The organism is [Phormidium] sp. LEGE 05292 (assembly GCF_015207735.1).
Taxonomy (GTDB): domain Bacteria; phylum Cyanobacteriota; class Cyanobacteriia; order Cyanobacteriales; family Aerosakkonemataceae; genus Floridanema.
Genome location: NZ_JADEWG010000034.1, coordinates 1 through 55,661, shown reverse-complemented (window position 1 = coordinate 55,661; position 55,661 = coordinate 1). Strand labels below are relative to the sequence as shown.

The following is a 55,661-nucleotide window of genomic DNA, read 5'->3' as shown; positions in this document are numbered from 1 at the left end:
CAGCCATCCCCCTATCCCCCCATCTCTTTAAATTTTAGGTCTGCCCAAGTGAGTTGTTTGCCTTGTTCGTTGTCTTCTGTTGTTTCTTGTTCTTCGTCTTTTTTGTTAGGTTCGGGGGTTTCGCCGTTTAATACTGGTCTGATTTGGTGTATGTTTTCGGCGTTTTCTTTGAGGGATGCGACGGCGTTATTTAAGTGACGTTGGTAGTGGGCGTTTTGTATTGCTTCTTCTTTGGGGCGAGAACTAGTCTCGAAGGATTTTTCTATAGTGTCGTAGATTCCGGTACGGCGAGTTTTAGTGTAATATTGCCGTTCGGTATCTAATAGTTTCGCCATCAGTTCTAAGTGCATTGCGTCTTCACAAATTTCTTCTAATACTGCCCATTCATCGCTTCCGAGTAAGCTTCTTTCTGCACCTGGGCGGGTGTCTTTAAAGGGTTCACCTGTGACTTCTTCATAGATGCGGGGTAAGCTGTCGTCAAATTCGTGTTTTTCTTCTAGCCAAATTCGGCGAATTTCGCTGAGTTCTTCTTCAGTTATTAAGGTGATGTCGCGCATTTCTGCGGGGGCGGTTTTGCGAATTTGGGTTTGTGCTTCGAGGACTCTTCTTAACCAATGTTCGCGCCAATATTTAGTATATGGGCCGGGGATTGGTTCAACTGAACTTTGCTCATCTTCAGTAGTGCGTTCAAACAGTTGAACATGACCCCAAATGCGTCGGAAATCACGCCTATCAAAATCATCTTCTACGTCCAATTCGTTACGAATGTCTAGTAAAGGTTGCATCCATTCTTTCTCTTCATCATTTTGAATCATTGCTGCCATAGATTTATCTTGATTTACCATTGTGCAAACCCAACAGCCAAAACGCGAACTTCCACAACTGGGAGTAGAAGAATCTATTACTAAAGGACATTCATTATCTGCTGTTGCACCTCGATACATAGTAAATAAATCTTTGTTGCTAATTCCCCAAGGATTCTGCCACTGATTCAAATAAATCCAGACTTCTTCAGTACGCCAATCTTGAATCGGACTATAAACCAGAGAATTAGGAAGGCTAGGGCTATGATATAGTACTGATTTAATTGAAGCAGTATTAATGCGATCGTTAACTCGACCTACTTGATGTTTTTCCATTGAAGCGGCGCGTGTAGTACTTTCAGCCTTACGAGTACCTAAAACAAGTATTACTTCTCCATTTGTCCTTACTACATCACGAACAAATCTGTTAGAAGGTTGAATTTTTAGGCGTTCAGTACACCAACGAAATCTATTGCGGGGTGACGGATAACCTTTACCTATTAAATTTACCCAAAAAGTATCTTTGATATCGGGATAAAGTAAGTGAGGTTCTATAGGTAATCGTTGAGATTCAGCAGCAGATTTCATCCTCTCTAAAGATTGTTTTACCCAAGCAGAAACAATGGGATTTTCTACTAAAGTATCAGTCGTAATTACGTATATTTTTTTTTTGCGTTTTTCAGGTGGTAAATCTGCAATAGCAGACCATACAAGCTGTACTACTGTTTGGCTGTCTTTTCCTCCCGAATATCCTAAAATCCAGGGAATTTCATCTAAACAATATAAGTCTTGAATTTCAGTTTTTATTCTTTCTATATCTTCTACCAACTCGGCAACTGTACGCGGTGGAAATAGTGACATCTGTTGTGCTTCAACCATAAAATACACCCCATTAGTTAATTTCTAAACCGATTTAAACGATGCCACTGTAACGCATCAAGGCTGGGAAAATATTGCTCGGAATTAGGTCTAACAATGAGTTCTCCATGAAAATCTCTCATAGGTTTAGCGTTTGGCGATTCTTCTTCTAAATCACTGGCAACTATAATTCTATATTCATCGTTAACACTAAACCATCCTTGATCAAAAGCCCAGTGATGATTTTTACACAATGACAAACCATTGTTAACCCTGCTATCAAAAAATTCTGCGAATGGTTTTATATGTGCGCCATCTACAATATTTTGTCTAAGTGAATTTATAACCTTAATTCGACAAAATGCACACTTATAATCATATATCTGTACAACTGCCTTACGAAAGAACGCATTTCTAACCAAAGACTTTTTTAGAACTACTCTCGGTTGTTCTTGGAAATCAACTGTTGAGTCTGATATATTTATTTCTTCTTGAGTAATCTCTTGTAAATTTTGATTAACCTGTAAAATCTCCTCAATTTGTTCTCTACTAGATGAGAACCAAGCGTCTATCAAAGCATCTATTAATCTAGTTACGGCAAATGGGTCTTGTATTAAAGTAAATAACTCAGAGTCTAGGGTAGCATACTCAACAGCTTCTCTTAGTGCTTTCGTACTGTCAAGTTTCCTACCTTTTCTACAATCTGGTTTAAATTCTACTTGCCAAAATCCTTCACTCTCTAAATGAATAAACGGATAATGTAGACCACCTCTGTAAGCTGAGTTAGATGCTAAACAATTCCAGTATTTATTAAATGTATTAATTAGTTCATCCGAAACATAAATGTGATTATCAGAGATAGTACCTTGGCTAATTAGTTCGATGATAGATAAAAGTAATATTGGTTTATAAGGAGCATTACCACTTTCTTTTTTCTTGATCCTACTTGGATTTAATTGAGCAAAACGCTCACAATAATAAGCTAAGTTCTTGTTTTCCGACTCTTGCCGTTCAACCATTTTTACCTCCAAAAACACCTAATCAATCATCTAATCAATAAACTCCGAATCAAAGCCAAATTACATCATCTTCCATCTGTGTTCATCTGTGGACACCTGTGGTAAAAAAAACAATCTAAGACTCCCCACCATTAACTTACAAAAACATCTGCGTTCATCTGCGTTTATCCGCATTCATCTGCGTTCCCAAAAAAACCTAAAACCCCCACCAAAAATCTAAAAACCATCTGCCCTTCATTTACCCCAACCCCAAACGCTGCAAAATATACTCCTTCAACCAACTAACACAATGACGAGACTTAGAAAACCCGCCCTTAACCAAAATCCTCCCTTGCCAATCTACATTAAAACGTGACCAATCAATCTCTTTCAACCCCGTTAAATAACCCTCCCAAGCATCTAAAGAAAGCAAAAAAGCCCCAACTTCACCCAAAGCTAAAAGCGCCACTGGATGACAATGAAGGTAATCTCTTCGCACTTCTCCCGCCGCCACTTTTTTAGATAAAACCTGTTCCCAATCAGCAATATTAAAACTTACAGTGTTCCAAAACCGCACTGCTAAATCTATCTGTTGAGACAATGGGAGATGCTGACAATTAACCAACAAATTAATAGTAGCATTATAAATGCGATTGAGCGTAAATAACTTCCCCGATCGGACCCCCAAAACACTATGTTCTGTATCAGTCAAACAGCGAAAAACTGTGACTTGCTGCACCACTTCTCGAACTAATTCAGCAGTGCGATCGCGCTGGTCATAAAGTATATTTAAAGAGGAGTCAGTCACTACCGGAAAACGGTTTAGATCCGAGAACATTTGTTGCGATCGCTTTAACCCAATATCCAAAAATAAAATTAGTGCGATCGTCTCATATCCTAAATCAGGATTCTCCTTTAATGCTAACTCCAAAGCTGCCCGCCGATGCTTGCCATCATTAATCGAAAATCGCGCATCCATTGGTACTCGCAACCGTCCAATTTTTCGTTCTTCCGCCTCCGTTCCGATCGGTTCAAAAGTAATTTCTGCATCGATAGAAGCAGTAATTGCCGAAAAAATATAGGTTGTCGGATGCTTTAAAATATATTGACTTATTTCGGGAATTCGTGATAAATTAATCTCCCGACTCGCCCGTAATTCTGGGGGCGTTTCTTCTTCATCTAAGGGGAAAAGTTTCGGCAAAATTCGCACCGGACACATAGAAACATAATACTCTCTTCCGGCTTGAATCCCTCGAATTACAGGTAAAATATATTCAAAGTTAGCGATCGCACTTTTAACCATTTCCCACCTCAAGTCGCCGGATTAAATATTCTAAAAGTCTCTCTTGTTTCTCTTGTTCTGCGGCTAAAGATGCCTGAATTTCTATCATTTGGTTGATTGCTTTATCTGTTTGAATTTGAGTTTCAATTAGTTGCCTTAATACCTGGTTGGTGATAGTTTGTTCTTGGGCTAATTGGGTAATATTGCGATCGCTTTGTTCGATAAACCGTTCTAAAATCGCCTCTATGCGGTCTAATCTATCAGAGGAATTACTGTTAGTGGGTGTTTGGGTCATATTTTTAGTAATAATACGTATTGACATATTGAGAGTCTTATGCTAATTAAGCATATTTCGCTACTATCTTAGTATTACATATCCCTAAGTTTTAAAAAACTAAATTTACATATATTTTTTCAAACCAGATTTTTTCTAAAATCAGATCCAGTAACTTAAAAACTAACCCATGAATAACAACCCGGCTAGCGACTTGGCGAGTCAAATTTTGGAGAGAGAAAATCAAGAGAAACAAGCTATAGCCCTCCTTCTAGACCGATATTTGGGCAGAAATGACCAAATTTTGGTACAAAAGATTGAAATGGGGGGCAGTGAAGCTTATATTGGTTCAGTTACTCTGGAATGGTTCGCCAGTCGCGTTCGTTTTGCCTCTCGCTTGCCTTTGCTGCGACAAAAGTTCGACTCCCACACGGAAAATGTGGAAATTGACGCAGAAAGCATCGAAGAAATTCAACAACGTCCGTTAGATTGGACTCGCCAAGCATCTCTGGCGCAATATTTAGCAGCAAGAAAACATCACAAATTTCCCCCAGTTTTAGTTGTAATTAATCAACCTTGGGTCGATGTTCCTCATGCTAATGAATGGAATAGTCAGGGAAGGGCGATTAAATCTGCTGCTAACTTTATGCCTTTGGATAAAGATAATAAAGTCGGTTTATTGGATGTTTCTCCTGATGTGACAATCTTCGCTTTGGATGGTCAACATCGCTTAATGGGCGTGCAAGGTTTGATGGAATTATTGCAAACTGGAAAGCTTCCTCGCTACAAAAAAGATAAGAAACCTTCGGGTAGCGTGATTACTATTGATGATTTGCGGGAACAGTATCAAGTTGACCCAGTTTATTTGCAAAATTTGGCGAAGGAAAAGATTGGAATTGAGTTTATTTCGGCGGTGATTCCTGGGGAAACTTATGAGGAAGCTAGGCGGAGAGTGCGATCGATCTTTGTTCATGTTAACTTAATGGCAGTACCTTTAACAAAAGGACAATTAGCCCAATTAGATGAAAATGATGGTTTCTCAATTGTGGCGAGAAAAGTTGCGGTTACTCATTCGTTATTGAAGGATACTAAAGGCAGAAATCCTCGCGTTAATTGGGATAGTGCAACTGTTGCGGCAAAGTCTACTGTGTTAACAACTTTGCAAGCACTTAAAGAAATGTCGGAACGCTATTTGCAGCATAAGTTTCCCCATTGGAAACCTTTGGAAAAAAAGGGTTTAATTCCTTTACGTCCTGAAGATGATGAATTAGAAGAGGGAATAGAAAATTTTAAAGATGTGTTTGATAATTTAGCAAATTTACTGAGTTTTCAACGTTTGGAATATGGGGGAACGGAAACTTCAGATTTGCGCCGTTTTAGTTTTGAAAAACCTGCTGGTGAGGGCAATTTGTTGTTTCGTCCGGTGGGGCAAATTGCTTTGTTTCAAGCTTTGGGAATTCTGGTTTTTAAAAAGGGTTTTTCGTTAGAATCGGTGTTTGAAAAGTTGCAAAAGTATGATGCTGATGGGGGTTTTAGTAATATGGAAAGTCCCCAATCTTTGTGGTATGGGATTTTGTTTGATGCTAATAAAAAGCGAGTTTTGGTTTCGGGAAGAGATTTGGCGGCGAAGTTAATTGTTTATTTGGTTGGTGGGATTGAGGATGATATGGAACGGGCAGAAATTCGTCGCGCTGTGGCGGAGGCGAGGACGGTTGAGGATCGTGCGATCGGTTTTAATGGGAAGTTTGTGGAACCTCGAAAGGTGGGGTTGCCTACTTTGTTGAGTTAGGGTTTTAAACCGCAGATGAATACAGATGTTTTTGATGGTTTTTGGTGGGTGTTTTAGGCTTTTTTTAGTACGCAGATGAATGCAGATAAACGCAGATGAACGCAGATGTTTTTGTTTATGGGATGGTGAAAAATGGTTACTATTCAGAGGAATCAAGGTAATCAATTAGCAACTTTGACTGTTACTTGGGAGAAGTTACCTGATGATTTTAAGTTGGAAGATAATCCTGTGGAAAATACTGGGCAACCTTTAATTGCAGGGGCGTTACGGGAAAGTTTGGAATTGGTGGGTTTTATTAAATCAGAAATGTTAATTGCTGCCAATTTTGGTCTTTGTGCTACTGTTAATGGTGAGTTGGTGATTAAAGCGCCGGATTGGGTTTTTGTTCGATCGCTTTTAGCTGGGGAGTCGGAGGGCGATCGCAAAAGTTACACCCCAAATTTAGAAGGAGAAAATCCCTACATTGTGATGGAATTTCTCTCAGATACCGATGGTGGCGAATATTCAATCAAACCAACTTTCCCCCCTGGCAAATGGTTTTTTTACGAACGGATTTTGCAAGTTCCAATTTATGCAATCTTTGAACCTGCAACCGGACTTTTAGAATTATATCGTCTACAAAACGGACGCTATGAATTAGAATTTCCTGATCAAGAAGGTCGTCATTGGTTAGCAGAAATGAACCTATTTTTAGGAGTTTGGCGCGGAAAAAAGGAGGAACGAACAGGTTATTGGTTACGCTGGTGGGATGCAACCGGAAATATTTTACCTTGGGCGGTGGAATTGGTAGAACAGGAACGTCAACGCGCCGAACAGGAACATCAACGCGCAGAAAAATTAGCCCAATACCTGCGTTCTCAGGGTATTAATCCTGATGAAATTGGTTTCTAAGTATTAAGGAGGAATAACTAATTTTTAAGTTATTCCTCCCACATTAATTTGGCAAATAAATTTAAAATAATTCACTGTTCTTTTAATTCGTTGATGCACCGAGAATATTTTCTAATGAATGTTTCAACTGATGGTGGACAATTACCAAAATACTCACGTAAAGCATCGAATCCACCGTGAGCATACTGATTCATTAATTTTACACCTTCATTGGACATATAAGAAGGCGAATTAGGGTCTACCCATTTGGCAACTCGACGGTAAACTGAATCACGCTCATGTAAATTTATCCCTAAGCGCGAGAGTTCTGTATTGATTAAAAGACCTACTAAAAGTCGCCCACGAGAACGAAATTGTCCAGGGAAGTTTTCCACTAAACTAGCCACATCATCGGAATGAATTTCAGTATTTCTCCGTCTAGACGCAAAACCTGCCATTAAACAAAGATAGTAAAGATCGAAGTCTAAGGGATAATTGGTAGAAATATCTTTGAACCATTTTTTGGCATCCTTACGCAATTGAAAATTCATTTTACTTACAGTTCCTTATCTAAATCAAAGCGATCGAAAAAGTCTTTCCCTTTAATAATTACCCCATCATTAGTTTCTTGAATCTGGTGCGGATCGACATTTTTCCAAAGTGCATTCATTCTAGAGGTTTTCCGAAAAAACGTGAGATACTGGACTTGTTCATTTACTGTCTGATGCAAAACATCAACAAAAGCTTGTCTCTCGCTAGAAATAGTAAATGCTACAAATTGATTACATAGAGTTGGAATGAGATTTGCCACTTCTGAACGTACATTTAGATCCAGAGATAGTGCCGGACTGTCTACGATAAATGGGATTGCACAACCGCTTTTATTAAAAAGTGTTGCCAGAAAAGCATAGCTAACAGATAAAGTTTGTCCCTCACTAGCACCTACTTGACCTTGCAGTTTTAAAGAATCTTGAATGTCTTCTAATAAAACAGGATTTCTTGATAAGACTTGGCTGATCTTTTGGTTCGTTTCCTCCAGAATGATTTTCCGCAATTCTTCACTAGCTAACTTGTGTGCTTGCGAAAGAATTTGTATAGCAATATCTGTTTTAAGTTTAAGGGTTAAAGTTTCTGTTGCTTCAGCTACATCATTTTCTGCTTCTTGAATCAGTTTATCTAACTCTCGAAGACAAATTGCATTTTCAGGAATTTTGCTGTTGGGAGATCTTTCTATTTCCTCCAGTCGTTCATTACATTGGCGAAGTTGTTCTTTCAGATTATCGAGGCGTTTTTTCTTCATTTCTAATTCAACATCTCCCTGTGACAGGCGTGCCTCTTCTAGAGAATAGAGTTCTGTTTGCAATTCATCTCGCTTTCTAATCAACTGTCCTAAACTATCTAAATTTTCCTTTAGTTCTTGGTAGGGGACGATCGGATCTTCTCTGCAATAAGTTGCTATGTCGGATTTAATACTATTTAAAATCCCAACTTCATCATCTTCTAAATAATTTTTCTTCCGTTCATGTACTGCCTGACGAGCCGCTTCATCCATCTTTCGACCACAAACGCATTCTTCCGCCTCTGCTAGTTCCTCAAAAAATTCTTTGGATGTTGAAGTTGGTAATTTTAAACGATCTAAATTGTCTTTAAGGTTTTTCAAAGCAATACCAAAATCAGGTAGCAATCTATGGGGATCTCGCATTTTCTCAATTGCTTGTTCTGATGACTGAATTACATATTTTTCAGCTTGATCAAACTGAATTTTTATTTGTTGCAACTGACTGCCGATATTCTGATCCTTGCTTAAAGCTGATTCGTATTCTTGTTGAGCCTCTTGGATGTCTGATAGTAGTTGTGTTTTTTGTTTGTGAAGTTCTTGTTGTTCTTCCTGTATTTTATCTCGCTTCTTTTTGAGGTCTTCTAGTCTATTTTTCCGGCGTTTTAAAGCTCGATCCGATTTTGCAGTGGCAGATTCAGCGTGTTTCTCCCAATTTGAATAAAACTTATTTTCTAACTCTTTAAGCACGAATAATTGAAACAAAGATTCAATTGCTTGACGGGCTTTCGTTTGTTTAGCATCTAGTAAATTCTTAGCTAACTCACCATCAAATACAAACAACTTAACAAATTCTGGAGTAAAAAATTTTCTCAGGCGGAGACGTGGGGAAAAGCCATCTTCAATACCAATATAACTACTGGTTCTATAAAAAGCCTTACCTTCTTTGAAATCAAAATTAAGTTCAAAAGTCAAAGGCTCATTATCAATAGCTAATCTCACAATAAATTGTCCAGATTTATCGTAACTTCCCGTGCGCCGTAATTCCCGAACTTCGTCTGGTTTCCAGTTTTTTGCAGATCCAGAAAGGGTAGCCCTGAGCATATTTAATGTAGTAGTTTTGCCAGTGCCGTTAGGCATCTGTATCAAGGTTACTGGATAGGTTTTAGATATGTCACTTTCATAAAGACTAACTTCGTGATCTGGACAACGTAAACCTGAAGCTGACCACCCTAAAAGTGTAAAATTTAAACTCATTGTAATTCCTCATCTTCCTGTCTATAGTTGTTGATTTGAATAGCTTCTAATATGGTTTCTAAATAATCGCTAATATCATCTGGATTAGTTCCAGATAATTCGTCCAAACATTTCATCATCCTATCAGCCACACTACTTGGTTGATTGAGATCATTAACAGTGATATACACTGCTTCATAAACTTCTTTACCGAATTTCATGGTTGATTTACCTTCCTTTTTATTTGAGATAAATGAGTAAGCCACTGTTTACGGAGTTGGTCAGTATTTAGCTCTTGCATTTCCTCATCTTGAACTCTGACAAAATCAACAACAGCAGCCCTTTTATGAGGATTTGCAGTATCTTTTCGCAAGCAACGACCCATTCTTTGAATTGTCTCTAATTTTGCCCGTGCTGAAGATAATAGAATCACTGACTTTAGGGATTGAATATCAATCCCTTGAGAAATGCGATGGCAGGTAATTAAACAAGAGATTTTTCCATTAGCAAAATCTACTAATTTTTGTCGATCGTCTTCAGCATAATAGGTATGAAAGTCATGTCTGTAACGGTGAATAATATTCAAAGTTTGCTCACCGTACTGACGGTCTTCTACAAAAACAAGACATCGCTCCAAAATTTCTGGGTGCTGGGATAAAAACTTCTCAAAATGAGGTATTTTGCTAGGAGATGTTTTGTATACTCGCGCTAAAGCTGTCCAAAATTCCTCATCAGACATAGGTTTACCTTCCGCTTGACGCGCAGCTTTTTGGCTGTACACGCTTCTGATTCGCTGCCGATCTTCTTCAGATTGTTCATATTCAATGGGATAGTAATCAAATTCACATAAAATACCGCGACGAATAGCATCTTCTAAGCTAAATCGATAGATAACTGAACCTACATTTTTAGTAATAAATTCTGTTCCTTCTTGATCGTACTCTCTTTCTGGAGTAGCACTTAATCCCAGTCGATAGGTAATCCCATCAGACAAACCTTCTAGTTCTTCAATATTGGCGGGACTTCCTAAACCATGTACTTCATCATGAACTAGTAACAGACGACTTCTGGTTGGGTAATTAAGCGATCGCAATACATTACGTAACCCATGACGCGATATTACCAAAACGCTGTTTTTTGGATCTAATTCATACTCGTCTTTTTGGTGGTATTGCCCATAATGTTTCAGTACACGAAACCTGGGATTTAAATTGCTGGCAACACTATACAATTGCCTTACCCATTGTTCCAGTAAATCAGTTCCTATAGCAGTAATAATCACGGAATCAATGTCTTTTTTACTGACTAATTGCTGGAAAATTTGCAAGGCTGTGCGAGTTTTTCCTGTACCTGTCGCCATTTCCAGAATGCCGCAACGATGTTGCAAGAAAGTTTCGATCGCTTCTGTTTGATGTTCCCAAGAATTACCACTTGCCTGAGTTGAATTGAAACTGTACTGTCCCTTAACTTCAGATACAGATGATTTTGGGTTGTGTGGAAGCCCTGGTTCCCATTCCGGTTGACGATCGGGACATAGGCGTAAAAGCGATCGCCTAGCTGCTTCTGGAAAACCAATTACTTCCACATTTTCTGTATCGTTATCCCACAACCTTTGAAAGTTTTCGGCTTTTCGTAATGCCCGATTTTTTACTTCTAAATTCCAAGAACAAAAGACATCAATACATTCAAAATTATCAATTAAACCTGTTGAACTCTCATTAACTGAACCTGTAAAAGCAATAATAATATTATTAGTATCAGCAAATATTCCTAATTTTTCATGATAAATACCCTGACGACGAATATTTTTCGCTACTGCCAGCTTTATTTCTAATACTCCTTGTGCTAATAACCAAGCAAGACTTGCCAAACGATCCTGAACAATTTTCTCAAATTCTTGATCCAATTCTCGCAAAATAGCGTTAACAATTACTTGTTCTCTTTGTTGTAGTCCGGTGGCAATTGCTTCTGCATCTTCCTCAGACAAACAAGGAGAAGCCACTAGCTGCATTTTGCCACCAGCGCGAATTAATGCTGTTAATCCTCTGGCAGCTGCCGCCATCGAACTGCTGGAAAAAAAACCGACTGCCCGCCTATAAACTGTGGCTTTTTCCAAGCAAGGTATATAGAAGTCTTGAATGAGGTTGTTGCGATCGCTGCGATACTCATCCTGAATTATTAAATCTCGCAAATTCAACTTAAATGTCCTTTTAGGTACTTATATTTTAAGTTTAGTCACTTTGACCAATATTTTGCTTACGTATTTATACGGGATATGACCTCTAATTTAATGGCTTCTTATTAAGGAAAAAATTTACCTAAATTAAATTCTCCTTGGGGCTGATTTTTTTTGATCTCTTTCAGCAATAATCAGCCCTCTAGATATAAAAATCTCTTACGCGATCGCACCTACCACTTTAACCAGCAGCAAACTTAGTAAACTTCCGTTTGTAAGGAGCCTTAAATGCTAGAACAATATTTTGTTTAGGAACTCCAGTTTCTACTAATTCATTAGCCACTCCGATTTCTGTTTCATCACGTTCGCTCCAAATTTTGCTATCTTTAATTTCTACATAGATAATACAACCAAATATTCGGGTTAACTTTTGCCAACCAATATTGAGGACTTGATAGCGACCGCGCTCTGTATCAAATATTAGTTGCACTTCCGTCTGACTATTGGGGCGATTTTTTACGTGCCTTTTCAGAATTGTTTGTACTACTTCTAGATAATTTAGTCTCTCCATATAACAATCTCCTTATAAAAATCTACTTAAGTTAAATTCTCCTTCCGGCTGATTTTTTTGATCTCTTTCGGAAATCATCATTAACAGCAACCTCTCGGTATAATCAACTGCGCCTCGCAATTCTTCTTGCAAAATTTCTAATCCGCCATTGGCGTATTCTTCAAAAATTGCTATGCGAGTTTCTTCTGCTTCTGCGTCGTTGGGGGAAATAATATTAATGTCTTTTGTTTCAGCTATTGCTAATAACTTGATTAATCGATCGTACCCTCTGGAAATGAAAATTTCTTGCGCGATCGCACCTGGTTCCTTTTTAGAAACTTCCTGCAAAGCAACCCGTTTCTTCCTTTTTGCACCTAAAGCGGCGGCAAAGGCGATCGCATCTGCATAAGTTTGAAAAGGCCCTGTTGTATCATTTCCCAAAGTCAAAGCTTTCACTAAATCAGCTTTATCTTTCCCAACTCTAACTCGATTTGCACCCATTTTAATTACTCAGTCCACAAAAGTTTAATCCGTTTTTGAAAACCACCTCGTTCCTGTCGGCGGCGCATTTGTTCAGCAATTACTAATTCCCGATTAATCCCGTAAGTTTCTATAATTGCATCAATAACTTCATATATATCAGCTAATTCTGTAATTAAATTTTCTTCATCAGCTACCGCTACTTCTTGCGCTTCTTCAACTACTTTCTGCCGCAAAGCTTGCCGATATTCAGATTCAGGAAGGGTTAAAGTTTCACATTTCAACCCACTTTGTTGAATAATTTCGGTAATTTTATCTCTTACCAGTTTGTCATACTCTTTTCGCATTCAAACTCCTTTAAATTTGGTTAAAAGTTTCTATTAACCAACGATTGATTTCGTTATCTTTTTGAGTTTTCCGACGTGGCAACGCTTCATTAATTACTGATAAACTTAATCCTGGCAACACCAAAAATTGATGAATTTGACCGCTGCGCCCTTCAGAAATAGAAAAACCTATTACTTCACCTGCTTTGGCATCATTTACCCAATATTCTCTCACTCCTGCTTGTTCGTAAAGTAAGCGTTTAAAGCCTAAATCATCACTAAGAGTTGTCGATCCAACTTCTAACACCAATGTTGGTGGATCGTACTCATTTAAATCTACAGGTGAATCAATTTCAGGAGGTATTCTTAATCCTGAACCTATATAAAAAGAAGAATCAGGTTGAAATTCTCCTAACCCTTCTTTTCTGTAACTGGTATTAGTGAACTCAACAATTTCAATGTCTTTCAAGGTAGCGAATATCGTAATCACATTGGCAACTAAAGAATTTTGCCGTCCATGACGAGAACCAATTGCTGCCATTTCAATCCTCATGTAACCTTGATGATAATAACACCTTGCCTTTTCATATTCCGGGCTATCCGCTAACTCTAAAAACTCTTCCCAAGTTGCTTTTACCCAGGTATCAGTAGCGAAAGTAGAACTAGAAACCATAATCCACCTCCGTAATTTCCGTGTATTCAAATTCGTTGGGACTTTGCCTAATTAAGGGATAATTACTATTGCCTAAATTAATTATATCCTGTTCGCAATCAGGTTTAGAAGAGTAATAAGTCAACACATATTCTCTCCCAATTCTATTAGTAATTTCCTCTGCTACTTCACCTCGCCACTGAGTTTTTGTTACCAAAACTACTAACTGATTTGCTAATTGGGGGATGATTTTGGCAATTTGGCGGCGATAGATTTCATCTAAACTACCAAAAGGCGAATCCATGACGATCGGAAATGTGCTACTATCAGGCACCATCATTTCCTCTTTACTCCATTCTCGAACTCTGTCAATAATTCCCCCAATAAATGAGAGACTGAGAATTTGATTCTCTCCCGTTGAAGCACCAACTAACGCTTCTTTTCCAGATGTATTTTCAATCAGAGTTAGTTCGTACTTTTCACTAAGTTTGGGAATATAAGCTTTAAAGGAAATTGAACTAAAAATTTCCTGCACCCGCTTTTCTAACTGGCTGCGAAAATGTTGATCTAAACGAGATTTATACTCATTTAATCGGGAAATAGCATCTTGGGTTGCAGCAATTCTTCGCTGCGCTAACAATTGTTTTTCTTCGTTAGATTGCTGCTTAGTAATTTGCTTCAAAAGCACATCAATTTCTGCCTTAAAGTCAGAGATTTTTTGCTTATTTTCTCCCTCTTCTAAAGTTAACTCCCGAATCTTGCTTTCAATTTCATCCAATCGCTTTTGCAAGTTACGGATTTCTTCAGCGGGGTTTTTGCGTAACTGTTCGCTAATACTTTCTAACTGAGTTTCAATTTGGAAAATTTCTTGGCGAAATTGGTTAATATTCGCTTGTTCTTTGTCTACATCTTCCCAGAAACTTACTGCTTGTTGATCAATTTCATCTACTTGGGCACTAATACGAATCGCTGTTTCTTCAACTGCTGCAATATTAGCTTTATCTAACCAACTGCTGACATTTTCATGAAAATGTGTACCATCGCTTAAATCTGCACCGCAAATACAACGTCCAGAGTTAAGTAATTGATTAATAAATTCACGAGATATTCCCGCAGTTAGTTCACCTCGATGTTTTAAATCTTCTAAAATTATGCGAAATTCAGCAGTTAATTCTGGCAATAAAACAGTATAACCTTTGCTAGAAATCGCACGGTTTAGCGATTCTTTGCTTTTTTTCAGTCTTTCTCGACTAGTAGTTTTTTGTGCTTCTAATTCTTTGCGTCTTTCTTCCAAATCTTTCGCGCCGCTAATGTCTCGAAAGCGAGTACTAGTTTCTCGCTTCAGTGTTTCTTGGTGCGCTAATTCTTGGGAAATTTCGGTTTGGCGATTTTCTAAACGTTCAATCTCTTTTTCTTTTTGATGCTGTTGTTTTAATAGCTGTTTTGTCTCTGTGTCACCGATCGCCTTTAACTCATCTTCTAAACTTTTCTTTGCTTCTCCCAAATGCTTGATAGAACGATTTAAAACTTCCACTCCCAGCATCGTTTTAGTTGCTTCGGCAATTTCGATTTTGTTATCAGAACGAACGATTCTTTCAATTCGTTCTCCATCAAAAAAGAAATATTGATGTAAGCTTTCGGGTAATATTTTACCAATAATATCTTCAGGTTGTTCTGTCGGAAGTTTCCAATTCCCATCGTCGCCAGCAATTTGCATATACAATTTGCTTTCGCCTTGTTCGATCGTTTCGCCTTTATAAGCGCGACATTCCCGTTTAGCGCGATAGCGTTTTTGGAAATGTTCCCAAACAATTTCTACCCAACATTCAACCGCTTCTCCAGGGTTAGCTTCAGATATTGCTCTTTTATTTACTAAGTATTCTTCTGAAGCAAAAGCCGCTGTAAATTTGTTATATAAAACCCAAGTGAAAGCATTCAGTAAAGTAGTTTTTCCAGAACCATTATTTCCGTGAATAATAGTTGTATTTTGTTCCTCTCCATAAGCAAAGGAAATTTCAGGACTTTTGCCATAAAAACAGCGGAAATTACAAAGTTTGAGCGAAATTAGCCTCATCGAATTACATCCTTGACGATGAGTAAAATGTCTTCATTAATTTTATAAGGTGTTTTCATATAAAGCTTATCTTTTTCCGCTTGTCTCACCCTGTCAATGATTTGTCGCACTTCTGGCGGTGCGCTGGTAATTGGTTCTTGCACATAACTCAAGTTAAATTCTTCGCTCATCTTTACTGCTACCCAGAAATTGGTAATCTTTTATTTAATCTATTCTATTTGCTGAGGATACTGAACAGTAAAAATACTAATTTACTTAATCTGGTTACTTAAAAAATTTCCAATCCCCAATCCCCTCAAATATCCAACAACCCATACCGCTTTTGCAAACTCAGTAATTTCATCCTTGCTTCCCCCGCATTTACCGCTAAATCTGCAAATTCCACCAATCGCCGCAACTCTTTTCTTAACAGATTCCTTTCCACTTCTAAAGTTTCTCGGTCTAACTCTGGAGGTAGCACAATCATATCGAATAAAGTTGCCCTTTGTTTGCCGGGAAAAGGGCGCAAAATGCGTCCCCGACGTTGAATAAATTGCCGGGGATTGTTACTACTTGCCAAAATTACTGCGTTCTCAATTGCCGGAATATCCACCCCTTCATCCAAACAGCGAATTGCCACCAAACCTTGTAATTCTCCCGATTCAAATTGTCGTCGCAAATCTTCCCTTTCATCCAAAGGAGTTTCCGCCGTGTAAGTGCTGACTCGATAACCTAACTCGGTTCCCAAAATCTTTGTCACTACCTTGAGTTGGCGGGTACTTTCCACCGAACCATCCCCACAATAAAATAAAGTGTGACAAGTTTCCAAACGATTAGCCATTAAGTTTCGCAACGCCTTTAACTTATTCGCTGCTGCACCAATTAATCGCGCTCTTTGAATTAACAAAGGTGTCAAATCTTCGTTTTCTTCATCAGAAATATCACTCGTTTGTCCTTCCCGTTCCCGAAATAGTAACGCCCGTCCAATTTGGCGAGTTAACTTAATATAATTTCTGGTTTCAGTTTCTGTTAATTCGACTAAAATTGGATGATAAAAATAAGGTACTAAAGCCCCGGCTTGAATCGCATCTTTTAGGTTAAACTCAGGTTGTAAAACTGCACCAAAATAGTTAAACAGAGATTCTGTACCCAAGTCGTCAAAGTGTCTTTCGGGAGTGGCGGAAAGTGCGAGTCTTAAACCAATTTGTCGGGGTAAACTTTCCTCTAATTTGGGAGCACCTAAGTTATGCGCTTCGTCGCCAATGATTAAACTTTTTTCCGGGAAGTACTTAAGTTGAGATTGAAACCCTTCGCTGATTAAAGTGGCGTTGGTGGTAATTATTGTGAGGAATGGTTGTTTTTGCGATCGCACATTATACAATTGCGTCGAAAGTTTATCTTGCCAACGTCGCAGATTTTCAAAAGCCAAAATTGGCGCTAAACCAAACTTTTCGCATTCTCGCGCCCATTGGGTGACTAAATGGCGAAAAGGACAGACAACTAACAAAACTTGTAACCCGATTTTTTGGTAAAGTTCGCTAGTAATTGCTAACGCAGTAATCGTTTTTCCGCTACCAGTCGCCATTTTTAAAGTGCCTCTACCTTGGTTAGCAAACCAAGATTCTACCGCTTGTTTTTGGTAAGGGCGCAATTGCAAAGATCCAGGAATTATCGGGCATCCCGGCGCAGGTTGTTTCCCTTCAAAGTGATAAGTGCCTTTAGCGGATGCTACTTTTAAAAGTTTGTTTACTGGGAGTAAAGTTTCAGCTTGAAATTGGTAATTTGTTCGCTTTTGAACTTGATAAACACCCTGAGAACTTCTTTTCACAATTTTCTAGCCCTTACCACTTTTTATTTATTGTAATCGAGAATCAGCAAATTTTATAATTTTGCTAACGCTTCCCTAATAGCCCTTTCCTTTTGCGGGTCATTTCCTTGAGCATATTCAATGGGAAAAGGTACTACGATATCAGGAGTTACACCCTTTCCTTCTAAGCGTTGGTTTTCATCAACATATACATCTGCAACTGCGACATAAAGCAAAGTTCCATCTACTAGTAAAAAAGGACGACCTGCGACTACTGCACCAGCCGTTTTAGTGCCAACTAATGAGCCAATTTTATCTTTTTGAAAACCATAAGCTACCACTTCTTTAGCACTGCGACTACCTTCATTTACTAACATTACCACTGGCTTTTTCCAATGTGAATAATAAGTGCTGCGTCTCCCATTGCGGTTAATATTAGTTAAGGAAAAACCAGGCTGTGCTAAAAAGATATTTAAAGCACCCATTGGCGCACCACCCCAACCATCACGCAAATCTAAAACTAAGGCATCTGCATCTTTTAACCGACCATAAATTAAGTCGTCTTCCAATTGTTGCTGATATTGGTCGCCACCATAAGACCAAATGTGAACATAACCGATTTTTTTCCCTTCTCTTTCGATTATTTGGGTACTGGCTATTTGAGCATCCAAAAACATAGTAGTTGTATCAAACATTTTCGGCGTTACTGAAATTTCTTGCTGACTATTAACATTAGCTTGACGCTGTATTTTAAGAGTAACTTTTTGTCCTGCTTTCCCGGCGAAAGATTGTATAGGGTGAAATGATTTTCCATCAACACTAATTATTTCATCACCTATTTTTAGTCCAGCTTTAGCTGCTGGAGAACCATCTAAAATGGTGTTAATAAAGGTTTTGTTATTCAAGGTTTTGGTGTAAATACCAATATCGGTATATTCAATTTTTCCTGATGGGAATATGCTCTTTAACTGCTTTTGTAATTCTTCGTTCATTGGGGCAAAAATGCCCAAAATTTGATAGTACGCTGGCTCGTTTTGTGTGTAAAATTTCGTGTGAGAGGTTTGTAATTCTCCCAGCATTTGATTGATAATAACTGCTGCTTGGTCAATTGTTTGAGTTTGGTTAATTCTTGGGGCATATTTAGATTGCATTGCTTTCCAATCTACGCCATTAAATTTCGGGTCGTAAAAGTTATTGTTAACAGTTTCCCAGACAGCATTAAAAGTTTTAGACTGGGTAGCCAACATTTGGGGAATTACTGGAGAAATTAGCCAGCTAAGGAGTAAAATTGAAATGCTAAATAAAATGATAAAAGCTGAGTTTCTCTTCCTGATGAGTTTGAATCTTTTCATCTCTGTATGTTTAAATAGAATTGATAACTTGTCTAATTTTACTCAATTTTTCTCATACTTGCTTTGAGTTATAATAAAGTCCTTCTTCTTCTTTCTTCGTGTCCTTCGTGTCTTACGCGCTACGCGCACGCTACGCGAACGTGGTTCAAAATTAATTAAATTAAAGGTAGTTTAAAAAATGTCTAATAAGGTTAAATATTTGCTACTAGGTTTACTAGTAATTGGCATAGCTACTTGGTTCAGTCATTCTTATAATTTTGCAATGATGGGATTGACAACTTTTTTAATTGCTTATCTTTCTAAGGGGATGCGGCGTTATCGATCGCACAATCCCAACTCTCAAGATGAATAATTTTTTAGAACGCAGATGAAAGCAGATAAACGCAGATGAACGCAGATGTATATCTATATTTACTGTGAGTTGCTTTTAGCTGTTCCACTTTCAAATTAGATAATTTGGAGAGAGGAGAAATTTACTTTAATCTTCTCCTCTGTTCCTATACTTAAAGTGCGTCGGTGACTATTTGTTGTGCTTCTTGCAGGATTTGTTCTAGGTGATTTTCGCTTTGGAAACTTTCGGCATAAACTTTATAAACGTTTTCTGTGCCGGAAGGACGTGCGGCAAACCAACCGTTTTCTGTAGTTACTTTTAGTCCGCCTATTGAGGCATTATTTCCTGGCGCTTTGGTGAGTTTCGCTGTGATTTGATCTCCTGCCATTGTTCCTGCTTTCACATCTTCGGGGGAGAGTTTACCCAAGCGTGCTTTTTGTTCGGGAGTAGCGGGGGAGTCGATGCGTTTGTAATAAGGTGTGCCTAAACGTGCGGTTAAATCTTGATAATGTAATCCTGGATCTTTTCCGGTTTTAGCTGTGATTTCTGCGGCTAAAAGATCCATGATAATTCCGTCTTTGTCGGTTGTCCAAACTGTACCATTTTTGCGTAAGAAAGATGCTCCGGCACTTTCTTCTCCGCCAAAACCAAAGGAACCGTCTAATAATCCGTCAACAAACCATTTGAAACCTACGGGTACTTCGCTCAGTTTGCGGTTTATCTCTTTGGCGACGCGATCGATCATACTACTACTAACTAAAGTTTTCCCGATCGCACTTTCTCCCGACCAACCTGTACGATTAGTAAATAAATACCAAATCGCTACTGATAGGAAATGATTCGGATTCATTAATCCCACGCTAGGAGTAACAATTCCATGTCTGTCGGAATCGGTATCATTACCAAAAGCGATGTCATAATCATTTTTAAATTTGACTAAACTCGCCATCGCATAAGGAGATGAACAATCCATGCGAATTTTCCCATCCCAATCTACGGTCATAAACCGAAAAGTTGGATCTACGGTTTTGTTCACTAAGGTAATGTTTAGCTTGTAGCGATCGGCAATTGGTTCCCAATAAGCTATATTAGAACCACCCAAAGGATCGGCCCCAATCCGAAGTCCTGCCGATCGAATTACATCAATATCAACTACATTTTCTAAATCGTTGACGTAGGGAGTAATGAAATCATAGAAATGAGTTGTTGATGCTTTCAACGCCGACTCATAAGAAATGCGCCGCACATCCCGATTGTTATTTGCTAACAATTCATTCGCCCTTTCTTGCACCCATTTAGTAATTTCTGGTTCCGCAGGGCCTCCAGAAGGGGGATTATATTTAAAACCGCCGTCAGAAGGGGGATTGTGCGAAGGTGTGATAATAATTCCATCTGCTAAACCAGTGGTTTTCCCTTGGTTGTAAGTAAGAATCGCATAAGAAACCACCGGAGTTGGCGTAAACTGAGCATATCCTTCCCCCGCAGCAATGTAAACTTCTACACCATGCGCCGCTAACACTTCCAAAGCCGTCTTTTGTGCGGGAGCAGAAAGAGCGTGAGTATCCATTCCCATGTACAATGGGCCATTAATGCCCTGACTCTGGCGATATTCCACCACAGCTTGGGAAACGGCGAGAATGTGGTCTTCGTTGAAAGTCCCATTGCTGGAAGAACCCCGATGTCCCGAAGTGCCAAAACTTACCTTTTGCAGGGGATTTGCAGGATCGGGATGAACTGTGTAATAGTCGTCTAAAAGTTTAGCAACATCAATCAAAATGTCGTCGGGTGCTGGCTTTCCCGCTAGGGGGTTGACCTTTTCTTCTACTGTTTGCATTGTGCCCTCTGTCCAAATCCCGTCATGCTTTTCATGTAAAGAATAGCTCGAAATGTCGCTGTTTGCGTCAATCAGACCTCTGCTTTCGATGAATGTAGAGACGTTGTATACAACGTCTCTACAAGGGTTCGTCTAATGATATTAAGGAAGTTTGATGTTGTATGATTCGCAAATCTCCCGCAGTTCTCGCCTGTAGCGTTCTCTGATGTTCTCAGGCGCTACAATCACGCAATCTTCGCCGTAGCGTCGGATTTCACGAATTAACCAAAAGGGATTAACTACTTGCCGCACGACTTGGCGAATCTCGCCTAAGACTTCGTTTTCTACGTCTTCGGTTTTTGGTTCATAAGCGTTTGCTAACCATTCTTTAAAGTGTAAATACACTTTAATGGAATCGAAACTTCCGCGCCAGATATCTGAGATTGGTTGGATGTCTTGAATGCGTTCAAATCGTAAGCAGCGGTTATGGCAAACCTCTGGTAAATCGGGGTTTTCCGCCAATGCGTCGGCTGTTTCTTCGCACCAAATTTGTAAGTAGAATCGTTTTTCGTAGAAGCGGACTTCTGCATAACGGACGGTGAACTCTAAATTTTGGTTTTGTGAGTTGCGATATTTCAAGCGAAAAGGCTGTTTAGCGTTGATGAGTTGGTCAATGCGATCGCGCCAAGCTTGAATCGGCTGAGTCTGCTGTTGCAGCAAGGCTTGACGGATGGGTGCTTCCAAATCGCCTTGATTCAGCAAAAGTGTAATTATAATTTCGGCATCCTTGATTTGACCTGCATCAATTAGCAGTTTAGTGGCTTGCCGTAAGGCGTTCACCTGCTGCTCGTCAAGGCTTAAAGCTTCTCGACCGACTTGGAGTTGTTGTTGCGCGATCGCAGCTACCAACCCCGATGGGCTGGGACTTTTGCCCCAAAAGATTCCTAGACGGCGTGCGATCGACTCTAGTTGCTCTTTGGTTCTTGGTGGAACTGAAAGTGTAAGTGCTTCTTTTTTGCGAGACATTTATAAAATATACATTGATTTTTGAAATTGATGTGCTATTCTATATTTATTGTAAATGTAAAAGCTTAATTCTGAATGCCGAAAGTATCCCAGAGCCTTATGGAAATTCCCCTTTCCATCGGGAGCATATACTTCTAATAACTAAAGCTCACCCTAATTTTTCAGTTATGTCTGATTACAGCATTACTCTTAAACCTGTATATTCCCGTCTTGCTGATGTACTTCCTGAAGGAGTAACCTTACCTCCAAAATGGTCTTCACTTTCATGGCATCAAGTCGCCACCTTTGCAGCACTACAAGACCCAAACATTGATGTTATATTTAATACAGCAATGACTGGAGATGGGAAGAGTTTAGCGGCTTACCTTTCTGCAATGACAAAGCGTACTTCAACTTTAGCCATGTACCCTACAAATGAACTGGCGCGAGATCAAGAAAAGCAGGTGCAAAGCTATAAAACAACATTTAAGCCTGAAAATGATCCGCAAGTTTATCGTTTAAATGCAGCTATTCTTGAGGATTTTATTGAAACGAAAAAACTGTCTTCAAAATTAGCAGGATTAATCGATCGCGCTGATAATTCAGAAATTTTGTTGACCAATCCTGATATCTTTCACTACATCCATGATTTCCGCTATCTGCGCCGAAACAAGGAGAGAAAAGGAGATAATGCCGATCGCTTATTTTCCAAAATTGACAACTACTACAACTTATTCATCTTTGATGAGTTTCATATTTTCTCATCGCCACAGATTACTAGTATACTGAATGCGATGCTATTGATTAAGCATACTTTTCCGGGGAAAAAGTTTCTCTTTCTCTCGGCTACACCCAACGATTTATTGCAAGAGTTTTTGTCACGTTGCGGACTCAGATATTATGCCATAGATCCTGTAAAGCAAGATGCTTATCGGTTCTCCCCTGCTGATAATTGGCGGCAGATTAGTTATCCGATTAATTTGAGCTTTACCCAAAATTTAGAGCCTAATTTACGTTCTAGTTATGACTGGATTTTAGAGAATGCTGAAACAATTATTTTAAAGTTTTTTCAGGATCATCCGGGAAGTAAAGGTGCAATTATTCTTAATTCCATTGCTTCTGTGAAAAAGTTAGTAACTAAACTAAAGGCGATTTTTGCACCTTTAGGACTGAAGGTAATGGAGAATACAGGCTTGACAGGCGAAACTGAAAAATCTATGTCAGTCGAGAATGCCGATCTACTTGTTGGTACATCTACAATTGATGTGGGAGTTGATTTTAGGATTAATTTCTTAGTATTTGAAGCGGCTGATGCTGGCAACTTTATTCAACGCTTTGGTCGATTAGGCAGACATAAAGGGTTTGATATCTATCAAGCTTATGCTTTGTTACCTAACTTTATTATAGAGCGATTGTTTGAAACTGATAAACATCCGTTAGAAAATGGGGAAACTTACGATCGCATCACTTTTTCTAATACTATTCGCGATCATTACGGTCATCTAAATCAGTTTCGGCAATATCCGAAGCGGTGGGGTGCAGTTCAGTCAGCTTGTGTGCATTTGGAGTTAGAGAAAAATTTTCAAATGCGACAAGGCTATCCTGAAGCAGCTGAAGGGTTTGCTAGTGATATCGAAAGTGCTTTGGGAGTGACTATTAAACAAATGAGAGCACAGCTTTTTCGCTGCATGGAAAAAGAGAAAAAGAAAATTATTGAGGAGGCTAGAAGTTTTCGAGGTATCAGTCAGCTAGATTGTGGGATTTATGATGCGACTAATCCTGATGAACCTGAGAAAGAACGGTTTAAAACTTACAATCTTCCTAGTTTGCTCAGTAACTTTTATTTTGAGTGGATGGAAAAAGCAGATTTTATCGAACAAGCCAAGAAATTAAGGTTAGGAATCAGCCGTTTTGATAAAGCTTTGTGTTATCTGAAATTGACTGGATATCGAGAAGTTAGGGAAGATTGGCAGTTTTATTGTTCACGGGATGATCTGCGTGAGATTGCTAAATCTGGCAAGGTGCAAATTCTCAAAGGTTTAGAGGTTACTGGGGGCAGCAATGATATTAGTAAGGCTTTATCTAGGCGGAGTTTAGTGTGTTTTATTTCCGATCGCGATCGCGCTACTTTGCGAGCTAAATGTGGATTGCCGATTCATTTTCAAGCTTATGGATTGAGCGATCGCTTTAATGGCAAACCAGATTACACCATTGCTTTTGGTCGATCGGCATTACTACTGGAAACGCTAATTTGGCACTGGAAGCCACAGCAGGATGAAGGATGGATTTGTTAGAAGCACTTGCAGCGATCGAATGCAGCGCACAGTCGAAACCTAGAGGAGGACGAGAAATGGATTTGTTAACAAGAATTTTGAGGAGAAAGGGTTTTGCCCGAAATCAGAAGGCGACAGTGTTTCAATCCCTAAGAGGTATTAATTTAAGTATTTCTACTTATGCAGTACTGAACTGCGCTCCTTTCTCCATATATATAGGATACACAATTTTGTCCCCGCCCATAATCTGATGGCTACAGTAACTCTTTAATCATAAGGCTACAGTAACCTTGACAATGAGGTAAGGTGGATGACATCATAGTGAAAACTAACCTCAAGAGGCTTGTTATGGAAATTAATCTCAGCGACAAAGATGTAGACCAAATGCCAGAACCATTACGCACTCGATTTCTCAACTGGCTGACTGAACATCTGAAAACCAAGAGCTTAAATTCGGCTAAATTACAAGTTTTTCAGCAGTCGAGCGAACCTAAAGCATTGCCCACTCAGTTAAGTTTCAATTTTGCAGATCAAACTTTAGAGGAAAAAACAGAAAGCTCTCGTGTAAGACTTACTGAATTATTTGATGCAGGTATTACTAAGCGAGGAATGGCTCTTCGAGTCAAGCTAAAGAGGGAAATAGCAAAAAAACGAGGTCGTGACTATATCAACGGGTTAGAAATTTCTGCAACAGGAACAATTATTTTTAACGGACATGAGTTTGATAAACCAAGTCCTTTAGCAGCACAAATTAACGGAAGTTCAGCCAACGGTTGGGAGTACATTGAAATTAAGAAGAATGACAAGTGGATTCTTTTAGATGAATTACGCGAAATTTGGAGAAAAACAAATGACCAGGGAAAATTTGCTGCATAGAATTTCGATCGATCCAAATATCTGTTTTGGTAAACCTTGTATTCGTGGACATCGAATTTGGGTTTCGTTAATTCTCGATCTTTTAGCTGGTGGAGAAACAATTGAGACAATTTTAGAAGAATATCCTGGTATAGAAAAAGAAGATATTCTGGCTTGTATTGCCTATGCTGCTGAAATGACAAGGGATGCTTATGTAGAAATTCCCATTAAAATTCAGCAGGAAACAAGCCAGTGAAAATCAAACTTGATGAAAATCTTGGTAGTTTGAGGGTTGCTACCAGATTACGTTTAGCAGGACATGATGTAGCAACAGTTAGAGAACAAGGTTTAATTTCAGCACCAGATTTTGAACTAATTAATATTTGCCGCGATGAAGGTAGATGTTTAGTTACTTCAGATCGAGGATTTGGAAATCGTCTACGGTTTAATCCTGCCAATTACCCAGGAATTATAGTAATTCGTGTGCCATCTCGCGCTAGTTTTGAAGACTGGCGAGAAGCTATCGAAACATTAATTCTGGGATTAGAAGAAGCAGATGTAACAGGTAAGTTGTGGATTATCCGACAGGGAAAAATTCAAGAATATCAATCAATTGAACAACAAGGGACAGAACAATGAATGAGGACGATCTTTATCAATGGTTGCATTCAGAAGATGAAGAGGAAGAAACAATTGAAAAACCTGAGCTTTTGACAATTAAATTGTTTAAAAAAGCAATTTTAGAAACTGAGGGAAATGAAGGCGATCGCATCCTAGAATCCTTTGCAGAAAACGTCCTACCGAATTTAATTAAACAGTTAGTAGGAGCAACAGCCAAAGGCGGTCAATTTACTGAAGAGATGCGATCTCAAGGAAAAAATGTCGAGCGCAGTAAAGAAGATCAGTCATTTATTTCTCATTTGCTTAATGGCTTATTTCCCACTTATCGAATCTTGAAAACACTCAAGACAGAGACAGCAGAAACAAACCCAGTAAAACGCAATTGCCACGAGATTGAAATTGCCTTGTTTATCGCTTCTTATATCCTGCACGATTTTGATAAGTTTCCCGATTATCGTAAGTGGTTAGAAGATAACGATCCTGATGGCAGATTTCAAAACCGAGATTGGCGAAAAGACCCACCTCATAAAAACGAAGCGCCTAATTTTGCACGCGATTATGTAGCAAAGAAAATCCGAGATTTTAGTTTGGATTCTCTATTAGGTGAAAACTGGCAATCTCACATTGATGATATCGTGTGGATGAGCAGTAACGCTGGAGTCAAATATGATAGCGATCGCGGTCTGGAAATTCGCGGATTACAACCTAAATTAGATGGTAGAATCAGAGAAACTATCGCAAATCTCCTGCGGCTTTCAGATTTATTCGCTTCAGTTGTTAAGCATCCCATTAATATAGAAATAACGAAAGAAGAAACTAGCGACAAGAAAGAGAGTTTAGCTGAAATATTGGGTAGCATTAGCAATCATCAATTAAAGTTTAGCTATCACTCGCTTTCAGATAATCGTGGTGTATTAACCAACATCATTAATAATGCGTTAATGGATGCTCATCCTAGTGAGTTTTACACGCCATTATTGTACTTACCAGATGGTGTAGTTTATCTAGCTAAAGTTGATGCTAATTCCATCAATACTAATGATATTCCTAATCAAGTTATTGCTAAAATCCGTAGTCTTTGTGCGGAAAGATTAAAGCAAAAAACCACAGGATTTAGTCGTGATGGTAAAGGTTTTAAATTTGCTGATTACTATTGGCTATTCTTTGATACGATTAAGTTAATGGAAGTGAGTATTGAAGCAGCTTGCCGACTCATTCCCAGTACTAAACCTTCCTCAGCTAAAAAACGTAGTGATAGCTTAGTTAAATTTCAATCTGAGGGTGATTTACCCAGTGAATTAAAAGTTGAATTTGCTGATGATTATCGGATCGATCGCCTTGCCGAATTTGGAGATATTCTTTGTCGAGGGATTTGGGAAAAGTGGCGCGATCGTTTCGAGAATTCCCAAAAAGAATTACCAAAAGCTAAACGTCAAACTCTACCGGAGTTAGACTTAACTCAAAAACTAGCTGAACACTTAGGTTTAGCTGATGAAATACCTGCAATTACAGCTATTCAATCACTCAAAAAAACAGGCGGTGTTCCACTCGATTGGTATTATTTAGCTGCACGATATATTCAGAGTAAAGGGTTAGATGATGGTGAACTTCGTGACAGAATGACTGGTATGGTTAAGTATGCAGCTAGTATCATTAAACCATTTCTAGAAGAGTTTACACTTCCCGATGGTTGGAATGATTTACGAACTTATGTCAGTAGTATTGTTTCATTACCAACAGGAGCAGTTGTTAAACCAAAAGCCGATCCATTTTTAGTTGAACTAAGTCGCTACAATGCTGCCAAAATTAATGGTAGAGGACGAGAAAATGTTTGTGCAATGTCTAGTTCTTCCTACACTGTAACTGAACAAATGGAAGCGGCAACTTTATTTACTCCCCAAGTTTACAGTAACCGCCAAATTTTATTTAATGCACAAGCAGCCAAACGTCAAATTTGCTCAATTTGGTCAATTGAGATTATGTTGCGGCAAATTTTGATGAATCAAACTAATGCTACAGGAGGTGATTTTGAAAGTCGTAAATATCGCTATCTCTATCTTTATCCCACTTACTTCTTTACACCGGAAACTAATAAGTTTCTGCAAAAAGCTTACAGTTGGATTGCGCGAACTCGATTTGATGCTGATATTCGCAAGCATTTAATTAACGATCGACAAGTAGCTAAGTTTACCCTTGACAACTATCAAAAAGTTGATTCATTATTGATGCAGGAGAATTTGCAAGCTGAAGACGATCGCACCTTCAAACTGAGCTATCCAGATCATCAACCCTTAACATTTTTCTTCTTAGCATTGCCACCGGGAAAAGATGCAACAGATACCGAATCTTGGGTAATGCCAGCTTGGTTAGCATTAGCTTTACCACTAATTTTAGATGTGAAAACTGTTGCTTCAGAATCACCAGTACCACCTTATATTAGTGGTGCTGATTTTGAAAAAACAGCTATTTTAGATGGCGAACATCAAGCAATTAGTTCTTTAATTAAGCAAGATGAATACCGCTTAGATAGTATTCTGCCAAAGACTCAGAAATTTTCACCACTTAATGCTCTCAGTGCTGCTTATTGCATTCATTTAGAGGTTAATCGGAAAAAAGACGGTAATCCTGATTGGGGGAAATTATCAGATTTAGCACGAGATCTAGAAACCAGTCCTCTTTATGTTTTCCACTACCTAACTAAATTAGTGCGTAAATTGGACTGGGATACAGCACCAATACCAAAAATCAAACTTTACCTGTATTTTTACTACTGTTTTGATCCTGAAGGAGAAGACATGAATCAACTAAGAGAATTAACTCGCCTTTATCGCTGTTTTTATCGAGCAAAAAGTCAATTTGCTAAACCTAATGCTGTTTTAAAACCGATTGATGAAGCAGCAGATGTGATTTTGAAAATTGATAAAGCTTTGGCAAGCGATACTCAATCTTTGACTGATGTAGTTGCAGCCAGAATTGCTAAATTAATGACGAATGTACGCCGTAGAACAGCAGAGGGTAAACCCACTCTGGCATTCGTAGATGGTAAATGGAAACCAGCCTTAAATTCTGAAGAAGAACGACAAGCAATTTATGAATTTGCTCAGTTCTTTGTTAAGGAAATTTTTGAGGAGACATTTAAAGGCGATCGCGCCCGTCTAGCAGGAACCCAACTTAACTTAATTCGGGACACCTGCGACTATCTTTATCGTCTAGAAGAAGATCGAGAACGGCAAAACATTAAACAACCTGAACCGGAAGAAATACCTGAATTAGAAACAGAAGTTGTTTGAGGGATAAGCTACCGAGTACCAGAAGATTTAGAACCGCTAATGCGGATTCTGATTAAAGCTTTAATAGGGTAGTTCACCCATTTCCACCAAATTCACACATTTACTGAGAGAAACAAAAATGAACTTTCTAAAAACAGTTGATTCCAAGCATTTTCATTCTGAAATTCCTGCTAAACCGATGGGTAAGTATGCTCATTTCATTACTGTTCGAGTTACTGAATCCTATCCTCTGTTTCAGACTGATGGAGAATTAAATAAAGCCAGAGTTCGTGCTGGAATTCAACATGGAGAAGCTATTAGCCGTTTAGCAATGTTTAAGCGGAAACAATCAACTCCTGAACGTTTAACTGGACGAGAATTACTCCGTAATTATCAAATCGGTGATTGGGAAAAGTGCGACTATAACGTTGAGTTTAGTAAGACAACTCCTGATTGTGTTCTTTATGGTTTTGCGATCGGAGATGCAGGTTCGGAAAAATCAAAAGTTGTTGTTGACACTGCTTACTCAATAACTTCTTTTGATGATTCACACTTGAACTTTACCCTTAATGCACCGTTTGAAAATGGTACGATGAGCCGTCAAGGTGAAGTTACTAGCCGCATCAATAGCCAAGATCACATTTTGCCACAAGTGTTTTTTCCTAGCATTGTGACGCTCAAAGATCCAACTGAAGCCGGATTTTTGTATGTTTTCAACAACATTTTAAGAACTCGGCATTATGGCGCACAAACTACTCGTACAGGTCGTGTTCGTAATGAGTTAATCGGTGTAATTTTTGCAGATGGAGAGATAGTTAGTAATTTGCGTTGGACACAAAAGATTTACGATTTGATGATGGAAAAGAACCAAATTCAACTACCAGATCCGCTTAATGAAGATGATGTTTTAGTTGCTGCTCAAGAAGCGATCGCTCAACTTATAGCTGAAGAATTTATTCCTCATACTGATTTTATTGGTGATGCACTCAATCCACTTTTATCAGAAGTGAAAGGAATTACCAGCGATGAAACGCAACTCAAGGCTATGTTGAATCAAGCAAATACAGAATCAACAGCTTATGCCCAAAAACACATCTTTAAGTCAACTGAAAAAGCTAAAAAAGGCAGTAAAAAAGCAGCTGCCAATGTAGCGGAGTAGAGACTATGACAATCATCTATCGCTGCATTTTAGAACTTCACGACAGCCTATATTTTGCTACTCGTGAAATTGGGAGATTGTACGAAACAGAACCAATTTTACACAACTACGCTCTCTGCTACGCATTGGGATTAGTAGATAGTGAAACTTACTCTACTACTGTTTCTGAAGAACATTCTTATCGTTACTTTTGCCCCGAACAAGTTCCTAAATATGAGGAACATTTAACACCGCTTAATCAGCAGGGAATTTATGTGACTCCAGCAAGAGCAGTTAATCATGCTGCTATTCTCAACACTTGGAAATATGCTAATAACAATTACCATGTTGAGATGGAGAAAACACAGAAAAATATTCCCAGCTTTGGTAGAGCAAAAGAAATTGCGCCAGAGAGTGAGTTTGAGTTCTTTATCATTTCGGAAAGAACTCTAAAACTACCAAAGTGGATTCGTTTGGGTAAATGGATGAGTAAGGGTGAATTAACACTTTCTGAACTTCCAAAACCTAAACGACATCAAGGGGGAGAATTTACTTTTCCTTATCCTCTCAATCCGCTTGATGTGATGTTCACTAATCAAGTATTGAGTTATGACACTATTAATATGCCGCCTGTGAGTTTAATTCGCAATGTGCGGATGAGAGGAGAATATTACACTTTTGAAGGAATGAAAGATAGTCTGAAAATTCCGGCGCGGATGCAGTATCGTTTTAGGAATTAATTAGAGATCTCCAAAAAAGATTGTAGAGACGTTGTATACAACGTCTCTACAAGGATTCCAGGTAGCGCACCTTTAATTTCTGGAGAGCCATTGCTAACACTTTTTAACTAACTAAAACTCCATGCCTCATAGCCTCATTCTCACCCTAATTCCCCAATCTCCGATTCCTCCGGGATACTTGAAAGGTAAACATCTTCATGCTTTGTTTTTAAACTTGGTAAGTTCGATCGATCGCACTTTGGGCACCCATCTCCATGACCAAAAAACTGACAAAGCTTTTACCCTTAGTCCCCTGCAAATTGGTCATCCTAAAACTACTGATTTTATCTTACAAAAGGAACACAAATTCCCCATTAAAGCGGGGACTCCTTGTTGGTGGCGCATTGCTTTGTTAAATGATTCCTTATTTGGCAATCTCACCAAACTTTGGTTAAATCTTAATCCCGAACAACCTTGGCATTTAGGCCCAGCTAATTTACAAATTACCAGCATTTTGGGTACTCCTCATAGTGATTTCCCTTGGGCAAATTACGCTACTTATGCCGATATTTATGCCCAAGCTTCTGAAGAAGAACGGCAAATTAATTTGGCTTTTTGTACGCCGACTGCGTTTCGGCAAATGCAATTTGATACGGCTTTACCTACTAGGGATTTGGTGTTTAATAGTTTGCTGCGAAAGTGGAATCAGTATAGCGGAATTGAGTTTTTTTCAGACTTAATTGAACCAATTTATCCTAGTTTTTTTGATATTCACACTGAAATAATTGACGATGCGCGAAGCAAGTTTATCGGGTGTGTGGGAGTGATGAATTTTCGGATTTTAGGAGAAGTTGAACCTGTGAAAATTAAACAAATTAATGCTTTGGCTGACTTTGCTCTTTATAGTGGCATAGGACGGAAAACACCGATGGGAATGGGTATGGTAAGGAGGTTTAATCATGCAAAATGATTATATTGCGATCGCATCTCTAAATCAATACAGTTATTGCCCGCATCGTTGCTGGCGAATGTTTTGTGCGGGGGAATTTATTGATAATCAATACACCATTGAAGGGACTAGTTTGCACGAACGAGTTCACACTTTGGGGGACGGACAACGAGAGGAAGTTTGGCAAGTTCGGGCGATTTGGTTAAAGTCAGAAAAGTATGGATTAATTGGTAAGTCTGACTTAGTAGAAGAAAGCCAAGGTTGTTGGTATCCAGTTGAATATAAAAGAGGACACAAAGGCGAATTTGATAATGATGAATTGCAAGTCGCTGCACAAGCTTTGTGTTTGGAAGATATGACCGGAAAAACTGTGAGTAAGGGCTATGTTTATTATGCGAAATCTCGCCAAAGACAAGAGGTAAAAATTACTGGCCAATTGCGGGAAGAAGCGATCGCCACTATCCAGTCAGTCACCACACTTTTAGAAACCGGAAAAATGCCTTTACCAATTTATTCTAAGCGTTGTCAAGGATGCAGTTTTTACTCGCAATGTTTACCCCAAGTCGGGACAAAAATTAATCGCTATCAGGAGGCGAATTAACAGGAAAATGGGAACAATTTATATCACGCAAGAGGAAAGTTTTATCGGCAAAACTGACGAACGTTTGCAGGTAAAAGCCGAGAAAAAGACTTTGTTGGATGTACCTTTAATTAAGGTGGATGGTGTGGTGGTGTTGGGGCGATCGACAATTTCCCCAGCAGCGTTAATGGAATTGTTACAACGGCAAATTCCTTTAAGTTTTCTCACCGCAAATGGTAAGTATTTGGGACGTTTGGAACCGCAGTTAACCAAGAATATTTTTGTGCGATCGGCCCAATGGAAAGTTATGCAAGAACCATCAAAAGCTACTCATATTGTTCGAGGTTTCGTGCGCGGGAAATTGAAGAATTATCGTAATAGTTTCCTTCGCGCTCAAAGAGAGAATGAAACCTTGAATTTGCAGGATGCAATTACCAGATTAGAACAAGTAATTGCACCGATTGACAAAACCGAAAGCATTGATTCTTTAAGAGGTTTGGAAGGTGCGGGAAGTGCGGCTTATTTTGGCAGTTTTGATAAATTAATTCGCGCTGAAGGTTTTAGTTTTGAATCTCGTCGCCGTCGTCCTCCAACCGATCCAATTAATGCCATGTTGAGTTTTGGTTATGCTTTGTTAGCGCATGATTTGCAAAGTGCAGTTAATATTGTCGGCTTCGATCCTTATTTAGGATATCTTCATACGGAACGCTATGGACGACCTTCTTTAGCGTTAGATTTGATGGAAGAATTTCGATCTTTGGTGGTGGATGCTGTAGTTTTAGCGGCGGTGAATAAGCGATCGATCTTACCCAAAGATTTTACTACAGAACCGCTGAGTAATGCCGTGCGTCTTACCGATGAAGGATTGCGAACTTTCTTAAGATTGTACGAACAAAAGAAACAATCAAAATTCACACATCCAGTGTTAAAAAAACAACACACCTATCAAGAAACGTTTGAAATTCAAGCCCGTCTTTTAGCGAAATATCTGATGGGTGAAACGCAACTTTATCCACCGTTGGTTCTTAAGTGATTGGGGATTGGGGACTAGGTACTGGGTACTGGGGATTGGGGTGCGTTTTCCAATCGTTAGATCCCCCCCAGCCCCCCTTAAAAAGGGGGGAGAAAGAGGTTCAAAGTCCCTCTTTTTAAGGGGGATTTAGGGATCAGAAAGAACGAACGCACCGATCGCAAAACTCAAGGAGAAAGAGGTTCAAAGTCCCCCTTTTTAAGGGGGATTTAGGGGGATCTCCAATGTGTTGCATTCCTTTTTAATTGATATGAAATAGGAATTTTCTCATGCACGTTGTTGTTGCTTACGATATTTCAGATGATAATCGACGCACGAAAATTCACAGCATTCTTAAATCTTATGGTCAGTGGATGCAGTTTAGTTTGTTTGAATGCAATTTGACTGATACTCAATATGCTAAACTGCGATCGCGCCTCAAAAAAAAGATTAAGCCTGACCAAGATAGCATTCTGTTCTACTTTCTCTGTGCTTGCTGTCACGGTAAAGTAGAAAGAATTGGCGGGGAAAAAGTACGCGATGAATCGATTTTCTTTGTTTAAATGCGCGGATGGGTGGGTGTTCGTTTTGGTGGTGGGTATGAAATTGGCTCAAATGCTTTTACCGCAAGGTTTTAACCACTCATCTACCCTGTTTCCAATCCGCGAACTCTCCAAAACCTTTGTCTGACTAGGTTTTCTGCTATGTTTACAATTCTTGATTTTTCAAGTTACTGGTTTCGATGTTATAATTTTTTTCATTCGCGGTATAGCACCTTGAAAACTTCATATATTCTACTTTTCGGGTTTCCGCAGACGGAAAAAACATTAATCCCTATCAGGGATTGAAACATCATGCTGAATTTAAGAGGACAGCATGACATGACCGACGGAAAAAACATTAATCCCTATCAGGGATTGAAACTATTAATTAATTCAAAATGGGAATAAAAGTAACAAGACGGAAAAAACATTAATCCCTATCAGGGATTGAAACAATCGCAAACTGGCTACTATCGTAATCAAAATTTAAAGACGGAAAAAACATTAATCCCTATCAGGGATTGAAACGCATTGGCATCAAGAATAAAATTGCGTTTGATACCGACGGAAAAAACATTAATCCCTATCAGGGATTGAAACTACAGCTTATCCAGATTCAATCATAAGCCGATAATGACGGAAAAAACATTAATCCCTATCAGGGATTGAAACGCTGTAGTTCCCCCCAAGACTTCACTCCCCAAGTACTAGACGGAAAAAACATTAATCCCTATCAGGGATTGAAACTTTTAGAATTATGGATGATAATTTTAATACTCAAACGACGGAAAAAACATTAATCCCTATCAGGGATTGAAACAATTAATAACCAGTTGACGTTGTTGCCAATCTTGACGGAAAAAACATTAATCCCTATCAGGGATTGAAACTAAGTAATAAGCATCTCTAGCCTTTGCGTAGTCCAGACGGAAAAAACATTAATCCCTATCAGGGATTGAAACCCTGGTAGCCCGCAACAAGCCGCTTTGCAAATCGGGACGGAAAAAACATTAATCCCTATCAGGGATTGAAACGCCGAGTAAACAATTTAAAAACCAGGGGGAGAAAGACGGAAAAAACATTAATCCCTATCAGGGATTGAAACTACTGGGTAGAAGCCGCGCCGGACATCGTGAATTGACGGAAAAAACATTAATCCCTATCAGGGATTGAAACAAATATTCCAACAGTTTTAACTTTTGATAAACATTTTGTTCAAGCTGGTGGTCAAAAAATGAGCATCCAAACCTACAATTCCACTAATAACATCTTTACCAACGACCAATAACAAGTAACCAATGATTAACAACTTATCTCTGTTTAATTACTACTAATGTAATATCATCAAATACTTTTTGTTCATTGATATAACTCATCAGATCGTCAATCACAGCTTGACGAATTCCATCAGCTGAAAGATGATGATTTTTTTGCAGAATTGCATAAAATTTTTCTAAGCCATACAGTTCATTTTGCGAATTTACAGCTTCAGTAATACCATCAGTATAGAGTACAGCAACTTCTCCCGATCGCAAAGTAATTTCCACCTGTTGAATAAACGGTGTAATATCTGGTTCTAACCCTAAAGGAAAACCTAAGTCAAAAGTATCAATTCGTTCAATTTTTCCATTATTTCGCACCACAATTAACTCTTCATGTTGTCCACTTAAACGCATTACTCCCGCTTCATATTCCAACAGCGATAATGTCATATTTTTGGGGGATTTCATCCGATTAGTATTGCGGTAAATAATTTGATTCAAAGCATTTAAAAACTTTACAGGATCGGTTTCTTCTACTGTTAGTAAAGTTCGCACAGCCGTCTGTGCCATAATCATCACCACACCACTTTCTAACCCATGACCTGTAACATCTCCAATACCAATTTTAATTTTACCATTTTGTTGCAGAACATCGTAATAATCACCACCAACTTCATGAGCAGGAGCCATAAAACCAGAAATATCAAGTTCGGCAATTTGTTTAAGTTCTTCTTCTTTAGGTAAAATCATTTCTTGTAATTGTCTGGCTATTTCTAACTCAGCACTCATGCGTAAATTATCTGTTTTAAGTCGTTCATTTAAACGAGTAACTTCTTCGTTAGAGTAGCGTAAAGCCGTAACAATTTTATTAAAAGACTTCCCAATTTGACCAAGTTCATCTTTATTTTCTAGCCTGATATCTTCGCCAACAAAACCATTAGTCATTCGTTTAGCAGCTTCGTCTAAATGTTCCACCGTCAACATAACTGCTTTGTAAAAAGCGATCCAAAGATAAATCACAATTCCCGAAATTAGCAAAACAAAAATAACAATTATTTGCTGTCTTGTTCTCAAATATCTAATTCTAGTTTGTAAAATCTTATTTAAAGCTTGAGAAATTTTATTTTCTAATTTAGAACTTAACTTTAAAGTTTGGTCAGCTTGATGTATATAGTTAAGTGGTTGTGCATTGGCATAAGGACTAGTGAGAACATCAAGTTGCTTATTTAATTGTTTACTAGTGAGGAGCAGTTCTTGTAAATCTTGATTAAGTTTGAGTCGTAAATCTGGCGAATTAGACTGATTCAAAGCTACTTCTAAATTGCGCGATAATTCTTGAGTATAATCTTTTAATGAACCGGATAATTGCACTAGATTGCCTCTCTCTTCCGGTGTAATTTCTTGATTGCGATTAATACTATTACCGAGAATTTTAATTTCGATTAATGTTCTTTGAATTTGGGGAAGTTTGGCGAGAATAGCATCGCTGAAATAATAAGCATCTAAATAAGGATCTAAAATTAAATTGGAAGCCTCTCCAACTTTGGCTGTGAGTTCGTAAGTTTGGGCGATCGATCGATTATAAAAAACATTCTTAGTTTCTGGACTCCAAATTTGATAATTTTCTTGTAATTGCTCCCAGGTACTTTTGACTTCATTCAGCTTAGTAGTAGTTAGTAGCACATTTTTCCATTGTCGGTCTTTATTAATTAACTTTTGGAAAATTTCCCCAGTTCTTTGATTAGCATTTTTAAGCTTATTTTGATAAATTTCAGAATCAAAGTTATACTTTAACTCTTGCTCAATCAAATAACTTTCAAAAATAGCTTCTCTAAGTTCACGTAAAGGCTGTAAATACTTAATTCCATAAGTTTGCTTTTGAGTAAAATCAATCCGAATATTAGTTTCCAATAAAAACAAACACATCATTAAAGATAAAGGCAAAGCCAGTAACATGGTAATCAAAGTAAATTTTTGCGGATACTTCAATTGATTCATTAAATCAATAGCTGGTTTAAAAACTCTCTTCATACATTTACCTTGATAAACAAAACTAGTAAATTTAATTAATACTAAAAACCCAACAATTACCCTTTTATTTTGAACTACTGTAGAAACATTGCACGCAACGTCTCTACAGCTACAACAATTTTTGTTGCTCAAAATCAGATACTTCCATTCTAGAGCGCCAGCCCACTAGTGCATCTGGGCAGAAATTTCCCACCTGTTCCACTCCAAAGATGAACAGATGGGGGGATGGGGAGAAAAAACTGATTGGTTATTTCTGCCGCGCTGCACTAGCAACTTGCGTTACTATCAAAAACTACTTTCCTGGATATTTGGTGTCAAAAGTAGCGGCTGATATAAATTATTTTGATAATAAAGCCTAAAAGCTTTGATGCAGCCAGAGTTGTGCGTGTTGTATGTAATTTTTAGTACATTAGTTCTACTCTAAATCTAGGAATTATAAAGGTATGACACACTATATCTAGGGAGTACGGAATGTGGGTTATACGTAGCCAGAGTATCCAGATAACTATATGTGAATGAATAGCGAGAAATTATAAGTTTTTTTTATATATCTCAAGTAAATGTATAAAAATATCAACTAGTGAAATTACTTAGGAAAAAAAAATATATATTATATATTTGGATAGTTATTTTCACTGAAAATCTGTAAAAACACTCACATCACAACATGAATCAAGAAAACAAAGGCTTTGTAGGACTTCCAGTAAAAAATAGGAGAGATTGAAAAAAGTCATCCTTTTTTCTCAGACTACTATATATGCTGGCCCATTTTTCTAGTCCAGCAGAATAGCTGTGTCTGATTTCTCTCCTGAAACATATACCATTAATCCATTTTATTCCAATTTTTCTCCTACGAACAAACTCTTCCAAGGGACGCATTTACCTCATGAATAACGAATTTGTTGCCAACAGGCATAACGCTATTGTTGTTATCGATGCTGCTGTAGCTGATTATCAGACTTTGGTAGCGGGAGTAGATGGGACTTATGAAGTAATAGTCCTTGACCCGGCAAAAGATGGTATCTATCAAATTACGGAGATACTGGGTTCTCGCAGTGAGGTTTCGGCAGTACATATTGTTTGTCACGGTGCTCCTGGCTGTTTGTATTTGGGAAATGCCCAACTAAATTTGGATACTCTCAAAGACTATGGTTTGCAATGGCAAAGTTGGAAATCTACACAGTACGATCGCACTCTTTTACTCTACGGCTGTAACGTAGCAGCAGGGGATGCAGGCGAAGAATTTATCCAAAAACTGCATCAGTTAACCGGAGCAAACATTGCCGCAACTCGCACCTTAACAGGAAATTCAGCCAAAGGAGGCAACTGGGATCTAGAGGTAAAAATAGGCCAAGCCAATTCACTTTTAGCTTTTCAACCTTCAGTAACGGCAAGCTATCCGGGTATTTTAGCTATTGGAATTTCCCTAGCCATCTCACCGAGTTCGGTAACAGAAGATGGGGCTACCAACTTAGTTTATACTTTTAACCGCACTGGCGATCTCTCTACTACACTAACGGTTAACTTCAACGTTGGTGGTAATGCGATTTACAACACCGATTACACGGTTTCTAGTGGAAATAACTTTCAATTTGATAGCAATACTGGAATTGGTAATGTCACCTTTGCGGCTGGTTCTGATACTGCCACCCTCACCATTACACCGACTAAAGACACAGATGTTGAACCAGACGAAACCGTTGAATTAAGTTTAATCAGCAGCAACAATTACAATGTTGTCACTAGCGAGCCAGTCAAGGGAACCATTACTAATGACGATCAGCCCCCGGTATTAAAACTCAACCTCAACAGTACAGTTGACTATTTCACGGGTTCTACCCCTACGATCGTTGCTTCCCCTCTGACGATAACCGATCCTGATGGCGCAAACCTAGATGAAGCAAGCGTAGTTATCTCTACTAACTTTAATGCTAGCCAAGACAGTTTGAGCATTTCCGGTCAGACAGGCACCAGTGGTGTCGTTGATGGTCTGACTTGGAAATACAATAACATCACAGGTGTGATGACCCTAAAAGGCTCTGCTTCCGTTGATACATATCAAGATGCTCTCAGGAAAGTCACTTACAGCAACAGTAGCAATACACCTACCAAACTTCCCCGCTCAATTCAGTTCACCCTTGGTAGTAACCTAGCGAACCCTGTAAATGGTCACTTCTACGATTTTATTGATGCTCCAGCTATTAACTGGAATATTGCTCGTAGTGTGGCTAACAGTAAAACCCTCTTTGGTCTAAAAGGTTATTTGGTGACTATCACCTCTGAAAGCGAAAACTCCTTTGTTTCGAGTAAACTTCAAGGTCAGGGATGGATGGGAGCCAACGATAGTGTTCAGGAAGGAGAATGGCGCTGGGTAACAGGGCCAGAAGCCGGAACTTTATTTTGGCAAGGATTGTCCAATGGAAGTGCGGTTAATGGAAGCTACACTAACTGGCAACTTGGTGAGCCGAATAATTACGGTGTAAACCCAGGGGAAGACTATGCTCACTTCTTGCCCACTGGTAAGTGGAACGACTACGCTGCCAATAATACTAATATGAACGGCTACGTCGTGGAATACGGCGGAATGCCTGGAGATCCGACTCTGCAAATTACTGGAATCGCAACGGTTAATCTAAAACTCAACAATACTGCTCCTAGCTTGACAGGCAATGCTACTCTAGCTCCTGTAGACGAAGATACTGCTAACCCGCCTGGTCAAACTATTAGCAATTTGTTCTCTGGAAAAATCAGCGACCCAGATTTAGGCGCAAGTTTAAGCGGTGTTGCGATCGTCAGTAACACAGCCAGCTCAACCCAAGGAAAATGGCAATATTCCACTAATAATGGCACTAACTGGTATGACATTGGCACAGTCGGAGATGGCAGCACAGCATTAGCACTTTCAGCCAGTAGTTTGCTGCGGTTTGTCCCTGCTAGTAACTATAACGGTACTCCAACTGCTCTGAGTGTTAGGGCATTAGACGACAGCTACACTGCTGGTTTTACCAATAATGCAACTCCCATTAATGTTAATACCAGTACCAATGGTGGAACAACAGCAATTTCAGCTTCTACTAGTACCATTGATACCACTATCACTCCTGTCAACGATCCCCCAACGGTTGCCAATCCCATTGCCAATCAAAGTGCTACTAAAGGCAGTGCGTTTAGCTTTACCGTTCCTGAGAATACCTTCAAGGATGTCGATATTGGGGACACCCTCAGCTATACAGCCACACTGGATGATGGCAACCAACTGCCTAGTTGGTTGATTTTTGATGCCACTACCCGTACTTTCAGTGGCACTCCTACTAATAATGAGAATGTGGGCAACCTCAGTATTAAGGTAACTGCCAAAGATACCTCTAATGCTACTGCCAGCAATAGTTTTGTTTTAGCGATCGCTAATTCCAATAATACACCTAGCGTTATTTCTATCAACGATGTCACTCAATCTGAAGAAAATAACGGTACAACTAACTTCAACTTTACTGTTAGTTTAAACAATGCTAGCAGTCAACCAATCACCGTCAACTACACCACTCAAGATGGCACTGCCACTACCGCCGATAACGATTACACCAGTAATTCTGGGGTTCTTACTTTCGCTGCTGGGGAAACTCAAAAAAGTATTTCAGTTGCGGTTAATGGTGATACCAAATCCGAAGCTGATGAAACTTTTGAGGTGAAACTCTCTAACCCAACTAACGCGACTATTGCTGATGAAACTGGCGTAGGAACCATCAAAAATGATGACCAATTACCTGCACAATTATCTGCAATTTCTATCAGCAACGCTATTGCCCAAAATGAAGGTAATGGTGGTACTGTCACCCACACTTTTGAGGTATCCTTAAGCAATGCTAGTTCTCAACCAATCACTTTTGACTACAGCACTTCTGATGGTACTGCTACTTTTGCAGATGGCGATTACAACAGTTCTTCTGGGACTCTGAGTTTTACACCAGGGGAAACCAAAAAAACGATCGCTATTACTTCCCTTGGTGATTACAAATACGAACCCAACGAAACCTTCAATCTCAATCTCTCTAATCCGATCAACGCTACGATCGCTAATGGCACCGCTGTAGGAACCATCAACAATGATGATTCTCTCCCAGGAATTGCTATTGCTGATGTCATACAAAATGAAGGTGACAGTGGCACTACTAACTTCAATTTTGTCGTTACTTTATCTAACCCCAGCTATCAACCTGTAAAGGTTAACTACGCTACTACTGACGGCATTTCCATTGCCGGAAAAGATTACAATAGTGCTGTTGGTGTTCTCACTTTTAACCCAGGAGAAATCTTCAAAAATATCTCCGTCGCTGTTAATGGCAATACAGTTGTAGAAACCAACAAAAACTTCTTAGTTAACCTTTATAACCTCTTGAATGGGACGGTCATTAGTAACCGAGCGGTTGGCACAATTGTTAATGATGATACTTCAGTAGTTGACACCAATATCAACAAAACCGGGAAAGAAAATACGCTGACTACTTTCTCGCCTACTGATTTTACCAATTCTAATAATAAGTTCAGCAAAATAAAAATTGTTTCTCTTCCCAATAACGGTATATTGCTATTAGGTAACAGCAATGTCACCCTTAATCAAGAGATTCCCTTTGCTGAACTAATCAATCTCCGCTTTATTCCCGCTACTGGTTGGAGTGGTACTACTAGCTTCAATTGGCGTGGATTTGATGGTGCAAATTATACCACTGCTGATACTACTGTTAACCTAAGAATTAACCCAGTTAACAACACGCCTGTTGGTAATCTTGGGGTTAGCGATCAAAATGGCACTGTTGATTGTTTCTGCGATGAAATTATTCATCCTGATGTTAATAATTTGCCTGGTGTATCAGCAGAATTAAATGCCACTGAGCAGGTGCGATCGATTAATGACGACAACAATTTACTGTTTGGTACTAACAGCAACGATCTGCTTCAGGGGTCTGCTGATGAGGACTTATTGTTAGGAACAGCGGGTGACGATAACCTACTTGGTGGAAAAGAGAATGATTTGATTTTTGGCAGTAAAGGACGGGATTGGATTTGCGTTAACAAAGGTAACGACTTCGCTAACGGTAACGAAGATGACGACTTTGTGAACGGTAATCAAGGTGATGATACTGTGCGTGGTGGTCAAGGTAACGATTTCGTTCGTGGTGGTCAAGGAAATGACCTACTATTTGGGGACAGAGGCAATGATACCTTGGCTGGTGATAAAGGCAACGATACCGTGTTCGGCGGTGGTAGCGATGCTTTCAGCGATAACGAGCGCGATTTAATCTTCGGTGGTAGCGGTGATGATTTGCTTCATGGCAACACTGGCAATGACTCGCTGTTTGGCGAAGATGGGAATGATACTATCTACGCTGGTAAAGATGATGACATAGCTTGCGGTGATGCAGGAGACGATTTGCTATTCGGTGATTTAGGCAATGACAGTCTATGCGGTAATGATGGCAACGACACTATTTTCGGAGGTATCGGAGGTAATAATGGTAACGATACTGCCAGCGATGACGATGACATTTGCGGTGGTGCTGGCAATGATTTGTTGTTCGGCAATCAAGGCGCAGATTGGATTAATGGCGAACTGGGAGATGATACCCTTTATGGTGGTAAAGGAGATGATACCCTCATCGGTGGCGATGGCAACGACTTGCTTAGTGGTGATGTTGGTAATGACTCACTCATGGGAGGCAACGGCAGTGACAAATTTGTGTTAGTTGTTGGTCAAGGTAGTGATGTGATTACTGACTTCCAAGATGGGGTAGATTCCTTAGTTTTGTTGGGTAATCTAACTTTCCCACAACTGAGCATTGTTCAAAGCGGAAATAACACTTTGATTAGTTTGACTAGCAATAATCAATTGTTGGCAACTTTGAATGGCATTTCTGCTAATTTGATTACTCAGCAGGATTTTATTTTTCTGACTTGAGTTAACTTCAGAAAAATTCGAGTTTTTGACCAATTTTGTCGAACGTCTTGTTTAAGAAACCAGGTTTATCTTCTCCATCTTCTCTGAGTTCTTTAACTTAGTAAATCTGGATACCGATAAACAGGTAATTCATCTACTCGCATTTCAAAGGGTGCATTTTTACTTGCAGGCGAGTAAACTCTAATTTTGCCTTGTTTGGCTATGCGTTTAAGTACGCCGCCAATTTTAACCAAAGATTTTAAAACTTTCCAGTTAACTATTTGATCCGGGCATTCAATAATTAGTGTTGGGACTTCGCTATAAGTGGTAATATACCACTCACAATTAGAGAGTAATGCCTGCTGTTCAGGATGACAAGCATCATAAAAATATTTAGCAAGCATCTCTTCCAATTGTAGACGTTGTAAAGTATCTTCCAAACCGGAAGCATCAGGTGGTAAATCTTCAAATGGTAGAGAAGAAAGATTCATAGTAATTCCCCATCTCTTTAATGAGACATTGCTGCTTTGGTACGGGGACAAGTTTCTAAGTCTTGATTCACGGGAACTTCAGGTTTTAAGCCAATCCAAGCATTTATTTTTTCTAAGTTAAATCCCACTGTTAGTACATCACCAACTTGAATTAATGGACGGCGAATCAATAAAGGATCTGCCATCATTAACTCTAATGCCGTGTTCTCATCTAAAAACTCAGGATTTACGTCACCTGATTTAACGCGAGGGGCGCTATAATTAAACCACTCACGAACAGGTAAATCTCCAAAAAACGGACGTAATTTTTCTTTAGTCCAAGTAGTAGTTAAGAGATTTTCTGGCTGTACTTGGTGTCCAGCTTCTAAGAGTAAAGCTTTTTGTTTTTTGTTATTGGTACAACCGGGCTTTTCGTAGAAAATTACAGTAAACATAGTAGGTTAATTTGGGAAAGTTGGGGTACAATTAAGTTAAGGGAAATTGTTGATAGCTGTACATGGTTGGTGATAGTTTATCAGCTAACAAATCAACAATTTTTTCAGGAGACATTTTGCTACAGCGAACTTTTCCTGGCATTAAAAGTACGTTAGGTGCAGAAGCACAACATTTTAAACATCCGGTATATTCAATAACTACTTGATTTTGTAAACCCCGATCGCACAAAGCAGCTTCTAATTCTTGACTCAGCTTTTTACCACCCCGTTTCATGCAACCAGATTTTTTACAAACTAATAACTTGACTTTTTTAGATTTAAGAGTCGATTCGACAATATCTACTGTTGGTAAGCAATTATTGAGACAATCTTCTCCCAAAGATTCATTAACTTTATTAACTTGATAAGCTGTTAATTTAGGTAAATCCGTAAAATGTTTTTGTTTTCTTTCCCCTGATACTTCAATGCGATCGCCCGGAATTAAAACCTGTTTAATTTTCCCCCTTGTCTCTTTCGGTAACTTAATTTGCAACACATTATTTTCTACCGCAATTCGCAAAGATTTAATTTTCCCACTGGACTTTTGTTCAAAACCTAAAAACTGTCCTTCTAAAAAGAAGCTTGACTGAGGTTGAAAACTACACATATCCATCGGGGTAACTCCTAATCTTTGCAAATGTGGACGCAGAATTTATCTCATTAAGTTTGTTGTAACGACTTTAGTCGTACATTCTGGGAATAAAAGCACTGAAGTGCTCACAACGAACCTGGTTTGTTGTAACGACTTTAGTCGTACATTCTGGGAATAAAAGCACTGAAGTGCTCACAACGAACCTGGTTTGTTGTAGCGACTTTAGTCGTACCTTCCTAAATCAAAACGCAGTGACGCTAAATATGATGGGATGGTGCGTTACGTTATCACGCTTCGCACCCTACAAAAAATTCAATTTAGTCGCGGATCACCTTAGCCTCTACAGTCATAGGTAAACTTAAAGTATCGGTTAAATCAGGAATTACTAATTCCCAACCATTTGCCAAAACAAAATGTTTACCTTCCGAAACTTCCTTTTCGCTGACAACTTCCTCTTCTAAATCTTTTTTGGGTACATAAGCAATTAAATGTCCAGCGCAATTATGACGCAACATTACTTTCATAAAATTCCTCCACTAGTTCCAATTCTTTTTTTCGGCAACCGACTATTATGCCTCTCTCTACAAAATGTACTGCATAAATATAGTACATTTGCAAATAATCACCTATACCAACTATATACCCAACGTCGCCTTTTTTAGCTAAAGTTTCTCCGATTTCTTTATTAGGAAAAGTTCCATCATTGCGGATTAACTTTTTCACTTTCACCTTGTCTTCCATATCAAAAGCAGGTGGGCCAAATAATTCATTTTCATCTGATGCCGATCCCATGACTAATCCTCCGAGTATTAACTAAGTTCAACAATTCTTCAACATTTAAACCGCGTTTAACTTGTCCTGAAAGCTGCCGGACTTTTTCTAAAAGGGAATCAATTTCTGATGGTTCTAGAACAATATTATGCTGTTCTAATACATTAATAAGTAGATGCTTCCCGGAATGTTTGCCCACAACTAAACGCCGTTCCCAACCTACTTCTTCGGGAGCAAATGGCTCATAAGTTAAGGGATTTTTCAACACACCATGAGCATGAATTCCTGACTCGTGAGCAAAGGTATTTTGACCGACGATTGCTTTCCAAGGAGGAACTTCATTTCCTGATGCTTTGGCGACTAATTGTGAGAGTTCTTGAAACTTGCGGGTATTGATACCGAGATCCATTGCATAAACTCGTTTCAACCCCATGACTACTTCTTCTAATGCAGCATTACCTGCTCTTTCTCCCAATCCATTCACAGTAGTATTGACTGATTTTGCACCTGCTAAAATTCCGGCGATCGCATTTGCAGTTGCCATCCCCAAATCATTATGAGTGTGCATTTCAATGGGAATTTGTAAGTGCGAAACTAACCGTTTAACTTTAGCGTAAGTACTAAAAGAATCGAGTATTCCTACTGTATCACAAAAACGAAATCTAGAAACACCTAATTCTTGAACTAAGAGTGCTACATCTAAGAGAAAACTTTCATCTGCTCTCGAAGAATCCTCACCTCCAACTGAAACAAACAAACCTTTATCTAAGGCGAAATTAACGCTATCTTTTAGTCGAGACAAGATTAACTGCCATTGTCCTTGAAACTTGGCATTAATTTGAATTTCCGAAACAGGAATCGAAATATGAACTCGTTGCAAACCACAAGCTATAGAAGCTTCAATATCAGCTAAAACTGCGCGGTTCCAACCCAAAAGTTTGGCAGACAAACCAGCTTCTACCACAGTAGAAATTGCCTTTTGTTCTTCTTGACCCATCGCCGGAATGCCAATTTCTAATTCTTGCACTCCAATGCTGTCGAGAAAAAGAGCGATCGCCAATTTTTCTTCTATAGTAAAAGCCACACCAGCGGCTTGTTCGCCATCCCGGAGAGTCGTATCATTAATCTGAATAATTTCACTCATGGTACTGCACAAGTTTAAAGTTTCCAATCTTTAGGAGGTTGCATTTCCAACCAATCAAAAATTCTCGTTAACTGCTCGATCGAGATTAATCCATACTGCCAAAGTAACATCGGTAAAGGGTCATGCCATTGCTGATGAGTACGGAGTGCCATTGCGATCGCAGAACTAGAAATCTGTAAATCATCTTGGAGAAAGTTGATGAATTCGCTAAACTTAAAACTGCGTTCCATGACATTACCTCCCGTACTTGGATTAATCTAACTGGAATTACTAAAATCCCCGGAAATTTTAGTTCGCCAACAGCGTTCTAACCAATCAACTAATTCTGCACGAGAAGCTATAAATTGCTGCACAGTACTGCGAACTAGAATTGCTTCAATACTGTTATTTACCTCAACTCGCAGCGAACCATCATGAGGACACCAGCAAGAAATCATTAACTCTTGCAACCGATGATAAACTTGCCAACGATTCGGACGAGAAATTTCGACAATCTGACTAGCTAAAGGCGGAAAATTAGGAGAGTCAAACATAATTTTCTTGATTGATTCTCTGTAAATTTTTCAGGTCTTTGACTTGTTGTTCCAATTGTTCAATGCGATCGAGCAAACCGCGAATCACAGTTGCTTCCGTATCAGGTAACTTGCCATGTTCCAAAGGACAACCTTTACCCTGCTTAGAAACAATTCGACCCGGAATTCCTACCACTGTGCAATCAGTAGGAACATCGCGCAGCACAACCGAACCAGCACCAATGCGGACATTATCCCCAACGCGGATATTACCCAGCACCTTTGCACCAGCACCCACCACCACATTGTTTCCTACAGTAGGATGGCGTTTACCGCTTTCCTTCCCCGTACCGCCGAGAGTAGCACCTTGATAAATTAGCGAGTAATTGCCAACGATCGCAGTTTCGCCAATCACTACTCCCATGCCATGATCGATAAACACACCAATCCCTATCGTTGCACCAGGATGAATCTCAATTCCCGTGAACAATCTGCCAATGTGCGAAATCAAACGTGGGAAAAAACTGACCTTGTGTGCGTACAACCAATGGGCGACGCGATGCAAACACAGAGCATGAAAACCAGGGTAACAGATAATCACCTCAAGCCAATTCCGCGCCGCTGGGTCTCGCTCAAAGATAATCCGAAAATCTGCCAGTATTGCATTTAATCCTAGAGAATCGCTCTTTTTGGAACCAGATCCAGGAGTCTCAGAACTAGGAGAACACCTAAACCTCTGGAATAGAGATACTTTATCAGTCGGTTTGGTAGAAGGCAGTAGCATCGACAGAGGAACCAACGCTGTTCTCCTGCTTATAACAAATTGATTTTTAAAGTTGCGATCGTTCTGAGTGGATTGGAATTATTAGACTTATTAACCTTGCACTCAAAGTCCTCAAAACCTCTCTATTTAATAGATAAAAAAAACTTTGGGGGTAGGGGGTCGAGTATTTTTCCCATCAGGTACAAGTATTTTTTATTGGGGGTACTGGCATTTTTGTACTCAAAACCCAACCCCAACCTCCTTAACTGGTAAGGGTTTTAGCCTAATATCATTATCAAAAAAATCTGTACTCACAGGTCGATCGATCCCCCCTAACCCCCCTTAACAAGGGGGGAACTGGATTACTCCTCGTCTCCTCGTTCCCAGGTGGAACCGGGGAATGAGATCTGGGAGGTAGAACCTCTCTTGCCTTCTACCTTCTGCCTTCTGCCTTCTACCTTCTGCTTTTCCCAGCAAGTGTAACAAATTTTGTCACAATGACTACCGTTTAAAATTAAAGTGCTATTTTGGATACATAATCACAATTTAATTTGCAAATCGCACCTGTTCCAAAATCGCCTTAAATAGATTTTGAGTACAGGATTGGAAACCAAAAAACAGGCGTAAAAAACCATCAAACCTTTGCTATATAAAGGTTTACGCCTGAGTACAAGCTATTCTCGTACCCCTTACCAGAAATACTCACACCTCTACCCGAAAATACTAGTACCCTCACCCCGAAAAAAATTTTCGATCTATATCAGCGTATGGTTTGAGGGCTTGAGTACAAATCTAATAAATTCAATAAATCTGAATCCAGGGCAAAAGTTCGGGCTGGTTGAAGACCTGTTGGTATAAATCCAATAACGTCAGGCACTTAAATTTCAGCAGAAGACCAAAACAAAGTTCGCTTCTTTTGCAGCTAAGTGTACTTACGCCGGAAACACAGCAAGTTACTGGGAAATTCGATGTCTTCAACCACAACATTAGTCACGACGACACCGGAAGCGATAAAGTCAGATGCGACCACTGCTAAAACCAAAAAATCTGGCGGTTGCGGTTGCAGTTCTTCTTCCACTGAAACAACCCTCGACGAAAAAATTAAAGAACGCATCGCCAAGCACCCTTGCTACAGCGAAGAAGCACACCACCATTACGCTAGAATGCACGTTGCAGTTGCACCAGCTTGCAACATTCAATGCAACTACTGCAACCGTAAATATGATTGCGCCAACGAAAGTCGCCCTGGAGTAGTTAGTGAACTCCTGACACCGGAAGAAGCCGCACATAAAGTATTGGTAATCGCCGGAAAAATTCCCCAAATGACCGTTTTAGGAATTGCGGGCCCCGGAGATCCATTAGCCAACCCAGAAAAGACTTTCCGCACCTTTGAATTGATTGCTGACAAAGCCCCAGATATTAAACTGTGCTTGTCTACCAATGGTTTAATGCTTCCCGATCATGTCGATCGCATCAAGCAACTCAACGTCGATCACGTCACCATAACTATTAATATGGTAGACCCGGAAGTAGGAACCAAAATTTATCCTTGGGTACACTACAGACGCAAACGTTACAGAGGTATCGAAGGAGTTAAAATCCTCCACGAAAGACAGATGGAAGGCTTACAAGCCCTCAGAGAAGCCGACATCCTCTGCAAAGTCAACTCCGTAATGATTCCCGGCATTAACGACGAACATTTAGTTGAAGTTGACAAAGTAATTCGGGAAAATGGCGCATTCTTGCACAACATTATGCCCCTGATTTCCGCACCGGAACATGGTACACACTTCGGTTTAACCGGGCAACGCGGGCCTACACCCAAGGAACTGAAGGCGCTACAAGATAACTGTTCCGGCAATATGAAAATGATGCGCCATTGCCGTCAGTGTCGCGCTGATGCGGTGGGATTGTTAGGTGAAGACCGTTCTCAAGAATTTACCAAAGATAAGTTCTTGGAAATGGCACCTGAATACAACCTAGAGAAGCGTCAAGAAGTTCATGCAGCTATTGATAAGGTTCGGGAAGAACAAGAAGCTATCAAAGTTGCCAAAGCGATCGCTAAGAAAGCTGCTAACACTCCCAAAATCTTAGTTGCAGTAGCAACCAAAGGAGGCGGTTTAGTTAACCAACACTTCGGTCATGCCAGAGAGTTCCAAATTTACGAAGTTGATGGCGTAAGCGCCAAATTCGTCGGACACCGCAAAGTTGAACAATACTGCCAAGGCGGTTTCGGTGAAGAGGAATCTTTAGACGGCATGATGAAGATGCTAGAAGATTGCAAAGCTGTCTTAGTTTCCAAGATTGGTCATTGTCCCCAAGAAACTTTGCAAAAAGCCGGAATTGAACCAGTGGAAGCTTACGATTTAATCGATAAAGTGGCTTTGGAATTCTATCAAAAGTGGCTCTCCACTCAAACTGCAACAGTGTAACTTCCCTACGGGGGTTATGAGTTACGTCGATAAGTTATGAGTGATGAATAAATTCAAAACTCTTTACGGGCGGGTTTAGTACACAATCTTTGTCTCTGACAAATAATCTCTAGGCAAAACCCGCCTCTACACCTCAAAACTCAAAACTCTAAAAGGAGGGGCAATGACTTACACAATTACGAATAACTGTATTGCTTGCGATCGCTGTTTACCTCAATGTCCAACTAAAGCAATTTCTGTTAAAGGACAGACCTACCAAATAGACTCTAACTTATGTAATGGTTGCGTCGGTTTTTACAGCATTCCCCAATGTCAAGCGGTTTGTCCGACTAATAATGGTTGTGTTCGTAGATTAAGTGCTATTGCCTCTTCTGAGGATTACTGGGAGTCTTGGTTTAACACCTATAACCACTTAGTTAATCGCATCAGTAAAACTAAACAAGACCCTTACTGGCAGAAGTGGTTTAACACCTATTCTCAAGAACTTAAAAGAGTCATTGTATCTCGTTAATCTCAGACTATAGGAGCAGCATTATGTCAGTAATTTATTTAGATAACAACGCAACTACAAGAGTTGATGAAGCAGTTTTAGCGGCAATGCTGCCCTACTTAAGTGAGTTTTACGGTAATCCTTCTAGTATGCACACCTTTGGTGGTCAAGTTGGCAAAGCAGTTAAACAAGCCAGAGAACAAGTTGCCGCTTTGTTAGGTGCAGAATCTACCGAAATCGTCTTTACAAGTTGTGGCACAGAAGGTAATAATTCAGCTATTCGCGCCGCTTTAGCAGCACGTCCGAACAAAACTCACATTATCATTTCTCAAGTTGAACACGCTGCTGTTTTAAATCAATGTAAACAGCTAGAAAATCAAGGTTATACTGTTACTTATCTTTCCGTAGATGGTCAAGGACAAATCGATTTAGCTGAGTTGGAAGCATCCCTCACGGGTAACACAGCTTTAGTTTCAATTATGTATGCTAATAATGAAACTGGTGTGGTGTTTCCGATCGAACAAATCGGTCAAATCGTTAAAGAAAATGGCGCGATCTTCCATGTAGACGCAGTGCAAGCAGCAGGCAAAATTCCTCTGAATATGAAAACCAGCACTGTGGATATGATGACAATTTCCGGTCACAAATTGCACGCACCCAAAGGCATTGGGGTTTTATATGTCAGAAAAGGTGTGAGATTCCGTCCGATGTTAATTGGCGGACATCAAGAAAAAGGAAGACGTGCAGGAACAGAAAATGTACCGGGAATTATTGCGCTAGGACAAGCCTGTGAATTAGCACTACAACATCTGGATAATGTATTTGAAGAACAAGCCTTGCGCGATTTGTTAGAACAAGGTATTCTTAATACTATCCCTGATACAGTAGTTAACGGACATCCCAAATATAGACTTCCCAATACTACTAATATTGGCTTTAAATATATCGAAGGTGAAGCAATTCTACTTTCCATGAATCAGTATGGAATTTGTGCTTCCTCTGGTTCGGCTTGTACTTCTGGTTCTTTAGAACCCTCCCATGTTTTACGAGCAATGGGTTTACCTTATTCAGTGTTACATGGTTCGATTCGGTTCTCCTTGTCTCGTTACACCAAACAAGCAGAAGTCGAAAAAGTCTTATCAATACTGCCACCAGTTATTGAGCGTTTAAGAGCTTTATCACCTTTCAAAAATGACCAGGAAGCCTGGTTGCAAGAGCAGGAAAAAGCCCTTGCTGCAACTCCTAAATAAACTGACGGATTTGCTTTTCCAAATTTTTATCAAACTGCAACATTTACAACAGAAATCGCCAAGGCTATGTGGGAATATACAGATAAGGTAATGGACTTGTTCTACAATCCAAAAAACCAGGGGTTGATAGAAGCAGCAGACAAACCAGGAATCAAAGTTGTTACGGGAGAAGTAGGTAGCATTGCTTGCGGAGATGCCCTCAGATTACACCTCAAAGTTGATGAAGCAACTAATATAATTCTAGATGCTAAGTTTCAAACCTTTGGTTGTGCAAGTGCGATCGCTTCTTCCTCTGCCTTAACCGAAATGATTGTCGGCATGACAGTCGATCAAGCTTTGAACCTAACCAACAAAGAAATTGCCGAATACTTAGGCGGATTACCCGAAGAAAAAATGCACTGTTCCGTAATGGGGCAAGAAGCATTAGAAGCAGCGATTTACTCCTACAAAGGTATCCCGCTAGCGCATCATGAAGAAGACGAAAGTGCCATGATTTGTCGCTGCTTTGGGATTACAGAAACCAGGATTAAAAAGACGATTAAGGAAAACAATCTCACCACTGCTGAACAAGTCACAAATTATATTAAAGCCGGGGGCGGTTGCACTACTTGTTTATCAGATATTGATGATTTAATTACCGATGTTTGGGAAGGAGTCGAACAAGAAAAAATTCTAGTTCCTGTAATTGAACCAGAAACAGATACCTTACCTAAGTTAACCAACCTGCAAAAAATCACTCTCATTCAAAAAGTTCTAGAGACAGAAGTTAAACCATTCTTAGCCGCAGATGGCGGAGACGTTGAACTCTACGACGTAGAAGGCGACAAAGTAAAAGTTGTACTCAAAGGTGCTTGCGGTTCTTGTCCTAGTAGCACAGTAACTTTGAAAGTTGCGATCGAACAAAAATTACAACAATTAGTATTACCAAGTTTAGTTGTTGAATCAGTCTAAAAATCAGGAAAAAGAATCATGAAAAGTTATCAATATTCCCCAGGATTGCCTGTGGGACGGTCGCCGCCAAACCCACATCTGAAGCCCAATCCATACTCAACTACTCAAGCATTCAAAGAATACACAGCATAACATTAAGGAGACAAACCAATGACTGACGAAAAAATTAGACAGATTGCGTTCTACGGCAAAGGCGGTATCGGCAAATCCACAACTTCTCAAAATACGATCGCAGCAATGGCAGAAATGGGCCAACGCATCATGATCGTAGGTTGCGACCCCAAAGCAGACTCTACCCGTTTGATGTTACACAGCAAAGCCCAAACCACAATTCTCCACTTAGCTGCTGAACGGGGCGCTGTAGAAGATTTGGAACTCGAAGAAGTATTGTTGACCGGATATCGTAATGTACGTTGCGTTGAGTCTGGTGGTCCAGAACCCGGTGTAGGTTGCGCTGGACGTGGCATCATCACCGCTATTAACTTCTTAGAAGAAAATGGCGCTTATGAAGACCTCGATTTCGTATCTTATGACGTATTAGGCGACGTTGTGTGCGGTGGTTTCGCAATGCCTATTCGTGAAGGAAAAGCACAAGAAATCTACATCGTTACCTCTGGTGAAATGATGGCGATGTACGCAGCTAACAACATTGCACGAGGCGTTCTGAAATATGCACACTCTGGCGGCGTTCGTTTAGGTGGTTTGATTTGCAACAGCCGTAAAGTTGACCGGGAACTCGAACTAATCGAAACCTTGGCAAAACGTCTGAACACCCAAATGATTCACTTTGTTCCTCGTGACAACATTGTTCAACACGCAGAACTACGTCGGATGACTGTTAACGAATATGCACCCGACAGCCAACAAAATGAAGAATACAAGCAATTAGCTAAGAAGATCATCGATAACAAGAACCTCACTGTTCCAACTCCAATCTCTATGGACGAACTGGAAGACTTGTTAGTTGAATTCGGTATCTTGGGCGGTGAAGACGAATACCAAAAAGCACTCGAAGCAGACAAGGCAAAAGTTACTGTCTAAGTCTAATCCGTCATTTGTTAGGGAATGGGGAATAGAGATAGGTAGGAAAAATTCTTCCTCACCTCCCTACACTCCTCCCTTTCCCTACTCCCTACTCCCTACTCCCTACATTGAAACGAGGCTTTGAATCATGACAACAACCAACGACACCATCCCCACAACGAACGAAGAGAAAAAAGAACTACTTAAGGAAATTATTGAAGCTTACCCAGAGAAAGGTGGTAAGAAACGGGCAAAACACCTCAACGTATACGAAGAAGGCAAATCTGATTGCGGAGTTAAATCCAACGTTAAATCTGTTCCAGGCGTAATGACCACTCGTGGCTGTGCTTATGCAGGTGCTAAGGGTGTGGTTTGGGGCCCAGTCAAGGATATGATCCACTTGAGTCACGGCCCTGTTGGTTGCGGTTATTATTCCTGGTCTGGTCGTCGTAACTATTACATTGGTATTACAGGTGTTGATACCTTTGGTACCATGCAGTTTACCTCCGACTTCCAAGAAAGAGACATCGTATTCGGTGGTGACAAAAAACTGGCGAAACTGATCGATGAAATGGAAGAACTCTTCCCATTAAGCCAAGGTATCACGATCGAATCTGAATGTCCGATCGGTCTAATCGGAGATGACATCGAAGCAGTTGCTAAAAAGAAAGCCAAAGACATCGAAAAACCAGTTGTACCTGTACGTTGCGAAGGTTTCCGGGGCGTTTCTCAATCTCTAGGACACCACATCGCCAACGACACAGTAAGAGACTGGGTGTTGCCCAAAGCAGACCAATATCGCAAGACTCCCGAAGGTTTTGTATCTAGCCCTTATGATGTCAACATTATCGGTGACTATAACATCGGTGGAGACATTTGGCCTTCTCGCATTCTCTTAGAAGAAATCGGCTTGCGCGTAATTTGCCAATTCTCTGGTGATGGTACATTCAACGAAGTAGTGATGACACCGTTAGCAAAATTGAACTTGATTCACTGCTATCGGTCCATGAACTACATCTGCCGTCACATGGAAGAAGCTTACGGTATTCCTTGGATTGAATACAACTTCTTCGGCCCAACTCAAATTGCTTACTCTCTGCGGAAAATCGCCTCGAAATTTGACGAAACAATTCAAGCCAAAGCAGAAGAAGTTATCGCCAGATACCAACCCCAAGCAGAAGCCATCGTTGAAAAATATCGCTCTCGTTTGGCAGGCAAAACCGTAATGATGATGGTTGGTGGTCTGCGTCCACGTCACATCGTCCCAGCTTTTGAAGATTTGGGAATGAATGTAATTGGTACAGGTTATGAATTCGGTCACAACGACGATTACAAACGTACCGCTGAATACATCGAAGACGGCACCATTATTTACGATGACGTTTCTGGTTATGAATTTGAGCAAATCGCTGAAAAAATGAAACCAGATTTGATCGCTGCTGGAATTAAAGAAAAATATGTCTTCCACAAGATGGCGTTACCATTCCGGCAAATGCACTCCTGGGATTACTCTGGCCCATATCACGGCTATGACGGATTTGCAGTGTTTGCACGCGATATGGATTTGGCAATTAACAACCCAACTTGGAGTTTAATCAAAGCTCCTTGGAAGAACGAAGACTAAGGACTAGTTTGGGGACTAGGGGGCAGGGGAGCAG

At 39.6% G+C, this 55,661-nt stretch carries 49 protein-coding genes and 1 CRISPR repeat array; of the genes, 21 read left to right on the top strand and 28 right to left on the bottom strand.

The window, feature by feature from the left end; all coding sequences use genetic code 11:
* Nucleotides 1-11: 11 nt before the first annotated feature.
* The 4 genes from dndC to IQ264_RS12290 form a co-directional block, all read right to left on the bottom strand.
* Nucleotides 12-1,682 carry a DNA phosphorothioation system sulfurtransferase DndC gene (dndC, locus tag IQ264_RS12305; protein ID WP_193981076.1) on the bottom strand — a complete coding sequence of 557 codons (1,671 nt, stop codon included), beginning with the start codon at nucleotides 1,680-1,682 and terminating at the stop codon, nucleotides 12-14.
* Between the two features lie 17 nt (nucleotides 1,683-1,699).
* Complete coding sequence (locus IQ264_RS12300; RefSeq protein ID WP_193981075.1) at nucleotides 1,700-2,680, bottom strand: HNH endonuclease; 981 nt, start codon at nucleotides 2,678-2,680, stop codon at nucleotides 1,700-1,702.
* Between the two features lie 238 nt (nucleotides 2,681-2,918).
* Complete coding sequence (gene dndB / locus IQ264_RS12295) at nucleotides 2,919-3,962, bottom strand: DNA sulfur modification protein DndB (protein ID WP_193981074.1); 1,044 nt, start codon at nucleotides 3,960-3,962, stop codon at nucleotides 2,919-2,921.
* Nucleotides 3,955-4,236: a hypothetical protein gene (locus IQ264_RS12290; protein WP_193981073.1), complete on the bottom strand. Its 282-nt coding sequence runs from the start codon at nucleotides 4,234-4,236 to the stop codon at nucleotides 3,955-3,957. Before IQ264_RS12290 ends, dndB begins: the two co-directional genes overlap by 8 nt.
* Before the next feature lie 169 nt (nucleotides 4,237-4,405).
* Here IQ264_RS12290 and IQ264_RS12285 point away from each other — a divergent pair, with 169 nt between their 5' ends.
* Together IQ264_RS12285 and IQ264_RS12280 are read left to right on the top strand one after the other, a co-directional pair.
* Nucleotides 4,406-6,004, top strand: coding sequence for a DGQHR domain-containing protein (locus tag IQ264_RS12285; protein WP_193981072.1), 1,599 nt, complete (start codon nucleotides 4,406-4,408; stop codon nucleotides 6,002-6,004).
* Between the two features lie 132 nt (nucleotides 6,005-6,136).
* A complete protein-coding gene (locus tag IQ264_RS12280; protein WP_193981071.1) occupies nucleotides 6,137-6,895 on the top strand; it encodes a Uma2 family endonuclease in 759 nt (252 codons plus the stop codon).
* 71 nt (nucleotides 6,896-6,966) lie between these two features.
* On the opposite strand, the gene IQ264_RS12275 is transcribed toward IQ264_RS12280, so the two are convergent.
* From IQ264_RS12275 to IQ264_RS12220, 12 genes are all read right to left on the bottom strand, one after another.
* Nucleotides 6,967-7,425 (bottom strand): hypothetical protein, encoded by a 459-nt coding sequence (locus IQ264_RS12275; protein WP_193981070.1) that lies wholly within the window; start codon nucleotides 7,423-7,425, stop codon nucleotides 6,967-6,969.
* Nucleotides 7,426-7,430: 5 nt separating this feature from the next.
* Complete coding sequence (locus IQ264_RS12270; RefSeq protein WP_193981069.1) at nucleotides 7,431-9,407, bottom strand: AAA family ATPase; 1,977 nt, start codon at nucleotides 9,405-9,407, stop codon at nucleotides 7,431-7,433.
* Complete coding sequence (locus IQ264_RS12265; protein ID WP_193981068.1) at nucleotides 9,404-9,607, bottom strand: hypothetical protein; 204 nt, start codon at nucleotides 9,605-9,607, stop codon at nucleotides 9,404-9,406. Before IQ264_RS12265 ends, IQ264_RS12270 begins: the two co-directional genes overlap by 4 nt.
* The gene (locus tag IQ264_RS12260; protein ID WP_193981067.1) at nucleotides 9,604-11,583 is read right to left on the bottom strand and encodes a DEAD/DEAH box helicase family protein; all 1,980 of its coding nucleotides are present in this window, start codon (nucleotides 11,581-11,583) and stop codon (nucleotides 9,604-9,606) included. Before IQ264_RS12260 ends, IQ264_RS12265 begins: the two co-directional genes overlap by 4 nt.
* Before the next feature lie 220 nt (nucleotides 11,584-11,803).
* Complete coding sequence (locus IQ264_RS12255) at nucleotides 11,804-12,133, bottom strand: XisI protein (RefSeq protein ID WP_193981066.1); 330 nt, start codon at nucleotides 12,131-12,133, stop codon at nucleotides 11,804-11,806.
* Between the two features lie 12 nt (nucleotides 12,134-12,145).
* Entirely contained in the window at nucleotides 12,146-12,613 is a 468-nt protein-coding gene (locus tag IQ264_RS12250; RefSeq protein WP_193981065.1) for a DNA phosphorothioation-associated protein 4, read from the bottom strand.
* A gap of 5 nt (nucleotides 12,614-12,618) precedes the next feature.
* Nucleotides 12,619-12,939, bottom strand: a complete 321-nt coding sequence (locus tag IQ264_RS12245) for a nucleoside triphosphate pyrophosphohydrolase (protein ID WP_193981064.1) — start codon at nucleotides 12,937-12,939, stop codon at nucleotides 12,619-12,621.
* Nucleotides 12,940-12,949: 10 nt separating this feature from the next.
* Nucleotides 12,950-13,591 carry a Uma2 family endonuclease gene (locus IQ264_RS12240; protein ID WP_193981063.1) on the bottom strand — a complete coding sequence of 214 codons (642 nt, stop codon included), beginning with the start codon at nucleotides 13,589-13,591 and terminating at the stop codon, nucleotides 12,950-12,952.
* The gene (locus IQ264_RS12235; RefSeq protein ID WP_193981062.1) at nucleotides 13,581-15,644 is read right to left on the bottom strand and encodes an AAA family ATPase; all 2,064 of its coding nucleotides are present in this window, start codon (nucleotides 15,642-15,644) and stop codon (nucleotides 13,581-13,583) included. The genes IQ264_RS12240 and IQ264_RS12235 overlap by 11 nt, the downstream gene beginning before the upstream one ends.
* Entirely contained in the window at nucleotides 15,641-15,814 is a 174-nt protein-coding gene (locus IQ264_RS12230) for a hypothetical protein (protein ID WP_193981061.1), read from the bottom strand. The genes IQ264_RS12235 and IQ264_RS12230 overlap by 4 nt, the downstream gene beginning before the upstream one ends.
* A gap of 125 nt (nucleotides 15,815-15,939) precedes the next feature.
* Nucleotides 15,940-17,292: a DNA phosphorothioation system restriction enzyme gene (locus IQ264_RS12225; protein WP_413470347.1), complete on the bottom strand. Its 1,353-nt coding sequence runs from the start codon at nucleotides 17,290-17,292 to the stop codon at nucleotides 15,940-15,942.
* Nucleotides 17,293-17,504: 212 nt separating this feature from the next.
* Nucleotides 17,505-18,677 (bottom strand): S41 family peptidase, encoded by a 1,173-nt coding sequence (locus IQ264_RS12220; protein ID WP_228061482.1) that lies wholly within the window; start codon nucleotides 18,675-18,677, stop codon nucleotides 17,505-17,507.
* 283 nt (nucleotides 18,678-18,960) lie between these two features.
* Here IQ264_RS12220 and IQ264_RS12215 point away from each other — a divergent pair, with 283 nt between their 5' ends.
* Nucleotides 18,961-19,134 carry a hypothetical protein gene (locus tag IQ264_RS12215; RefSeq protein ID WP_193981058.1) on the top strand — a complete coding sequence of 58 codons (174 nt, stop codon included), beginning with the start codon at nucleotides 18,961-18,963 and terminating at the stop codon, nucleotides 19,132-19,134.
* 151 nt (nucleotides 19,135-19,285) lie between these two features.
* Here IQ264_RS12215 and pgm read toward each other — a convergent pair whose 3' ends face one another.
* Together pgm and IQ264_RS12205 are read right to left on the bottom strand one after the other, a co-directional pair.
* Nucleotides 19,286-20,947: a phosphoglucomutase (alpha-D-glucose-1,6-bisphosphate-dependent) gene (gene pgm / locus IQ264_RS12210; RefSeq protein WP_193981057.1), complete on the bottom strand. Its 1,662-nt coding sequence runs from the start codon at nucleotides 20,945-20,947 to the stop codon at nucleotides 19,286-19,288.
* 141 nt (nucleotides 20,948-21,088) lie between these two features.
* On the bottom strand, nucleotides 21,089-21,952 hold the full coding sequence (locus IQ264_RS12205; RefSeq protein ID WP_193981056.1) for a WYL domain-containing protein: 864 nt from the start codon (nucleotides 21,950-21,952) through the stop codon (nucleotides 21,089-21,091).
* 167 nt (nucleotides 21,953-22,119) lie between these two features.
* On the opposite strand from IQ264_RS12205, the gene cas3 reads away from it, so the two are divergent.
* From cas3 to cas2, 11 genes are all read left to right on the top strand, one after another.
* Nucleotides 22,120-24,225 carry a type I-D CRISPR-associated helicase Cas3' gene (gene cas3, locus IQ264_RS12200; protein ID WP_193981055.1) on the top strand — a complete coding sequence of 702 codons (2,106 nt, stop codon included), beginning with the start codon at nucleotides 22,120-22,122 and terminating at the stop codon, nucleotides 24,223-24,225.
* A gap of 327 nt (nucleotides 24,226-24,552) precedes the next feature.
* Nucleotides 24,553-25,080, top strand: coding sequence for a hypothetical protein (locus IQ264_RS12195; RefSeq protein WP_193981054.1), 528 nt, complete (start codon nucleotides 24,553-24,555; stop codon nucleotides 25,078-25,080).
* The gene (locus IQ264_RS12190) at nucleotides 25,055-25,315 is read left to right on the top strand and encodes a DUF433 domain-containing protein (RefSeq protein WP_193981053.1); all 261 of its coding nucleotides are present in this window, start codon (nucleotides 25,055-25,057) and stop codon (nucleotides 25,313-25,315) included. The genes IQ264_RS12195 and IQ264_RS12190 overlap by 26 nt, the downstream gene beginning before the upstream one ends.
* On the top strand, nucleotides 25,312-25,698 hold the full coding sequence (locus IQ264_RS12185; RefSeq protein WP_193981052.1) for a DUF5615 family PIN-like protein: 387 nt from the start codon (nucleotides 25,312-25,314) through the stop codon (nucleotides 25,696-25,698). Before IQ264_RS12190 ends, IQ264_RS12185 begins: the two co-directional genes overlap by 4 nt.
* Nucleotides 25,695-28,970 carry a type I-D CRISPR-associated protein Cas10d/Csc3 gene (gene cas10d, locus IQ264_RS12180; protein WP_193981051.1) on the top strand — a complete coding sequence of 1,092 codons (3,276 nt, stop codon included), beginning with the start codon at nucleotides 25,695-25,697 and terminating at the stop codon, nucleotides 28,968-28,970. Before IQ264_RS12185 ends, cas10d begins: the two co-directional genes overlap by 4 nt.
* 118 nt (nucleotides 28,971-29,088) lie before the next feature.
* Nucleotides 29,089-30,108 carry a type I-D CRISPR-associated protein Cas7/Csc2 gene (gene cas7d / locus IQ264_RS12175; RefSeq protein ID WP_193981050.1) on the top strand — a complete coding sequence of 340 codons (1,020 nt, stop codon included), beginning with the start codon at nucleotides 29,089-29,091 and terminating at the stop codon, nucleotides 30,106-30,108.
* A 5-nt stretch (nucleotides 30,109-30,113) separates the two neighbouring features.
* Nucleotides 30,114-30,827: a type I-D CRISPR-associated protein Cas5/Csc1 gene (cas5d, locus tag IQ264_RS12170; RefSeq protein WP_193981049.1), complete on the top strand. Its 714-nt coding sequence runs from the start codon at nucleotides 30,114-30,116 to the stop codon at nucleotides 30,825-30,827.
* Between the two features lie 121 nt (nucleotides 30,828-30,948).
* Complete coding sequence (gene cas6, locus IQ264_RS12165) at nucleotides 30,949-31,776, top strand: CRISPR-associated endoribonuclease Cas6 (RefSeq protein WP_193981048.1); 828 nt, start codon at nucleotides 30,949-30,951, stop codon at nucleotides 31,774-31,776.
* Nucleotides 31,766-32,356, top strand: a complete 591-nt coding sequence (cas4, locus tag IQ264_RS12160) for a CRISPR-associated protein Cas4 (protein ID WP_193981047.1) — start codon at nucleotides 31,766-31,768, stop codon at nucleotides 32,354-32,356. Before cas6 ends, cas4 begins: the two co-directional genes overlap by 11 nt.
* Nucleotides 32,357-32,363: 7 nt before the next feature.
* The gene (gene cas1d, locus IQ264_RS12155; RefSeq protein WP_193981046.1) at nucleotides 32,364-33,368 is read left to right on the top strand and encodes a type I-D CRISPR-associated endonuclease Cas1d; all 1,005 of its coding nucleotides are present in this window, start codon (nucleotides 32,364-32,366) and stop codon (nucleotides 33,366-33,368) included.
* A 266-nt stretch (nucleotides 33,369-33,634) separates the two neighbouring features.
* A complete protein-coding gene (gene cas2 / locus IQ264_RS12150; RefSeq protein ID WP_193981045.1) occupies nucleotides 33,635-33,907 on the top strand; it encodes a CRISPR-associated endonuclease Cas2 in 273 nt (90 codons plus the stop codon).
* A 251-nt stretch (nucleotides 33,908-34,158) separates the two neighbouring features.
* Nucleotides 34,159-35,062: direct repeats of the CRISPR family, unit length 37 nt; unit sequence GACGGAAAAAACATTAATCCCTATCAGGGATTGAAAC.
* Nucleotides 35,063-35,196: 134 nt separating this feature from the next.
* On the opposite strand, the gene IQ264_RS12145 is transcribed toward cas2, so the two are convergent.
* The gene (locus IQ264_RS12145; protein WP_193981044.1) at nucleotides 35,197-37,179 is read right to left on the bottom strand and encodes a PP2C family protein-serine/threonine phosphatase; all 1,983 of its coding nucleotides are present in this window, start codon (nucleotides 37,177-37,179) and stop codon (nucleotides 35,197-35,199) included.
* 886 nt (nucleotides 37,180-38,065) lie between these two features.
* Here IQ264_RS12145 and IQ264_RS12140 point away from each other — a divergent pair.
* Nucleotides 38,066-43,132: a DUF4347 domain-containing protein gene (locus tag IQ264_RS12140; RefSeq protein WP_193981043.1), complete on the top strand. Its 5,067-nt coding sequence runs from the start codon at nucleotides 38,066-38,068 to the stop codon at nucleotides 43,130-43,132.
* Between the two features lie 92 nt (nucleotides 43,133-43,224).
* Here IQ264_RS12140 and IQ264_RS12135 read toward each other — a convergent pair whose 3' ends face one another.
* From IQ264_RS12135 to cysE, 9 genes are all read right to left on the bottom strand, one after another.
* Nucleotides 43,225-43,602, bottom strand: a complete 378-nt coding sequence (locus IQ264_RS12135; protein ID WP_193981042.1) for a hypothetical protein — start codon at nucleotides 43,600-43,602, stop codon at nucleotides 43,225-43,227.
* A 17-nt stretch (nucleotides 43,603-43,619) separates the two neighbouring features.
* Entirely contained in the window at nucleotides 43,620-44,036 is a 417-nt protein-coding gene (locus IQ264_RS12130) for an ArsC/Spx/MgsR family protein (protein WP_193981041.1), read from the bottom strand.
* 31 nt (nucleotides 44,037-44,067) lie between these two features.
* Nucleotides 44,068-44,688 carry a (2Fe-2S) ferredoxin domain-containing protein gene (locus IQ264_RS12125; protein ID WP_193981040.1) on the bottom strand — a complete coding sequence of 207 codons (621 nt, stop codon included), beginning with the start codon at nucleotides 44,686-44,688 and terminating at the stop codon, nucleotides 44,068-44,070.
* Between the two features lie 296 nt (nucleotides 44,689-44,984).
* Nucleotides 44,985-45,191, bottom strand: a complete 207-nt coding sequence (gene nifT, locus IQ264_RS12120; RefSeq protein WP_193981039.1) for a putative nitrogen fixation protein NifT — start codon at nucleotides 45,189-45,191, stop codon at nucleotides 44,985-44,987.
* On the bottom strand, nucleotides 45,169-45,459 hold the full coding sequence (locus IQ264_RS12115; RefSeq protein ID WP_193981038.1) for a nitrogen fixation protein NifZ: 291 nt from the start codon (nucleotides 45,457-45,459) through the stop codon (nucleotides 45,169-45,171). The genes nifT and IQ264_RS12115 overlap by 23 nt, the downstream gene beginning before the upstream one ends.
* Nucleotides 45,440-46,582, bottom strand: coding sequence for a homocitrate synthase (gene nifV / locus IQ264_RS12110; RefSeq protein ID WP_193981037.1), 1,143 nt, complete (start codon nucleotides 46,580-46,582; stop codon nucleotides 45,440-45,442). The genes IQ264_RS12115 and nifV overlap by 20 nt, the downstream gene beginning before the upstream one ends.
* 14 nt (nucleotides 46,583-46,596) lie before the next feature.
* On the bottom strand, nucleotides 46,597-46,812 hold the full coding sequence (locus tag IQ264_RS12105) for a DUF2949 domain-containing protein (protein WP_193981036.1): 216 nt from the start codon (nucleotides 46,810-46,812) through the stop codon (nucleotides 46,597-46,599).
* 27 nt (nucleotides 46,813-46,839) lie between these two features.
* Nucleotides 46,840-47,115, bottom strand: a complete 276-nt coding sequence (locus IQ264_RS12100; RefSeq protein ID WP_193981035.1) for an Asr1405/Asl0597 family protein — start codon at nucleotides 47,113-47,115, stop codon at nucleotides 46,840-46,842.
* Entirely contained in the window at nucleotides 47,108-47,893 is a 786-nt protein-coding gene (gene cysE, locus IQ264_RS12095; protein WP_228061481.1) for a serine O-acetyltransferase, read from the bottom strand. Before cysE ends, IQ264_RS12100 begins: the two co-directional genes overlap by 8 nt.
* Nucleotides 47,894-48,825: 932 nt before the next feature.
* Between cysE and nifB the strand changes: the two genes are divergently transcribed.
* The 6 genes from nifB (at nucleotide 48,826) to nifD (ending at nucleotide 55,627) form a co-directional block, all read left to right on the top strand.
* Entirely contained in the window at nucleotides 48,826-50,289 is a 1,464-nt protein-coding gene (nifB, locus tag IQ264_RS12090; RefSeq protein WP_193981034.1) for a nitrogenase cofactor biosynthesis protein NifB, read from the top strand.
* A 163-nt stretch (nucleotides 50,290-50,452) separates the two neighbouring features.
* A complete protein-coding gene (locus IQ264_RS12085) occupies nucleotides 50,453-50,800 on the top strand; it encodes a 4Fe-4S dicluster domain-containing protein (protein WP_193981033.1) in 348 nt (115 codons plus the stop codon).
* A 23-nt stretch (nucleotides 50,801-50,823) separates the two neighbouring features.
* The gene (gene nifS / locus IQ264_RS12080) at nucleotides 50,824-52,029 is read left to right on the top strand and encodes a cysteine desulfurase NifS (RefSeq protein ID WP_193981032.1); all 1,206 of its coding nucleotides are present in this window, start codon (nucleotides 50,824-50,826) and stop codon (nucleotides 52,027-52,029) included.
* 66 nt (nucleotides 52,030-52,095) lie between these two features.
* A complete protein-coding gene (gene nifU, locus IQ264_RS12075) occupies nucleotides 52,096-52,980 on the top strand; it encodes a Fe-S cluster assembly protein NifU (protein WP_193981031.1) in 885 nt (294 codons plus the stop codon).
* A gap of 150 nt (nucleotides 52,981-53,130) precedes the next feature.
* A complete protein-coding gene (nifH, locus tag IQ264_RS12070) occupies nucleotides 53,131-54,021 on the top strand; it encodes a nitrogenase iron protein (protein ID WP_193981030.1) in 891 nt (296 codons plus the stop codon).
* Nucleotides 54,022-54,151: 130 nt separating this feature from the next.
* Nucleotides 54,152-55,627 (top strand): nitrogenase molybdenum-iron protein alpha chain, encoded by a 1,476-nt coding sequence (gene nifD, locus IQ264_RS12065; RefSeq protein WP_193981029.1) that lies wholly within the window; start codon nucleotides 54,152-54,154, stop codon nucleotides 55,625-55,627.
* Nucleotides 55,628-55,661 lie beyond the last annotated feature (34 nt).

What these genes read in the sequence shown, in the direction of transcription:
- dndC (WP_193981076.1), bottom strand. Translation starts at nt 1,682, where the DNA reads ATGGTTGAAGCACAACAGATGTCACTATTTCCACCGCGTACAGTTGCC.
- IQ264_RS12300 (WP_193981075.1), bottom strand. Translation starts at nt 2,680, where the DNA reads ATGGTTGAACGGCAAGAGTCGGAAAACAAGAACTTAGCTTATTATTGT.
- dndB (WP_193981074.1), bottom strand. Translation starts at nt 3,962, where the DNA reads ATGGTTAAAAGTGCGATCGCTAACTTTGAATATATTTTACCTGTAATT.
- IQ264_RS12290 (WP_193981073.1), bottom strand. Translation starts at nt 4,236, where the DNA reads ATGACCCAAACACCCACTAACAGTAATTCCTCTGATAGATTAGACCGC.
- IQ264_RS12285 (WP_193981072.1), top strand. Translation starts at nt 4,406, where the DNA reads ATGAATAACAACCCGGCTAGCGACTTGGCGAGTCAAATTTTGGAGAGA.
- IQ264_RS12280 (WP_193981071.1), top strand. Translation starts at nt 6,137, where the DNA reads ATGGTTACTATTCAGAGGAATCAAGGTAATCAATTAGCAACTTTGACT.
- IQ264_RS12275 (WP_193981070.1), bottom strand. Translation starts at nt 7,425, where the DNA reads ATGAATTTTCAATTGCGTAAGGATGCCAAAAAATGGTTCAAAGATATT.
- IQ264_RS12270 (WP_193981069.1), bottom strand. Translation starts at nt 9,407, where the DNA reads ATGAGTTTAAATTTTACACTTTTAGGGTGGTCAGCTTCAGGTTTACGT.
- IQ264_RS12265 (WP_193981068.1), bottom strand. Translation starts at nt 9,607, where the DNA reads ATGAAATTCGGTAAAGAAGTTTATGAAGCAGTGTATATCACTGTTAAT.
- IQ264_RS12255 (WP_193981066.1), bottom strand. Translation starts at nt 12,133, where the DNA reads ATGGAGAGACTAAATTATCTAGAAGTAGTACAAACAATTCTGAAAAGG.
- IQ264_RS12250 (WP_193981065.1), bottom strand. Translation starts at nt 12,613, where the DNA reads ATGGGTGCAAATCGAGTTAGAGTTGGGAAAGATAAAGCTGATTTAGTG.
- IQ264_RS12245 (WP_193981064.1), bottom strand. Translation starts at nt 12,939, where the DNA reads ATGCGAAAAGAGTATGACAAACTGGTAAGAGATAAAATTACCGAAATT.
- IQ264_RS12240 (WP_193981063.1), bottom strand. Translation starts at nt 13,591, where the DNA reads ATGGTTTCTAGTTCTACTTTCGCTACTGATACCTGGGTAAAAGCAACT.
- IQ264_RS12235 (WP_193981062.1), bottom strand. Translation starts at nt 15,644, where the DNA reads ATGAGGCTAATTTCGCTCAAACTTTGTAATTTCCGCTGTTTTTATGGC.
- IQ264_RS12230 (WP_193981061.1), bottom strand. Translation starts at nt 15,814, where the DNA reads ATGAGCGAAGAATTTAACTTGAGTTATGTGCAAGAACCAATTACCAGC.
- IQ264_RS12220 (WP_228061482.1), bottom strand. Translation starts at nt 18,677, where the DNA reads ATGTTGGCTACCCAGTCTAAAACTTTTAATGCTGTCTGGGAAACTGTT.
- IQ264_RS12215 (WP_193981058.1), top strand. Translation starts at nt 18,961, where the DNA reads ATGTCTAATAAGGTTAAATATTTGCTACTAGGTTTACTAGTAATTGGC.
- pgm (WP_193981057.1), bottom strand. Translation starts at nt 20,947, where the DNA reads ATGCAAACAGTAGAAGAAAAGGTCAACCCCCTAGCGGGAAAGCCAGCA.
- IQ264_RS12205 (WP_193981056.1), bottom strand. Translation starts at nt 21,952, where the DNA reads ATGTCTCGCAAAAAAGAAGCACTTACACTTTCAGTTCCACCAAGAACC.
- cas3 (WP_193981055.1), top strand. Translation starts at nt 22,120, where the DNA reads ATGTCTGATTACAGCATTACTCTTAAACCTGTATATTCCCGTCTTGCT.
- IQ264_RS12195 (WP_193981054.1), top strand. Translation starts at nt 24,553, where the DNA reads ATGGAAATTAATCTCAGCGACAAAGATGTAGACCAAATGCCAGAACCA.
- IQ264_RS12190 (WP_193981053.1), top strand. Translation starts at nt 25,055, where the DNA reads ATGACCAGGGAAAATTTGCTGCATAGAATTTCGATCGATCCAAATATC.
- cas10d (WP_193981051.1), top strand. Translation starts at nt 25,695, where the DNA reads ATGAATGAGGACGATCTTTATCAATGGTTGCATTCAGAAGATGAAGAG.
- cas7d (WP_193981050.1), top strand. Translation starts at nt 29,089, where the DNA reads ATGAACTTTCTAAAAACAGTTGATTCCAAGCATTTTCATTCTGAAATT.
- cas5d (WP_193981049.1), top strand. Translation starts at nt 30,114, where the DNA reads ATGACAATCATCTATCGCTGCATTTTAGAACTTCACGACAGCCTATAT.
- cas6 (WP_193981048.1), top strand. Translation starts at nt 30,949, where the DNA reads ATGCCTCATAGCCTCATTCTCACCCTAATTCCCCAATCTCCGATTCCT.
- cas4 (WP_193981047.1), top strand. Translation starts at nt 31,766, where the DNA reads ATGCAAAATGATTATATTGCGATCGCATCTCTAAATCAATACAGTTAT.
- cas1d (WP_193981046.1), top strand. Translation starts at nt 32,364, where the DNA reads ATGGGAACAATTTATATCACGCAAGAGGAAAGTTTTATCGGCAAAACT.
- cas2 (WP_193981045.1), top strand. Translation starts at nt 33,635, where the DNA reads ATGCACGTTGTTGTTGCTTACGATATTTCAGATGATAATCGACGCACG.
- IQ264_RS12145 (WP_193981044.1), bottom strand. Translation starts at nt 37,179, where the DNA reads ATGAAGAGAGTTTTTAAACCAGCTATTGATTTAATGAATCAATTGAAG.
- IQ264_RS12140 (WP_193981043.1), top strand. Translation starts at nt 38,066, where the DNA reads ATGAATAACGAATTTGTTGCCAACAGGCATAACGCTATTGTTGTTATC.
- IQ264_RS12135 (WP_193981042.1), bottom strand. Translation starts at nt 43,602, where the DNA reads ATGAATCTTTCTTCTCTACCATTTGAAGATTTACCACCTGATGCTTCC.
- IQ264_RS12130 (WP_193981041.1), bottom strand. Translation starts at nt 44,036, where the DNA reads ATGTTTACTGTAATTTTCTACGAAAAGCCCGGTTGTACCAATAACAAA.
- IQ264_RS12125 (WP_193981040.1), bottom strand. Translation starts at nt 44,688, where the DNA reads ATGGATATGTGTAGTTTTCAACCTCAGTCAAGCTTCTTTTTAGAAGGA.
- nifT (WP_193981039.1), bottom strand. Translation starts at nt 45,191, where the DNA reads ATGAAAGTAATGTTGCGTCATAATTGCGCTGGACATTTAATTGCTTAT.
- IQ264_RS12115 (WP_193981038.1), bottom strand. Translation starts at nt 45,459, where the DNA reads ATGGGATCGGCATCAGATGAAAATGAATTATTTGGCCCACCTGCTTTT.
- nifV (WP_193981037.1), bottom strand. Translation starts at nt 46,582, where the DNA reads ATGAGTGAAATTATTCAGATTAATGATACGACTCTCCGGGATGGCGAA.
- IQ264_RS12105 (WP_193981036.1), bottom strand. Translation starts at nt 46,812, where the DNA reads ATGGAACGCAGTTTTAAGTTTAGCGAATTCATCAACTTTCTCCAAGAT.
- IQ264_RS12100 (WP_193981035.1), bottom strand. Translation starts at nt 47,115, where the DNA reads ATGTTTGACTCTCCTAATTTTCCGCCTTTAGCTAGTCAGATTGTCGAA.
- nifB (WP_193981034.1), top strand. Translation starts at nt 48,826, where the DNA reads ATGTCTTCAACCACAACATTAGTCACGACGACACCGGAAGCGATAAAG.
- IQ264_RS12085 (WP_193981033.1), top strand. Translation starts at nt 50,453, where the DNA reads ATGACTTACACAATTACGAATAACTGTATTGCTTGCGATCGCTGTTTA.
- nifS (WP_193981032.1), top strand. Translation starts at nt 50,824, where the DNA reads ATGTCAGTAATTTATTTAGATAACAACGCAACTACAAGAGTTGATGAA.
- nifU (WP_193981031.1), top strand. Translation starts at nt 52,096, where the DNA reads ATGTGGGAATATACAGATAAGGTAATGGACTTGTTCTACAATCCAAAA.
- nifH (WP_193981030.1), top strand. Translation starts at nt 53,131, where the DNA reads ATGACTGACGAAAAAATTAGACAGATTGCGTTCTACGGCAAAGGCGGT.
- nifD (WP_193981029.1), top strand. Translation starts at nt 54,152, where the DNA reads ATGACAACAACCAACGACACCATCCCCACAACGAACGAAGAGAAAAAA.